General features: G+C 67.9%; 45 protein-coding genes and 1 pseudogene (2 of these 46 only partly in view). 22 read left to right on the top strand and 24 right to left on the bottom strand.

Features of this window, described 5'->3' with window-relative positions; translation table 11 throughout:
* Positions 1–271 carry the 5' portion of a DUF2244 domain-containing protein gene (locus tag Q0907_RS12300; protein ID WP_296281339.1) on the bottom strand. The gene continues 206 nt to the left of window position 1, outside the view, so 271 of the gene's 477 nt are visible here — the first part of the coding sequence; the start codon lies at positions 269–271; its stop codon lies beyond the left edge, outside the window.
* Positions 272–533: 262 nt separating this feature from the next.
* Here Q0907_RS12300 and putA point away from each other — a divergent pair, with 262 nt between their 5' ends.
* From putA to Q0907_RS12285, 3 genes are all read left to right on the top strand, one after another.
* A complete protein-coding gene (gene putA / locus Q0907_RS12295) occupies positions 534–3,749 on the top strand; it encodes a bifunctional proline dehydrogenase/L-glutamate gamma-semialdehyde dehydrogenase PutA (protein WP_299345086.1) in 3,216 nt (1,071 codons plus the stop codon).
* 248 nt (positions 3,750–3,997) lie between these two features.
* On the top strand, positions 3,998–5,158 hold the full coding sequence (locus Q0907_RS12290) for a GGDEF domain-containing protein (RefSeq protein ID WP_299345084.1): 1,161 nt from the start codon (positions 3,998–4,000) through the stop codon (positions 5,156–5,158).
* A 13-nt stretch (positions 5,159–5,171) separates the two neighbouring features.
* Complete coding sequence (locus Q0907_RS12285) at positions 5,172–6,125, top strand: SMP-30/gluconolactonase/LRE family protein (protein WP_299345081.1); 954 nt, start codon at positions 5,172–5,174, stop codon at positions 6,123–6,125.
* 412 nt (positions 6,126–6,537) lie between these two features.
* On the opposite strand, the gene Q0907_RS12280 is transcribed toward Q0907_RS12285, so the two are convergent.
* Positions 6,538–7,905 (bottom strand): outer membrane protein transport protein, encoded by a 1,368-nt coding sequence (locus Q0907_RS12280; protein ID WP_299345078.1) that lies wholly within the window; start codon positions 7,903–7,905, stop codon positions 6,538–6,540.
* A gap of 223 nt (positions 7,906–8,128) precedes the next feature.
* On the opposite strand from Q0907_RS12280, the gene Q0907_RS12275 reads away from it, so the two are divergent.
* The 3 genes from Q0907_RS12275 (at position 8,129) to Q0907_RS12265 (ending at position 10,585) form a co-directional block, all read left to right on the top strand.
* Positions 8,129–8,821 (top strand): rhomboid family intramembrane serine protease, encoded by a 693-nt coding sequence (locus tag Q0907_RS12275; RefSeq protein ID WP_299345075.1) that lies wholly within the window; start codon positions 8,129–8,131, stop codon positions 8,819–8,821.
* A 103-nt stretch (positions 8,822–8,924) separates the two neighbouring features.
* Positions 8,925–9,245 (top strand): DUF1820 family protein, encoded by a 321-nt coding sequence (locus Q0907_RS12270; protein WP_299345073.1) that lies wholly within the window; start codon positions 8,925–8,927, stop codon positions 9,243–9,245.
* Positions 9,246–9,328: 83 nt separating this feature from the next.
* The gene (locus tag Q0907_RS12265) at positions 9,329–10,585 is read left to right on the top strand and encodes a cation:proton antiporter (RefSeq protein ID WP_299345070.1); all 1,257 of its coding nucleotides are present in this window, start codon (positions 9,329–9,331) and stop codon (positions 10,583–10,585) included.
* A 34-nt stretch (positions 10,586–10,619) separates the two neighbouring features.
* On the opposite strand, the pseudogene Q0907_RS12260 reads toward Q0907_RS12265, so the two are convergent.
* From Q0907_RS12260 to gpmI, 3 genes and pseudogenes are all read right to left on the bottom strand, one after another.
* Positions 10,620–11,957 (bottom strand): annotated as a pseudogene (locus Q0907_RS12260) (S41 family peptidase); the annotation flags it as partial.
* Between the two features lie 116 nt (positions 11,958–12,073).
* The gene (locus Q0907_RS12255; protein WP_299345067.1) at positions 12,074–13,333 is read right to left on the bottom strand and encodes a peptidoglycan DD-metalloendopeptidase family protein; all 1,260 of its coding nucleotides are present in this window, start codon (positions 13,331–13,333) and stop codon (positions 12,074–12,076) included.
* Positions 13,333–14,880, bottom strand: a complete 1,548-nt coding sequence (gene gpmI, locus Q0907_RS12250) for a 2,3-bisphosphoglycerate-independent phosphoglycerate mutase (protein ID WP_299345064.1) — start codon at positions 14,878–14,880, stop codon at positions 13,333–13,335. The genes Q0907_RS12255 and gpmI overlap by 1 nt, the downstream gene beginning before the upstream one ends.
* Positions 14,881–15,019: 139 nt before the next feature.
* Between gpmI and Q0907_RS12245 the strand changes: the two genes are divergently transcribed.
* The 3 genes from Q0907_RS12245 to Q0907_RS12235 all read left to right on the top strand — a co-directional run bounded on the left by Q0907_RS12245 (position 15,020) and on the right by Q0907_RS12235 (position 18,150).
* Positions 15,020–15,679 (top strand): hypothetical protein, encoded by a 660-nt coding sequence (locus Q0907_RS12245; RefSeq protein WP_299345252.1) that lies wholly within the window; start codon positions 15,020–15,022, stop codon positions 15,677–15,679.
* Between the two features lie 80 nt (positions 15,680–15,759).
* The gene (locus Q0907_RS12240; RefSeq protein WP_299345061.1) at positions 15,760–17,463 is read left to right on the top strand and encodes a M28 family metallopeptidase; all 1,704 of its coding nucleotides are present in this window, start codon (positions 15,760–15,762) and stop codon (positions 17,461–17,463) included.
* A 294-nt stretch (positions 17,464–17,757) separates the two neighbouring features.
* Positions 17,758–18,150, top strand: a complete 393-nt coding sequence (locus Q0907_RS12235; protein ID WP_299345059.1) for an MAPEG family protein — start codon at positions 17,758–17,760, stop codon at positions 18,148–18,150.
* Between the two features lie 161 nt (positions 18,151–18,311).
* On the opposite strand, the gene Q0907_RS12230 is transcribed toward Q0907_RS12235, so the two are convergent.
* The gene (locus tag Q0907_RS12230) at positions 18,312–19,025 is read right to left on the bottom strand and encodes a pseudouridine synthase (RefSeq protein ID WP_299345056.1); all 714 of its coding nucleotides are present in this window, start codon (positions 19,023–19,025) and stop codon (positions 18,312–18,314) included.
* 97 nt (positions 19,026–19,122) lie between these two features.
* Here Q0907_RS12230 and Q0907_RS12225 point away from each other — a divergent pair, with 97 nt between their 5' ends.
* On the top strand, positions 19,123–21,909 hold the full coding sequence (locus tag Q0907_RS12225) for a pitrilysin family protein (RefSeq protein WP_299345053.1): 2,787 nt from the start codon (positions 19,123–19,125) through the stop codon (positions 21,907–21,909).
* Between the two features lie 768 nt (positions 21,910–22,677).
* On the opposite strand, the gene Q0907_RS12220 is transcribed toward Q0907_RS12225, so the two are convergent.
* On the bottom strand, positions 22,678–23,517 hold the full coding sequence (locus Q0907_RS12220; RefSeq protein ID WP_299345051.1) for an endonuclease/exonuclease/phosphatase family protein: 840 nt from the start codon (positions 23,515–23,517) through the stop codon (positions 22,678–22,680).
* 89 nt (positions 23,518–23,606) lie between these two features.
* Here Q0907_RS12220 and Q0907_RS12215 point away from each other — a divergent pair, with 89 nt between their 5' ends.
* Both Q0907_RS12215 and Q0907_RS12210 read left to right on the top strand, forming a co-directional pair.
* Positions 23,607–24,446, top strand: coding sequence for a hypothetical protein (locus tag Q0907_RS12215; RefSeq protein ID WP_299345049.1), 840 nt, complete (start codon positions 23,607–23,609; stop codon positions 24,444–24,446).
* Entirely contained in the window at positions 24,443–24,853 is a 411-nt protein-coding gene (locus tag Q0907_RS12210; protein ID WP_299345048.1) for a hypothetical protein, read from the top strand. The genes Q0907_RS12215 and Q0907_RS12210 overlap by 4 nt, the downstream gene beginning before the upstream one ends.
* 21 nt (positions 24,854–24,874) lie before the next feature.
* Here Q0907_RS12210 and Q0907_RS12205 read toward each other — a convergent pair whose 3' ends face one another.
* Positions 24,875–25,441 (bottom strand): type 1 glutamine amidotransferase domain-containing protein, encoded by a 567-nt coding sequence (locus Q0907_RS12205; protein WP_299345046.1) that lies wholly within the window; start codon positions 25,439–25,441, stop codon positions 24,875–24,877.
* A 105-nt stretch (positions 25,442–25,546) separates the two neighbouring features.
* On the opposite strand from Q0907_RS12205, the gene Q0907_RS12200 reads away from it, so the two are divergent.
* Positions 25,547–25,966, top strand: coding sequence for a hypothetical protein (locus tag Q0907_RS12200; protein ID WP_299345044.1), 420 nt, complete (start codon positions 25,547–25,549; stop codon positions 25,964–25,966).
* Between the two features lie 51 nt (positions 25,967–26,017).
* Here Q0907_RS12200 and ubiB read toward each other — a convergent pair whose 3' ends face one another.
* The 5 genes from ubiB to oleC form a co-directional block, all read right to left on the bottom strand.
* Positions 26,018–27,670 carry a ubiquinone biosynthesis regulatory protein kinase UbiB gene (gene ubiB / locus Q0907_RS12195; protein ID WP_299345042.1) on the bottom strand — a complete coding sequence of 551 codons (1,653 nt, stop codon included), beginning with the start codon at positions 27,668–27,670 and terminating at the stop codon, positions 26,018–26,020.
* The gene (locus Q0907_RS12190) at positions 27,667–28,308 is read right to left on the bottom strand and encodes an SCP2 sterol-binding domain-containing protein (protein WP_299345038.1); all 642 of its coding nucleotides are present in this window, start codon (positions 28,306–28,308) and stop codon (positions 27,667–27,669) included. Before Q0907_RS12190 ends, ubiB begins: the two co-directional genes overlap by 4 nt.
* Positions 28,309–28,423: 115 nt before the next feature.
* A complete protein-coding gene (locus Q0907_RS12185) occupies positions 28,424–28,582 on the bottom strand; it encodes a DUF1328 domain-containing protein (protein WP_082563134.1) in 159 nt (52 codons plus the stop codon).
* Between the two features lie 156 nt (positions 28,583–28,738).
* Positions 28,739–29,740 carry a 2-alkyl-3-oxoalkanoate reductase gene (gene oleD / locus Q0907_RS12180; RefSeq protein WP_299345035.1) on the bottom strand — a complete coding sequence of 334 codons (1,002 nt, stop codon included), beginning with the start codon at positions 29,738–29,740 and terminating at the stop codon, positions 28,739–28,741.
* The gene (gene oleC / locus Q0907_RS12175) at positions 29,737–31,380 is read right to left on the bottom strand and encodes an olefin beta-lactone synthetase (protein WP_299345033.1); all 1,644 of its coding nucleotides are present in this window, start codon (positions 31,378–31,380) and stop codon (positions 29,737–29,739) included. Before oleC ends, oleD begins: the two co-directional genes overlap by 4 nt.
* 92 nt (positions 31,381–31,472) lie before the next feature.
* Between oleC and Q0907_RS12170 the strand changes: the two genes are divergently transcribed.
* Complete coding sequence (locus tag Q0907_RS12170) at positions 31,473–31,853, top strand: YkgJ family cysteine cluster protein (protein WP_296281301.1); 381 nt, start codon at positions 31,473–31,475, stop codon at positions 31,851–31,853.
* Positions 31,854–31,999: 146 nt separating this feature from the next.
* Here Q0907_RS12170 and Q0907_RS12165 read toward each other — a convergent pair whose 3' ends face one another.
* From Q0907_RS12165 to Q0907_RS12150, 4 genes are all read right to left on the bottom strand, one after another.
* Positions 32,000–32,905 (bottom strand): alpha/beta fold hydrolase, encoded by a 906-nt coding sequence (locus Q0907_RS12165; RefSeq protein ID WP_299345029.1) that lies wholly within the window; start codon positions 32,903–32,905, stop codon positions 32,000–32,002.
* 67 nt (positions 32,906–32,972) lie between these two features.
* A complete protein-coding gene (locus tag Q0907_RS12160; protein WP_296281297.1) occupies positions 32,973–33,989 on the bottom strand; it encodes a 3-oxoacyl-ACP synthase III in 1,017 nt (338 codons plus the stop codon).
* A gap of 123 nt (positions 33,990–34,112) precedes the next feature.
* Positions 34,113–34,430: a DUF4156 domain-containing protein gene (locus tag Q0907_RS12155; protein ID WP_299345025.1), complete on the bottom strand. Its 318-nt coding sequence runs from the start codon at positions 34,428–34,430 to the stop codon at positions 34,113–34,115.
* Between the two features lie 105 nt (positions 34,431–34,535).
* Positions 34,536–37,400, bottom strand: coding sequence for a pitrilysin family protein (locus Q0907_RS12150; protein WP_299345022.1), 2,865 nt, complete (start codon positions 37,398–37,400; stop codon positions 34,536–34,538).
* Positions 37,401–37,520: 120 nt separating this feature from the next.
* Between Q0907_RS12150 and Q0907_RS12145 the strand changes: the two genes are divergently transcribed.
* The 3 genes from Q0907_RS12145 to trmL all read left to right on the top strand — a co-directional run bounded on the left by Q0907_RS12145 (position 37,521) and on the right by trmL (position 39,584).
* Positions 37,521–38,225, top strand: coding sequence for an SDR family oxidoreductase (locus Q0907_RS12145; protein WP_299345020.1), 705 nt, complete (start codon positions 37,521–37,523; stop codon positions 38,223–38,225).
* Positions 38,226–38,616: 391 nt separating this feature from the next.
* Positions 38,617–39,003: a hypothetical protein gene (locus Q0907_RS12140; RefSeq protein WP_299345017.1), complete on the top strand. Its 387-nt coding sequence runs from the start codon at positions 38,617–38,619 to the stop codon at positions 39,001–39,003.
* Between the two features lie 101 nt (positions 39,004–39,104).
* Complete coding sequence (gene trmL / locus Q0907_RS12135; protein ID WP_299345014.1) at positions 39,105–39,584, top strand: tRNA (uridine(34)/cytosine(34)/5-carboxymethylaminomethyluridine(34)-2'-O)-methyltransferase TrmL; 480 nt, start codon at positions 39,105–39,107, stop codon at positions 39,582–39,584.
* Positions 39,585–39,765: 181 nt separating this feature from the next.
* Here the strand turns inward: trmL and Q0907_RS12130 are convergent, their stop codons facing one another.
* From Q0907_RS12130 to Q0907_RS12100, 7 genes are all read right to left on the bottom strand, one after another.
* The gene (locus Q0907_RS12130; RefSeq protein WP_299345011.1) at positions 39,766–41,001 is read right to left on the bottom strand and encodes an FAD-dependent oxidoreductase; all 1,236 of its coding nucleotides are present in this window, start codon (positions 40,999–41,001) and stop codon (positions 39,766–39,768) included.
* A gap of 26 nt (positions 41,002–41,027) precedes the next feature.
* Entirely contained in the window at positions 41,028–41,735 is a 708-nt protein-coding gene (locus tag Q0907_RS12125; RefSeq protein ID WP_299345008.1) for a M15 family metallopeptidase, read from the bottom strand.
* A gap of 1 nt (position 41,736) precedes the next feature.
* On the bottom strand, positions 41,737–43,287 hold the full coding sequence (locus tag Q0907_RS12120; protein WP_299345005.1) for a serine hydrolase: 1,551 nt from the start codon (positions 43,285–43,287) through the stop codon (positions 41,737–41,739).
* 109 nt (positions 43,288–43,396) lie between these two features.
* Positions 43,397–46,291, bottom strand: coding sequence for a TonB-dependent receptor (locus tag Q0907_RS12115; RefSeq protein ID WP_299345002.1), 2,895 nt, complete (start codon positions 46,289–46,291; stop codon positions 43,397–43,399).
* Between the two features lie 374 nt (positions 46,292–46,665).
* On the bottom strand, positions 46,666–47,427 hold the full coding sequence (locus Q0907_RS12110) for an N-acetylmuramoyl-L-alanine amidase (RefSeq protein ID WP_299345000.1): 762 nt from the start codon (positions 47,425–47,427) through the stop codon (positions 46,666–46,668).
* Between the two features lie 116 nt (positions 47,428–47,543).
* Positions 47,544–50,552 (bottom strand): TonB-dependent receptor, encoded by a 3,009-nt coding sequence (locus Q0907_RS12105; protein ID WP_299344998.1) that lies wholly within the window; start codon positions 50,550–50,552, stop codon positions 47,544–47,546.
* A 52-nt stretch (positions 50,553–50,604) separates the two neighbouring features.
* Entirely contained in the window at positions 50,605–52,026 is a 1,422-nt protein-coding gene (locus tag Q0907_RS12100) for a transglutaminase domain-containing protein (protein ID WP_299345250.1), read from the bottom strand.
* A 259-nt stretch (positions 52,027–52,285) separates the two neighbouring features.
* On the opposite strand from Q0907_RS12100, the gene Q0907_RS12095 reads away from it, so the two are divergent.
* The 5 genes in view from Q0907_RS12095 to Q0907_RS12075 are tightly spaced (at most 54 nt apart) and all read left to right on the top strand, a layout consistent with a single transcriptional unit that may run on beyond the window.
* Positions 52,286–53,734 carry an SH3 domain-containing protein gene (locus Q0907_RS12095; RefSeq protein WP_299344995.1) on the top strand — a complete coding sequence of 483 codons (1,449 nt, stop codon included), beginning with the start codon at positions 52,286–52,288 and terminating at the stop codon, positions 53,732–53,734.
* Positions 53,731–54,828 (top strand): dipeptide epimerase, encoded by a 1,098-nt coding sequence (locus tag Q0907_RS12090; protein WP_296278578.1) that lies wholly within the window; start codon positions 53,731–53,733, stop codon positions 54,826–54,828. Before Q0907_RS12095 ends, Q0907_RS12090 begins: the two co-directional genes overlap by 4 nt.
* A gap of 54 nt (positions 54,829–54,882) precedes the next feature.
* A complete protein-coding gene (locus Q0907_RS12085) occupies positions 54,883–55,740 on the top strand; it encodes a MurR/RpiR family transcriptional regulator (protein ID WP_299344993.1) in 858 nt (285 codons plus the stop codon).
* On the top strand, positions 55,740–56,528 hold the full coding sequence (locus Q0907_RS12080) for a L,D-transpeptidase family protein (RefSeq protein WP_299344990.1): 789 nt from the start codon (positions 55,740–55,742) through the stop codon (positions 56,526–56,528). The genes Q0907_RS12085 and Q0907_RS12080 overlap by 1 nt, the downstream gene beginning before the upstream one ends.
* Positions 56,525–57,553, top strand: partial view of a dicarboxylate/amino acid:cation symporter gene (locus Q0907_RS12075; RefSeq protein ID WP_299344988.1) — the 5' portion only. It continues 234 nt past the right edge of the window; 1,029 of the gene's 1,263 nt are visible here — the first part of the coding sequence; the start codon lies at positions 56,525–56,527; its stop codon lies off the right edge, out of view. Before Q0907_RS12080 ends, Q0907_RS12075 begins: the two co-directional genes overlap by 4 nt.

Here is a 57,553-nt window from a genome sequence, read left to right as displayed (position 1 = left end):
CCACCGCCTCGGGACCGATGCGGATCTCCTCGCCCCGGTCGCCGCTGCGCCACAGCGCCCTCAGCGCCGTGGCCACGATGGCCGAATGGAGCAATGCAAAGGCCGGCGCGAAGGCATTGCCTCCCCACCAGCCCAGCATGGCGACGATCCACATCGCGCCCGACAGCGCCACGAACAACAGGATGAACTGGCGGCGCGTCAACGCGCGGGGCGGCCGCAACCGGAGCTGCGCACCACGCCCGTCCCACGATGACGGCACCCTTTCGATCATGTCGTCCGCCACACGATCCGGGCTGCGGAAAACCGCTGAATGGTAGCTCCCGGCACACTTTGCGGCAAGTTTCATTGATCCTGCACAAGGCGCGCGAATCCTCCGCAAACACGGCGCGGCGCCTTCGCGCGGCGATTCCGCGACCGGCGTCACCGCCCGGACGACCGCCCTGCCGCGGCCCGTGCGCGCGGTCGCCGCGGGCATATCCGGCCCGGCCGCGCCGTCCTAAACTAATGGACTGCCTTTGGACTGCCCCGCCGTCATGTCGACCCCTTCGCCTGTCGCCCCATCCGCCGCTCCACCGGTCGGCGCCGTCGTCTCTCCCGAGCTTCCCGCACCCCCGGCCGCGCTGCGTGCCGCCATCACGGCCGCCTGGCTGCGCGACGAGACCGAACACGTCCGCGAACTGCTCGGACAGGCCCGCCTGCCGGCCGACGAACAGGTCCAGGCGCAGAAGCTGGCCGTGGACCTGGTGAAACGGGTCCGCGCGCGCGCGCAGGACCAGGGCGCGATCGAGGCCTTCATGCGCCAGTACGACCTCGGCAGCGAGGAAGGCGTGCTGTTGATGTGCGTGGCCGAGGCGCTGCTGCGCATTCCGGACCAGGAGACCGCGGACAAGCTGATCCGCGACAAGCTGGGCGACGCCGACTGGGAAAAGCACCTCGGCCAGAGCGACTCGGTGCTGGTGAACGCCTCCACCTGGGGGCTGATGCTGACCGGCAAGCTGGTCAACCTGAACGACCTGACCCGCGCCGACGTGCCGGGCGCCTTCAAGCGCCTGGTCGGCCGCGTGGGCGAGCCGGTCATCCGGCTGGCGGTACGCCAGGCCATGCGGATCATGGGGCACCAGTTCGTCATGGGCCGCACCATCGACGAGGCGCTGGCCCGCAGCCGCAAGGGCGACAACGCCGACTACCGCTATTCGTTCGACATGCTGGGCGAGGGCGCGCTGACCACGAAGGATGCGGCGCGCTACCTGGAGGCCTATCGCCAGGCGATCCACGCGATCGGCCGCACCGGCCCGTTCGCGGACGTGCTGGCGGCGCCGAGCATCTCGATCAAGCTGTCCGCGCTGCACCCGCGCTACGAACACGCCAAGCGCACCCGGGTGATGCGCGAGCTGGCGCCGGCGATCCTCGAACTGGCGCAGCTGGCCAAGTCGTATGGCATCGGCTTCACCATCGATGCCGAAGAAGCCGACCGCCTGGAGCTGTCGCTGGACCTGATCGAGGCGACGTTCTCCGACGACTCGCTGGCCGGCTGGGAGGGCTATGGCCTGGCCGTGCAGGCCTACCAGAAGCGCACGCCGTACGTGATCGACTTCCTGGCCGACCTCGCCCGCCGCGTCGGTCGCCGCATGCCGGTGCGCCTGGTGAAGGGCGCGTACTGGGATGCCGAGATCAAGCGCGCGCAGATCGATGGCCATCCGGGCTACCCGGTGTTCACCCGCAAGCCGAACACCGACGTCTCGTACCTCGCCAATGCGCGCCGCATGCTCGACCACGGCGACGCGCTGTACCCGATGTTCGCCACCCACAACGCGCAGACCATCGCCGCGATCCGCTTCATCGCCGCAGGTCGCCCCTACGAGCACCAGAAGCTGCATGGCATGGGCGACGACCTGTACGCCGAAGTGGTGCCGAAGCACCGGCTCGACACGCCGTGCCGCGTCTACGCGCCGGTCGGCTCCCACGAGGACCTGCTGCCGTACCTCGTGCGGCGCCTGCTCGAGAACGGCGCCAACAGCAGCTTCGTCAACCGCATCACCGACGAGAACGTCGCCATCGAGGACCTCGTGCGCGACCCGGTGCAGACGGTGTCCGAATTCGATTCCATCCCGCATCCGCGCATCCCGCTGCCGGTCGATCTTTTCCGGAGCCAGCCGGCTCCCATCGCCTCTTCTGACAGGAACAACTCCATGGGCGCCAACCTCGCCAACGACAACGACCTGCGCGCGCTCGCCGAGCGCATCAACGCGGCGGTCAAGCCGTGGCGCGCGGCGCCGCTGGTGCCGGGCGCCGTCGTGTCCGGCAACGCGCTGCCGGTGACCAATCCGGCCGACCGCCGCCAGACGGTCGGCGAATGGCAGCCCGCCGACAGCGCCGCCGTCGAGAAGGCATTGGCCAATGCCGTCGCCGCGCAGCCCGCCTGGGATCGCACGCCGGCCGCGAGTCGCGCCGCCATCCTCGAGCACGCCGCCAATCTGCTGGAACAGCGCCTGCCCGACTACATCGCGCTGTGCGTGAAGGAAGCCGGCAAGACCATCCCCGACAGCGTCGCCGAGGTGCGCGAGGCGGTCGATTTCCTGCGCTATTACGCCGCGCAGGCGCGCACGCAGTTCGGCGCGCCGGAACACCTGCCCGGCCCGACCGGAGAATCCAACCAGCTGCAGCTGCAGGGCCGCGGCGTGTTCGTCTGCATCAGCCCGTGGAACTTCCCGCTGGCGATCTTCCTGGGGCAGGTCAGCGCCGCGCTCGCCGCTGGCAACAGCGTGATCGCCAAGCCGGCGGAGCAGACCAACCTGATCGGCCACGCGGCGGTGAAGCTGCTGCACGAGGCCGGCATTCCCGAGTCGGTGCTGCAGTTCCTGCCCGGCGACGGCGCCACCGTCGGCGCTGCGCTGACCAAGGATCCGCGCGTGGCCGGCGTCGCCTTCACCGGTTCCACCGAGACCGCGCGCGCGATCAACCGCGCGCTGGCCAGCCGCGATGCCGGCCCGATCGCCACGCTGATCGCCGAGACCGGCGGCCAGAACGCCTTCATCGCCGACTCGTCCGCGCTGCCGGAGCAGCTGGTGAAGGATGCGATGGGCTCGGCCTTCACCTCCGCCGGCCAGCGCTGCTCGGCGGCGCGCGTGCTGTTCGTGCAGGACGACATCGCCGACAAGGTGATGACCATGCTCGCCGGCGCGATGGATGAACTGAAGATCGGCGATCCGGGCCTGCTGTCGACCGACGTCGGCCCGGTGATCGATGCCGACGCGCTGAAGATCCTCGACGACCACGCCGCACGCATGGCGAAGGAAGCGCGCCTGATCAAGCAGGCGAACGCAGGCGAGGACACTGCACACGGCACGTTCTTCGCGCCGCGCGCGTGGGAGCTGACGTCGCTGGACCAGTTGCACAAGGAAATCTTCGGACCCGCCTTGCACGTGGTCCGGTGGAAGGCCGACCAGCTGGATGCGGTGATCGACCAGATCAACGCAACAGGCTACGGTCTGACCCTGGGCGTGCACTCGCGCATCGACGAAACCGTAGACCGCATCGCGGCGCGCGTGAAGGTCGGCAACGTGTACGTCAACCGCAACCAGATCGGCGCCGTGGTGGGGGTTCAGCCGTTCGGCGGCCAGGGCCTGTCGGGCACGGGCCCGAAGGCGGGTGGACCGCACTACCTGCCGCGCTTCGCCACCGAGAAGACCGTCACCGTCAACACGACCGCGGCCGGCGGCAACGCGTCGCTGCTGACGCTGGGCGAATGACGTAACGCGTCGTTTTTCGCTCGATGCCGGACACCGAGCCCCGCCCATGCGGGGCTTTTTCGTGGGACATGGCCCACGGCACTGATGCGGGCGGCGGTGTCGCCGCGATCCTGCCGATCCGTGGTCGCCGTCGCTGAACTTCCGCCGCGACTGCGCCAGCATCGCGCAGCGAGCCTGCCGGAATGCACCGTTTCCTGCGTTCCTGCAGCGACAGGATGTTCAAAGGCCAGCAGGGCTCCAACCGACGCATGACGACCGACTTCTACAACCTGCTGCTCAGCGACTGCGCCTTGGCCGCCGTGCTGCTGGCGCTGTTCCTCTACGTGGGCAGGGTCTCGCGCGGCGTGCGCGGCATCGCCACCTGGGGTGTGGCGCATTTCCTCTATTCACTCGGCGCGGCGATGCTGGATGGCACGGCGCAGACGCTCGTGCGCGCCGGCAATGAATCGCTCGCGGACGGCATCGCCGGTGCCGGTGGCGTGCTCGCGTGCGCGGGGCTGGTCGGACTGGCGTGGTCGATCATCCAGTTCGTGCAACAGCGCGCGCTGGCCCTGTGGGAACGCGCATTGCTGCCGCTGTGCCTGGGCTTCTCGCTGGCTGGCGTGGCCCTGGGGGGCGGCGTGGAGGCTCAGGGCGCGGCGATGAGCGCCACGGAAGTGATCGTGCTGCTGGTCATGGTGCGGCATCTGTTCGCGCTGCGCGGCGCGCCCGACCACGTCCCGGCGCGCCTGATGATCGTGGGCTGCGGGGTGCTGCTGTGGCTGTACGGAGGAGACCTGCTGGCCGCGCTGACCGGACGTTACGGCCCCAACCCGATGTGGGTGAACCTGGACCTGTCCATCTGGTTCCTGCTCAATTTCTGCATGCTGATGCTGGCCAGTTTCCGTGCGGCGGAGCCCTTGCGGCGCGGCGCGCTGTTCGATCCGCTGACGGGCGCCTTGAACCGGCGCGGGCTGGACAACGAGCTGCAGGCGCTCGGCACGCGCGCCGCCGGGGAGCACGGGCTTGCCGTGATCGTGCTGGACCTGGACCACTTCAAGGCGGTCAACGACGACCAAGGCCATGAAACCGGCGACCGGGTACTGCAGCGCTTCTCCGACGTGGTTCGCGGCTGCATCCGCAGCGAGGATCTGTTCGCGCGGCTGGGCGGCGAGGAATTCATGCTGGTCTTGCGCAACACGCAGGCCGACACCGCGCACGCCCTGGCCGAACGCATCCGCTGGCAGGTGATGATGCTGGAGTTCGCGCCCGCCCATCGCAACATCCGCGTCACCGTGAGCCTGGGCATCTCGTTCTCCGCCGACCGCCATGCCCCCTGCGAAACGCTGATCCGGCTCGCCGACGAGGCGCTCTACGACGCCAAGCACAAGGGGCGCAACCGGATCGAGGTACGCTGGCATCCCGCCTGAGTAAGAGACCGCCATGCCGCGACGCCATCGCCTTGCCCTCGCCCTCGTCCTGTGCGGCGCCCTGCCGCTCGCTCATGCATCTGCCTACCGTTCGGTCTGCCCGGCCGACCCGGGTCGCGCACCCGCGGGCGAAATGACGGCCACGCGCGTGGCCGCCGCGAAGGCCGACGACGGCCAGGACCGCCTGTACGAGGGCGCGGTGTGGAAGGACGGCGCGCTGTACCTGTCGGATTTCGTGCACAGCGGCCGCTTTCCCTCGCGCATCCGCCGCTTCACGCCGCCGGACCGCTGGGAGACCGCGGTGGAGGACAGTGGCAGCAACGGGCTTGCGCTGGATACGGAAGGCCACCTGATCGCCGCCACGCACGACCGCAAACAGGTGGCGCGCGTCGATCTGGACGACGGCACGCGGACGGCACTGGTCTCGACCTTCGAGGGCGCGCCGTTCAATTCGCCGAACGATCTGGTGATGGCCGCCGACGGCACGCTGTACTTCACCGACCCGGACTACCAGCGCAAGGCCGCGCCCGGTGGCCAGCCGCTGACGCGGGTGTACCGCTATCGCGACGGCACCACGAACGTGGTCGACGACACACTGCGCAACCCCAACGGGATCGCACTGTCGCCGGAGGGCGGCACCCTGTACGTGGCCGGCGGCACCGACGACGGCGATGTGTTGCGCGCTTATCCGCTGCGCGATGGCGTGCCGGGCGACGGACGCGACCTCGCGCGCATCAGCGGCGGCGATGGCCTGGCCATCGACTGCCTGGGGAACCTCTACGTGACCGAACACGGCGAACGGCGCGTGCGCGTGTTTTCGCCGACCGGTCAGGTTCTGGCGACCATCCGCGTGGATGCGAACATCACCAACGCGGCCTTCGGTGGCGAGGACCGGCGCACGCTGTTCCTCACCGGCGCGGCCAGCCTGTGGTCGATCGACCTGGACGTGACGGGGCTGCCGTACTGACGGCAACGCGTGCGCTGTGCGCTGGATGCTCTCGGCGGGAGATGGGTTCGAGCGCCTGACGGACGTAGCGTGCGCCACGCGCACGACCACTGAACCCATCACCGCGCGCCGTGCGCTCAGCGCACGCTACGGCTGTTTGATGTTCTCACTCCGGGAAGAGAGCCTGCCCCGTACGCGATACGGCGTGGCGTGGCCGGGGCGCCGGATGCGGGTGTGCGGACCGCTGAGCCTCCACCACTCCGCCTGACCCTCACCCCAACCCCTCTCCCGCCGGGGAAGGGGCTTCAAAGCACCATGCATGAACCATCACCGCGGGTCGTGCGCATGGCGCACGCTACGGATCGCGTGTTTGCCAGGGCAAAGAAAAACCCCGCCGAAGCGGGGTTTCTCGTGGTCCGGATCCGTGGTGCGATCAGAACTTGTACTGCATCGACACACCGAACAGGTCGGCGCCGCCTTCGAAGTCGCCGACCAGGCGCGCGCGCGTGCTGGTGGTCAGGTCCACTTCGGGCGTATCGACGATGTCGATCTTCACGTAGCTGGCGCTCAGCTCGAAGTGCTCGGACACGTTCCAGGTCAGGCCCAGCGAGTACCACATGCGGTCCTGGTCGGGCAGGCGCGGGGTGCGGTACGGGCGGCTCACCGGGGAGTCGTCGCGGGCCACGCCGGCACGGAAGGTGAACGCATCGCTGAACTTGTATTCGCCACCGATCGAGTAGAACCAGTTCTCGTCCCAGTTGTACTCCTCGACCGAGTCGGGCTGCGCGGGGTTGTCGAACTCGATGCGGATCTCCTGCAGCGACGACCAGTCGGTGCGGGTGACTTCGGCCATGACGGTGAAGCGGTCGGTGGCGTAGTAGGTGGCGCTGAACGCATCGACCGCCGGGGTCGTCAGGTCGGCACCGCCGCCGCCGTTGATGAAGACGCTGTTGCCCAGCGCGGCGCGGACGTTGGCCGGCACTTCGAACACGGAGTCGCCATCCAGCTCGTGGTCGACTTCGGAACGGTGCGAATAGCCCAGCGACCACTTGTCGCTCGGACGCCAGTTGACACCGACGATCCAGCCCAGGCCGTTGTGCGTGCCGTTGATGCTGGCGAAGCCGTCATTGCGCTGCGGGCCGAACTGCGCGGTCGGGCCGACGCACGCGGCCGGGCTGCGGCTGCAGACGATGGTGCCGAAATCCACGGCGTTGGACAGGGTGACGTCGGCGTGCTCGTAGATCAGGCCGGCGCCGACCGAGAAGGTGTCGCTCAGCTCCAGCGATGCGGCCAGCGTCAGGTCGACGATCTTCACGTCCGATTCCAGCGCGTGGTAACGGCCCTTCCAGCCGTCGTCATATTCGGTCTTCAGGCCGAACGGCGCGCTGATCATCATGCCGAGCGTCAGGTACTCGAAGTCGCCGCTCAGGGGCAGGATGAACGACGCGGCGGGCACGGCGGCCACGTCACCGGCGTCGCCACCATTGCCGCCGGTCAGCGGCTGCTGGAACGGCGTGCCGGTCGCGGCGGTGCCGTCGCCGGAGAATTCGTAGGACAGGTCGATCGCGGTGAGGTCGGCCTGCAGCGTGCGCTCGGTGAACGTGGACATGACGGCGGGGTTGTTGACCACCACCGAAGCGTCGCCCTTGGCGGAGGCCGAGCCGGCCATCGCGCGGCCCTGGGCCTTGACGCTGTTTTCCTTCAACTGGAAGGCGGCCGCGTGCACATCGCCATAGGCGAGGACACCGGCGATGCCGAGTGCCAGCGCGGTGACGCGGGTCAGGTTCTTGGTGAATTCCATCTGTATCTCTCCGGAGACGTGGGTACAAGGATCGTCTGCGTCGCGAAGGCCGGGGTGTGTTGTCCACCTTTCGACCTGCCGGAAGCCCCTCCCGACATACGACGCCGTATGCAGTATACCCGCTAACTAAACTCTAACAATCCGTCGTAAGTCATTGCCCCTATTCAGTTTCGTCGCGATGCACCATGGGCAGCCGGACGGTGAGCAGGTAGAGTTCCGCCGCATGTTCGTTTCGCTCCCCTCCCGTCGCAAGGCGCCCGTCCGCTGGGCCACGCCCACCTTGCTCGTCCTGCTGTCGGCCACGTTCTGTTGGGCGCTGACGCGGGGAGATGCGGCACAGGGCGATCTGCTGATCCGCTGGGGCGCACTGACCGGCGGCATGGTGGCCCCGGAGGTCTGGCTGGCGTCGCTGCAGAGCGGCACGGTGCTGCGGCTGTTCACTGCGCTGTTCCTGCATGCGGACTGGGCGCACCTGCTCGGCAACCTGGTGTTCCTGCTGATCTTCGGGCTGCCGTCGGAGCGGGCGATGGGGCCGTGGCGCTTCCTGTTGCTGTTCCTCGTCGGCGGTGCCGTGGCCAACGTGGCGGCGGTACTGAGCATCGGCACGCCGGACCGCGTCATCATCGGCGCCAGCGGTGCGATCTCCGCCGTGATCGGCGCCTACCTGGCGCTGTTCCCCACCGCCAAGCTGGGCGTGGTGCTGCCGCTGGGCCTGTTCCTGGAGTTCGTGAAGGCACCCGCCTCGTTGCTGATCGGCATCTGGGCTCTGCTGCAGGTGGTGTTCGCCTATACCGGCCCGGCGTTCGGTGCGGTGGCGTGGTGGGCCCACATTGCCGGCTTCCTGTTCGGGGTGGTCTTTGCCCTGTTCGTGCGCGCGGCGATCGCACGCCGCTTGCGGAAGCGGCAAGGTTACTGAGGGGAGGAGCGAGAGGAGATAGATGAGAAGTGAGCAGTACAGCCTTTGCTCACGCCCCCCTTCTTTCCTCTCACTTCCCTGCCCTCGCTCCTATAATCCGCGCATGAAGAACGCGCTCTACAAGATCACCTTCCACAACCACACCAAGGTCTACGAGCTGTACGCGCGCCGTGTCGCCGCCAGCGCCCTGTGGGGCTTCACCGAAGTCGCCGACCTGGTGTTCGATCTCCACGAAGGGTTGGTGGTCGATCCCACCGAAGAGCGGTTGCGCGACGAATTCGGCGCGACCAAGGTGTTGCACCTGCCCATGCAGAGCATCATCCGCGTGGAGGAAGTTGAGCGGAAAGGCCAGTCCGCGATCCGCGATGCGATCACCGGCGAGAAGGTGGTGACGCCGTTCCCGCTGCCCGCCAAGCCGCGCTGAGCCGCACGGGGTGTTCCTGGCCCGTTGTCCGTGACCCTATGATGCGTCGCTGACCGGTCCGCAATCCGGCAACGCAGGCGACGATGTCCACACCCCAGCTGTCGGTCTACTTTTTCCTCCAGGTCGGGGTGATCATCCTGGCGTGCCGGGCAGCGGGCGCGCTGGCGCGACGCATCGGCCAACCCCAGGTGGTCGGGGAAATGATCGCGGGGGTGGCACTGGGACCCTCCCTGTTCGGCGCGCTCGCCCCGGGCATGCAGGGCGCGCTGTTCCCGGCGGCCTCGCTGGACATGCTGTATGTCGGCGGGCAGGTGGGAGTGGGTCTCTACATGTTCCTGGTCGGCACGGAGTTCAACGTGGCCCACCTGCAGGCGCGCTACCGCAGCGCCCTGGCGGTGTCGTGGGCCGGCATCGCCGTGCCGTTCGCCCTGGCCTTCGCGCTGGCGCCGTGGCTGCACGATGTGCCGGGGCTGTTTTCGCCGCAGGCGCGCTTCCTGGAAACCGCGCTGTTCCTGGGCGCCGCCATCGCGATCACCGCTTTCCCGATGCTCGCGCGCATCATCCAGGAGCGCGGCCTGGCGGGCTCGCCGCTGGGCACGCTGGCACTGACGGCCGGCGCCATGGATGACGCGGCGGCCTGGTGCATCCTGGCGGTGGTGCTGGCGAGTTTCGGAGGAAGCTGGGGCCAGGCCTGGATCGCGATCATCGGCGGCATCGTGTATCTCGCGCTGATGCTGTCGGTCGGGCGCCGCTGGCTGCGGCCGCTGGCCAACCGCGTGCCGCTCGACGGGCCGTTGCCTGCACCGACCTTCGCGGTAGTGATGGCGCTGTTCTTCTTCTGCGCGTGGGCGATGGATGCCATCGGGCTGCATGCGGTGTTCGGCGGCTTCGTGCTCGGCATCTGCCTGCCCCGCGGCGCGCTGACCGACCGCCTGCGTGCGACGCTGCAGACGGTCGTCGTCGTGCTGCTGCTGCCGCTGTTCTTCACCTACTCGGGACTGAAGACGCAGCTGTCGCTCGTCTTCGATGCGGCGATGCTGCTGCCGGCGATCGCGATCCTGCTGGCGTCGTTCGGTGGCAAGGCCGTCGCCTGCTGGGCCGCGGCAAGGCTGGCGGGCGAAACCTCGCGCGATGCGATGGCGATCGGTGCATTGATGAATGCGCGCGGCCTGATGGAGCTCATCATCATCAACATCGGCTTGCAGGCGGGGCTCATCGGCCCGAGCCTGTTCTCGATCCTGGTGGTGATGGCCATCCTGACCACGCTGATGGCGACACCGCTGTTCAACCGCATCATGCGTAGTGCGAGCGCCGCGCAGGCGGAGCCGAGCGCCCGGTGACGGGCGCGCGCCGTCAGCGCCGCGAGGTACTGCCCGCGCTGTCCGCTTTCGCGGTCGCGGCAACCTTCTTCAGTTCCGCCAACGCGGCCTGGATCGGCGCTTCGCCATCCAGCACATCGCCGGGCGTGTAACCGGCGGCGCCTTCTTCATCGCCACGCAGGTGGCCCGGCAGCGTGGCTTCGGTGATGTACAGCTGGCCATCCTGGCCCAGGACGGCGGCGCCTGGCTTGCCGCCCTGCTCGGGCTTCACGACCACGTCCGGCACGATGCCGCTGGCCTGGATCGACTTGCCGCTGGGCGTGTAATAGCGCGCCGTGGTCAGCTTGACCGAATCGCCGTTGTCCAGCGGCAGCACGGTCTGCACCGATCCCTTGCCGAAGGTGCGGCTGCCCACCACGCGCGCACGGTTGTTGTCGCGCAGTGCACCGGCCAGTACTTCCGATGCGCTGGCCGAGCCGGCATCGACCAGCACCACGACCGGTGCGCCGTTCAGGCGGTCGCCGGGCGTGGCATCAAACTTGGAGTCGCTGATCGACATGCGTCCGCGCGTGCTGACGATGTTCCCCTTGTCGAGCAGATCGTCCGCCACCTGCACGGCGGCGAGCAGCAGGCCGCCGGGATTGCTGCGCAGGTCCAGCACCAGCCCGCGCAGCTTGCCGTTTTGCTGCAGCCTGTCGATCTGCTTCTGGAAGTCGGCCGCGGTATCGGTCTGGAACGCGCTGATGCGCAGGTAGCCATAGCCCGGTTCCAGCAGGCGGCTGCGTACGCTGGTCACGCGGATGGTGTCGCGAACCAGGGTGACGTCGAAGGGTTTGGGGGTACCGTCGCGCACGATGGTCAGTACGATCTTGCTGCCGGGCGCACCACGCAGCGGCTCCATGCCATCGTCGGCGCTGATCGGCTTGCCGTCGATGGCGGTGATGAGGTCGCCCGACTTGATGCCCGCCTTCGCCGCCGGCGTGTCGTCGATGGGCGACACCACCAGCAGGGTGCGGTCAGGCTGCTGCATCAGTTCGACGCCGATGCCTTCGTAGGCACCGTTGGCCTGTTCGTCGAAGGCTTCGGAGTCGGCCTTGTCGAAATACGTGCTGTGGGGATCCAGGTCCAGCAGCAGGCCGCGGATCGCGGACTGCATCAGCTTCTTGTCCTCGACCGGCTCCACATACGCTTCCTTGACCGCGTTGAACACGGCCACGTATCGGCGGATTTCCTCCAGCGGCACCTTCGCCGGCGCGGTCTCCGCCGCGTCGGGGTCGTCGCTGGGCGCGACCACCGGCGGCGTCTCCGGCAGCGGCGCCTGCTGCTGTGCCCATGCCGGCATGGCGGCAAGCAGGGCGACGGTCAGGATGGCCAGGGGAAAACGCTGCGTCATGCGGACACTCCGGGTGAGGCTTGCGAGGACGCCGCGACACGGCGCGACGTTCGCCGGATTATGCGTGAACCCGCGCGGCGCGGATGTTCAAGCGGAGTTACGGGCGCCAGCACCGTTCATCGCCGCTGCAGCCACGAGGCCGGATCGACCGGCTGTCCGTTACGGCGCAGCTCGAAATACAGGGCAGCCTGCCCTTGTCCGCCCGATGTGCCTACGCGCGCGACGGCCTCGCCACGCTTCACCTGCACGCCACTGTCCTTCAGCAGGCTGTCGTTGTGCGCATACAGGCTCATGTAGCCGTTGCCATGGTCGAGGATCAGGATCAGGCCATAGCCGGTCATCCACTCTGAGAAGACCACCGTGCCGTCGGCCACGGCCGTGACCGTGGTGCCAGCGGGCGCACCGATCAGCACGCCGGTGCTGGCGCGGCCATCCGGCAGGCGACCGCCGTAGCGCGCCAGCAGGCTGCCCGACACCGGCCAGCCGAGTCCGCCGACCTTCAGCGGCGGCGCAGACGCCACGGCCGGGCGCGGGGGGGCGTTGTCGCGCGATGGGCGCGCACCGGTGCCGGCCGGGTCACGCTTCTTCGCCGCCGCGGCCTGGGCCGCGGCGCGGCGTGCGGCGGCACGGCGTTCGGCGTCGGCGCGGGCGGCCGCCGCACGCAGGTTCTTCAGCAGTGTCTCGAGCGAGCGTGCGTCCTGGCCGAGCGCTTTCTCCTTGGCGGCGCGATCCTGGTAACGCTCGTCGAGGTCGGCGACGAGGAGGGCGCGCGTCCTGCGGTCCTTTTCCAGCTGCGCCACCTGCTGGCGTTGCCGTGCGCGCGCGGCGTCCAGGTCCGCGCGACGGGCGACGATGTCGCGCTCAACCTCGTCCAGGGCGGCCAGCTCGGTGTTGAGCGACGCGATGCGGTTCGCCTGGTCGCGTTGCACATAGCGATGGTAGGCCAGCAGGCGATGGGCGTCGGCCACGCGATCCTGCGACAGCAGGACCTTCAGCGGCGCGTCGTCGCCCCGCTGGTAGGCCGCGCGCACCAGGGCAGCCAGCTGCGCACGTTGCGCGTCCTGCTGGGCGCGCATGGCATCGCGCTTTCGCTGCAGCTCCTCCAGCGCCGCAGCTTCGCGGCGCAACGCCGATTCGGTATCGGACAGCGAGCGCGTGGTGCGCCCGACCTGCTCGTCGGCATCGCGCAGCTGGCGCGACGCCGTCCCGCGCTCGCCCTCCAGCTTGCGGCGCTCCTGCGCGATCGACTTCAGTTCGCTGCGCACGCGCTGCAGCTTCTGCTCGGCCTCGCGGGACGTCTGCGCAGGTGCGGCCGCGACGACCGAGAACGCGGCCAGCACGATCGCGAAGCCTGCGGCGCGCGTGCGGTGCGGCATCAGGGGTCGATCAGGCTGCGGCCGCTCATGTCGGCCGGCTGCGGCAGGCCGAGCAGGTCGAGCAGCGTGGGCGCTACATCGCGGAGCGCACCGCCGCTGCGCAACGTCGCCGCGCGCTCGCCCACGTAGACCAGCGGGACAGGACCCACGGTGTGCGCCGTGTGCGGCTGGCCGGTGTCAGGGTCGCGCATCATTTCCAGATTGCCGTGGTCCGCGGTGATGATGAGTGCGCCACCCGCGGCGCGCACCGCGGCATCGACCTCGCCGATCGCCTTGTCCACCGCCTGCGCGGCGAGGATCGCCGCCTGCAGGTCGCCGCTGTGGCCGACCATGTCGGGATTGGCGATGTTGCAGATGATCGCGTCGAAGCGGCCCGACCCGATCGCCGCCACCAGCTTCTCGGTCAGTTCGGGGCAGCTCATTTCCGGCTGCAGATCGTAGGTAGCGACCTTCGGGCTGGGAATCAGGATGCGTTCCTCGCCGGCGAACACATCTTCGCGGCCGCCACTGAAGAAGAACGTCACGTGCGCGTACTTCTCGGTTTCGGCGATGCGCAGCTGGGTCAACCCGTGTTCGGCCAGCAGCTCGCCGAAGGTCTCGCGCAGGTCGTCCGGCGCGAACGCCACCGGCGCCGGCAGCTTGGCGTCGTATTCGGTCAGGCAGACGTAACGCGCCAGTGCCGGCACGCGCCGCTCGAAGCCGTCGAACGCCGGCGACACGAACGCCGCGGTCAGCTGGCGCGCGCGATCGGCGCGGAAATTCATGAACACCACCGCATCGCCATCGGCCATCGGCGTTGCGCCGTCGATGACGGTGGGCAGCACGAACTCGTCGTTCTCGCCGCGCGCATACGCGGCTTCCAGCGCGGCCACGCCACTGGCGGCATGGTGCTCGCTCTTCGCCTCGACCATCGCATCCCACGCCAGCCGCACGCGGTCCCAGCGCTTGTCGCGGTCCATCGCGTAGTAGCGCCCGCTGACCGAGGCGATGTGCGCGTTGCCGAGCGTCGCGCATCGATCCTGGAGCGCACGCAGGCTGGGTTCGGCCGACTTCGGCGGCGTGTCGCGGCCATCGAGGAAAGCGTGCACCGCCACCCGGGGCACGCACTGGCGCTTGGCCAGTTCGAGCATCGCGAAGATGTGCAGTTCATGGCTGTGCACGCCACCCGGCGACAGCAGGCCGAACACGTGCAGGGTCCTGCCGTCGGCCTTGGCCGCGTCGCACGCGGCGACCAGCTCGGCGTTGGCGAAGAAGCTGCCGTCTTCGATCGCGGCGTCGATGCGGGTCAGGTCCTGGTAGACGATGCGGCCCGCGCCCAGGTTCATGTGGCCCACTTCCGAATTGCCCATCTGACCGTCCGGCAGGCCGACATGGCGGCCTTCGGTATGGATCAACGTGTGCGGCGCGGTCGCCAGCAGGCGGCGCCAGTTCGGCAGGTCGGCCTGCGCCAGCGCGTTGTCGGCGGGATCTTCACGGTGCCCCCAGCCATCCAGGATCAACAGCACGACAGGCTTGGGGCGCTTCACGGACGGGGCAGATGCGGACACGGGGGAGATTCCAGTGACTTCAGGCAGGTGACGATTGTAGCGAAGCATGGTGCCATCCACTCCGGCACGGCGGTGTTTAAACCCTCCGTCACGCCGGTGCATCAGACCGATACGAGACCACCCAAGAGGCAACCCCATGATCCGTCCCCGCACCGCCCTGCTGCTGACCCTGGCCCTCGCCGCCACGCCCGCGTTCGCGCAGCAGGAAATCTCCAAGGTCAACGGCAGCATCACCGCCGACGCCGGCCAGACCTACGGCGACCTGGACACCGTCAACGGCAGCATCCGCATCGGCGAAGGCGCCACCACTGAAGACGCCAGCACCGTCAACGGCAGCATCAACATCGGCGACAAGGCCGTGGCCGAATCGCTGGAGACCGTCAACGGCTCGATCCGCGCGGGCAAGGACGTCAACGTCCGCAAGGACGTCGAAACGGTCAACGGCAGCATCTTCATCGATCGCGGCGGCGTGGTCGGTGGCGACATCGAAACCGTCAACGGCGCCATCGGCATCGTCAGCACGCAGGTCGGCGGCGAGATCACGACGGTGCGCGGCGACATCACCGTCGGCGTCGGTTCGAAGGTCCGCGGCGGCCTGCGCGTGCAGAAGTCCACGGGCTTCTTCAACACCGACAACAAGAAGCCGCCGCGCATCGTGATCGGCCCCAACGCCGAGGTGACCGGCCCGCTGGTGTTCGAGCGTCCGGTCGTGCTGTACGTGCACACCAGCGCCAAGATCGGCCCGGTGACCGGCGCCACCGCCAAACCGTTCAGCACCGACACCGCACCTACCGAGTAGCCCCGCGCACGGGCGGTCCGGCACGGGTCCGGGCCGCCCATTGTGGCTAGAATCGGGATTCCGTTCGTTGAGGAATCCCGATGCCCCGCAAGTTGATGCTGGTGCTTGCCGCCACCGCCGCCCTGGCCGCGTGCAAGCAGGAACCCGAGGCGCCCGCCGCCGCGCCCGAAGCCGCCACGCCGCCCGCCGCGGCGCACACCTTCACCGCCGACATCACCGAGGCCGACTTCGCCGACATGGTGAAGACGCTGTCGTCCGACGCATTCGAGGGCCGCGCGCCTGGCTCGGCCGGCGAAGAGAAGACCGCCGCCTACCTCGAGGCGCAGATGAAGCGCATCGGCCTGCAGCCGGGCAACAACGGCAGCTACTTCCAGGACGTGCCGATGGTGGAGACCACCGCGGACGAATCCGCCACCACGCTGAAGCTGACCACGGCCAAGGGCGCGCGCGACCTGACGTTCGGCACCGACTATGTCATCGGCACCCGCACCGGCCAGACCGACGTCAAGCTGGATGCCAGCGAGCTGGTGTTCGTGGGCTACGGCGTGGATGCGCCGGAGCAGCAGTGGAACGACTACGCCGGCCAGGACTGGACCGGCAAGACCGTGGTGATGTTCGTCAACGATCCCGGCTTCCATGGCAAGGACGAGACGCTGTTCGGCGGCAACCGTATGACCTACTACGGCCGCTGGACGTACAAGTTCGAGGAAGCCGCGCGCAAGGGCGCCGCCGCCGCGCTGATCGTGCACGACACCGCCGGCGCCAGCTACGGCTGGGACGTGGTGAAGAACTCCTGGGCCGGCCCGCAGTACGACCTGCCGGCGAAGGACGATCCGGAAAAGCGCATCCCGCTGCAGGGCTGGCTGAGTGCCGACGCCGCGAAGCAGCTGTTCGCCGATGCCGGCCTCGACCTGGACTCGGCCTATGCCAACGCCGGCAAGCGCGGCTTCAAGCCGGTGCCGCTGAAGGCGCAGGTGTCCGCGACGCTGAAGAGCAGCATCACCGAGAAGACCTCGCGCAACGTGATCGGCGTGCTGCCGGGCAGCAGCAAGCCCGACGAAGCCGTGCTGTACATGGCGCACTGGGACCACCTGGGCAAGCACGAGGGCGAGGAAGGCGACAACATCTACAACGGTGCGGTCGACAACGCGACCGGCGTGGCCGGCATCCTGGAGATCGCCGAGGCGTTCGCCCACCAGGATCCGAAGCCGGCGCGCTCGGTGGTGTTCGTGGCGGTGACGCTGGAGGAGTCCGGCCTGCTGGGCTCCAAGTACTACGTCGCGCACCCGACCTTCCCGCTCGACAAGATCGCGGGCGTCATCAACCTCGACGCGATGAGCGTGGGCGGCAAGTCGCGCGACTTCGTCGTCAACTTCAAGGGCAACTCGCAGTTGGAAGACATGCTGAAGGTGTACGCCGACCAGCAGGGGCGCGTGCTGGCCGAGGAAGGCAATCCGGCGGGTGGCTACTACTTCCGCAGCGACCACTTCAACTTCGCCAAGGCTGGCGTGCCGGCGCTGTACGCCAAGGGCGGCAACGACCTGCTGGAAGGCGGCGTCGAGGCCGGCAAGGCGGCGAGCGAGGAATATGCCAAGCGTTATCACCAGCCGAGTGACGAAATGCACGCGGGATGGAAGCTGGACGGCGTCGTGCAGGACCTGCAGGCACTGTATGGCGTCGGCAAGGACCTGGCCGTGGCCGGCACCTGGCCGAACTGGTACGAAGGCAATCCTTTCAAGGCGGCTCGTGACAAGATGCGTCCGGCAGCGCCCGCGGCGAAGTAAGCCACGCGCTCAGCTGCAAACGAAGACGGCGCCGAAAGGCGCCGTTTTCTTTGGTCCCTGGCCCCGCGATCGACTGGCCCTTTCTCCTGTGGGAGCGACGTAAGTCGCGATGAGGCGTTACCGGTGGCCCATCGCGACTTACGTCGCTCCCACAACAGTTCGCCTCGGACCCGATCCCATTCCATCGCGTTGCCTCACCCCGGCCCTCTCCCCCGGCCACGGAGGAGAGGAGGCAGAAGCATGGACTCCCCACTGCCGTACCCACTACCCTGCGCCATCCTCGGAGGAAACATCATGTCCATCGCTTACTGGTGCATCCTGGTCACCGCCCTGCTGCCGTACCTGTGGGTCTTCATCGCCAAGCGCTCGGGCGAGCGCTACAACAACCGCAATCCGCGCGCATGGGTCGCCAAGCAGGAAGGCAACTACAAGGTGCAGCGCGCCAACGCGGCGCACCTCAACGGCTTCGAAGCGTTCCCCGCCTTCGTCGCCGGCGTGCTGATGGCGCAGCTGGCCGGCGTGCCGACCAGCCTGGTCACCCCGCTCGCGGTGGCGTTCGTCGTCGCCCGCATCTTCCATGGCTGGTTCTATGTGATGGACATGCACACGATGCGTAGCCTGTCGTGGCTCTTGGGCATGCTGTGCGCGGTGGGGCTGATGGTGCTGGCGGCGATGCGGGTGGCGTGATGCCGCTCCCTGTTGGAGCGATGTGAGTCGCGACCGCACGTCATGACAGCCGTTGGCGCTTGAGGGTAAGGGCATGCGCCGCGCGATCGCTCATGGTCGGACCATCCCGGCGTTTCGCTGCTGCGGTCGCGACTCACATCGCTCCTACAGAAGAGCGCAGCTCAGCGCAGGTCCTCTTCCCACCCGAACAGCGCGAACGCCTTGCGGAACTCCGCATCCAGCGGCGCCACCGCCTCGATGCGCGCGCCGGTCAACGGATGCGGGAACGACAACCGCACCGCGTGCAGCAGCATGCGGTGCACGCCCTGCATGCGGAAGTTGCGGTTGTGGCGGCCATCGCCGTGGCTGGTATCGCCGATGAGGTGGTGGAACGCGTGCTTCAGGTGCCGGCGGATCTGGCGGAAGCGGCCGGTCTCCGGCTGGCAGCGCAGCAGCGCATAGCGCGAGGTCTCGAAGCCGATGGACGGCAGCGGCAGCTCGCCCGTGGCCAGGCGCACGAAGCGCGTCACCGACGGTTTCTTCTCCGGCTTGCCCGGGCCGCCATCCAGCGGATGGTCGACGGTGAAATCCGGCTCCGGCCAGCCGCGGCACACGGCCAGGTAATCCTTCTCGACCTCGCGCGACATCAGCACCTTGCCGAGCGTCGAGGCGCTCTCGCGGTCGAACGCCACCAGCAGGCAGCCGCTGGTCGCGCGATCGAGCCGATGGATCAGGAAGATCGGCTTGCCGAACTGCGCGCGCAGGCGGTCGGCGACGAAGTCCGTCTCGCCGCCGGCGAGCTTGCTGTCGTGCGCCATCACGCCCGCGGGTTTGTTGACCACCGCGATGTGAGCATCCGCATACAGCACGGGCACCGCGCCATCGTCCGACTTCATCTCACCATAATCCATGAATCTGCGTGCCTTCCAAATCTGCGAAACTCGGGGTTCGTCGCACGCGATGGACGCACGCGGCCCTGAAGGAGGATTGAGGATGAAGTCACCCCGTTTCATTGTCGCACTCGGCTTGGCCGTGACGCTCGCCCTGGGCCAGCCGGCCTGGGCCGATGCCGCCGCCGCGCTGCCGAAGGGCGTCGTCGCCGGCCCCAGCATCGAGGGCATCAGCGAGTACACGCTGTCCAACGGCCTGCGCGTGCTGCTTTTCCCCGATGCCACCAAGCCCACCGTGACCGTGAACCTGGTCTACGGCGTGGGTTCGGTGCACGAGAACTACGGCGAGACCGGCATGGCCCATTTGCTGGAGCACCTGCTGTTCAAGGGCACGCCCACGCAGGCCGACATCAGCGGCGAGATGAAGAAGCGCGGCATCGACTTCAACGCCACCACCGGCCTGGACCGCACCAACTACTTCACCTCCTTCCCGGCCAACACCGACACCCTGGAGTGGGTGTTGAAGATGGAAGCCGACCGCATGGTCAATTCGAACGTCGCCAGGAAGGACCTCGACAGCGAGATGACCGTGGTCCGCAACGAGCTGGAAGCCGGCGAGAACAATCCCGCCGCGGTGCTGTTCCAGCGCATCCGCTCCACCGCCTTCCTGTGGCACAACTACGGCAACACGACCATCGGCGCGCGCAGCGACGTGGAAGGCGTGCCGATCGACAAGCTGCAGGCGTTCTACCGCCAGTGGTACCAGCCGGACAACGCCACCCTGGTGGTCGCCGGCCGCATCGACAGCGCCGACGTGCTCGCCCGCGTGGCGCGCCATTTCGGTCCGGTGAAAAAGCCCGCGCGCGTGCTGCCGCGCTTCTACACCGTCGAACCCGCGCAGGACGGCGAGCGCGAAGTCACCGTGCGCCGCGTCGGCAACCTGAAACTGGTCGCCGCGTCCTACCACACGCCCGCGCTCGCGCATCCGGACAGCGCTCCGCTGACCGTGCTGGCCAACGTGCTGGGCCACACGCCGGGCGGACGCCTGCACAAGGCCCTGGTCGAAGCCAAGCTGGCCGCGGCCGCCGGTGCCAATGGCGAGTCCATGCGCGACCCGGGCCTGCTGACCGCCATCGCCGTGTTACCCAACGACGGCGATGCGGCCAAGGCGGAAGCCGAACTGCTGAAGCAGGTCGAACAACTCGCGGCACGCCCGATCACCCAGCAGGAAGTCGATGAAGCCAAACAGCGCATCGCCAACGCGTACGAGCTGTACTTCACCGACGTCAATGCCGTGGGCATGGGCCTGTCCGAGTTCCAGTCCGCCGGCGACTGGCGCCTGCTGTTCACCAGCCGCGATGCGGTGGAAAAGGTCACCGTGGCCGACGTCAACCGCGTCGCCGCTGCCTACCTGAAATCCAGCAACCGCACGCTGGGCCGCTTCGTTCCCACGCCCACGCCGGATCGCGTGGAGATCCCGGCTGCACCGGCGGTGGCCACCCTGGTGGACGGCTACACCGGACGCGCCGCGGTAAGTGCCGGCGAAGTGTTCGATCCCTCGCCGAAGAACATCGATGCGCGCACGCAGACCTTCACCCTCGGCAGCGGCCTGAAGGTGTCGCTGCTGCCGAAGAAGACCCGCGGCGGCACCGTCATCGTCGATGCGAACTTCCGCTTCGCCGACGAGGCTGCGCTGAAGGGTCGCGAAGGCGCCGCCGGTATCGCCGGCGCCATGCTGATGCGCGGCAGCAAGACGATGACGCGCGAGCAGATCGACCAGCGCCTGGAACAGCTGAAGACGCAGGGCAGCGTGGGCGGCAGCCTGCAGGGCGCGAGCATCGGCCTGCAGACGCGGCGGGAGCACTTGGCCGATGCCCTGGCATTGGTCGCCGACGTGTTGCGCAACCCGGCCTTCCCGGAGAGCGAGTTCGAACAGCTGCGTACGCAGGCCCTCACCGGCATGGAAGCCTCGCGCTTCGAGCCCGGCGCCATCGTCGGTCGCGCACTGGGGGAATACTTCGACCCATGGCCGGCCGGCCATCCGCTGCATGCGCGCACGCTGGACGAATCGCTGGCCGAGCTGAAGGCGCTGAAGCTCGACGACGTCCGCGCGTTCCATCGCGATTTCTACGGTACGTCCAACGGTGAGATCGCCATCGTCGGCGACTTCGACCCCGCTGCCGTGCGCGCGCAGCTGGAGCAGCTGTTCGCGGGGTGGACCTCGGGCAAGCCCTACGCACCGATCGCCACGCAGTACACCGACGTGGCGGCGAAGCAGGCGCGCTTCGAAACGCCGGACAAGCCCAACGCGGTGTTGCTGGCCCGCCACAACCTGCCGCTGAAGGTGACCGATGCCGACTACCCGGCGCTGGTGGTCGCCAACCGCATCTTCGGTGGCGGCGCGCTGAAGTCTCGCCTGGGCGACCGCATCCGCCAGCAGGAAGGCCTGAGCTACGGCGTGTCCAGCGGCGTGCGCGCCGATGACAGCCCGAGCGGCAAGGACGACGCCGGCAACCTGAGCATCCAGGCCATCGCCGCGCCGGAGAACATGGCGAAGGTGGAAGCACTCGTGCGCGAAGAGCTGGCCAAGCTGGTCAAGGACGGCATCACCGCCGAGGAACTGAAGGACGCCGTGGCCGGCACGCTGACCGAGCGCCAGCAGGCGCGCGCCGAAGACGGGACTGTCGCCGGCATGCTGGCCGACCAGCTGTTCTATGGCCGCACGATGCAGTTCACCGCCGATCTGGACGCGAAGTACGCGGCGCTGACGGTGGACCAGGTCAATGCCGCCATCCGCAAGCACTTCAAGCCAGAGGCGCTGAGCGTATTCCTTGCGGGCGATTTCGCCCGCAAGGCGGCGGCAACACCCGCGGCGGCGCCCACGAAGTAAACCGCATCAAGTGACGCGGAACGGCCCCGCAAGGGGCCGTTTTCGTTTTCACGCTCGCAGAAGATCCTTTCCCGCAGATGTTCCCCTCTCCCCTGCAGATGTTCTCCTCTCCCCGCGCGCGGGGAGAGGGTGCCGAAGGCGGGTGAGGGGCGAACGGAGAGGCGACGTACACCGCGCCCGTACTGTCGCCAGAGGCGGCCGCGACGACCCATCCCGCGTGTCCGCCCATCGCGCCCGCCCCTCATCCGCCCTCCGTGCACCTTCTCCCCACAAGCGGGGCGAAGGCAAAAGCCGTCATCGCGCGCCAGAACGTCGCGAAGACCTGGCGAGACCCCTCCGCCCCCCCCAATTAATCCTTACACCGGCCTCGGAGCCCGGCGATGGGACCCGGAGCTCGATCAATGGAGCTCGGCGCTTCGTCTGTCTCACATCGAGCTCCAGGCGCGGAGCTCGGAATGTCATCGATGGAGCTCGGGAGCTCGATCTCTCTCACGTCGAGCTCCATCCACTAAGTTCTGAACGCCATCGGTGGCGCTCGGAATGCGATGGGGATGACTTTCGGAGTTTCGTCGATGGTGCTCGGAAGCTCCATCTGTCTCACATTGAGCCCCATCAACGAAGCTCGGAAAGCCATCGATGGGACTCGGGGGCTCGATCTCTCCCGCATCGAGATCCAGCCGCGAAGCTTGGAAAGCCATCGACGGGATTCAGCGCTCCATCGTTCTCCCATCGAGCTTCACCGGCGCGGTGTCGCCAGGCGGCTCAGGCTTACGGCAACCGCAGCGTCGCCACCAGGGGGAAATGATCGGACGGATAGCGCTGGTTCCAGCGTGTCGTCACCGAGGCGACCGATTCCAGCTGCACGCCCCGGACGAAGATCCAGTCGATGCGGCGGTCCGGGTTGCCGGTGAACGCGTGGAACGTGGCGTCGCTGCCCTCGACGCGCGGCGCCGTCGTCCATGCATCCTGCAACGTGCGGGCGAGCACCGCATGCGCCTCGCTGTCCGGCGTGGCGTTGAAATCGCCGGTCAGCACCACCGGCACGTTCGCGGGCAGTGTGGCGATGCGCTGTGCGATGGCGCTCGCGCCCTTCACCCGCGCTGCTTCGTCCTGCTCGCGGTACGGCAGGTGGGTGTTGAACAGGTAGAAGCGCTTGCCGTCGCCGCGCTGCTCGAACAGCGCCCAGGTCACCATGCGCGGATAGAGATGGTTCCACGTGATGCTGCCCGGCACGTCGGGCGTGTCGGACAGCCAGAAGTCGCCGGATTCGACGACCTTCAGCCGGTCCTTCCGGTAGAACACGCCCATGTGCTCGCCGCCGCCATCGGCGTTGCGGCCGCGGCCGAACCAGGCGTACTGCGGCAACTCGCTCGCCAGGTGTTCGGCTTGCCGCTTCACCAGCTCCTGCAGGCCGATCACGTCGGGCTGCTGCTCGCGCAACATGCGCACGGCGAGCGGCTTGCGCGTCTCCCAGTAATCCACGCCATCGCTCTCGACGGGCAGGCGGATGTTGAAGCTCATGATGCGGAGCGGCGTCTCGTCCGCGATGGCCGGCATGGCGACGGTGGCCAGGATCATCCCGATCAGTAGTGAACGCAGCAGTGGCATGGTGATCCTCCGGCTCGACTCGCTCCAGTATAAGAACTGCGGTAACGTCGCGCTCCATCGGGGAACCGGGAAGTTCGATCATGCGGGGAATGAAGTGCATTGCCGTCCGTTCCGCCTGGTTGCTGTCTGCTTTCGTCGCCGCGCCGTTCGCACACGCACAGGAGGAGACGCCTGCGCCTGTCGGCGACGCACAGGTCACCAAGGCGCTGCTCGATGCGGAAGCCGCCGGGCGGGCGATCTACCTGCATGACCAAGCGGCAGCGGTCGCTTCCGATGCCGTAACCGGAATCGAGTCGTTCCGGGAAGACGGAAAGCGGGGACGATTGGGAGGCTGGATCACCGAACAGCGCGAGGAAGGCATCGTGGTGACCTTCGTCAGTAGCGAGCCGGTGCCTCGCGCAAGATACCGGGCTACGGTATCGGCTGACGGCCGCGTCGTGGGAGACGCCGTTGCGCTCGCCGAGCCCGCCGCACTGACGGAGTACGAACTGCGCGCTGCGCATGCGCGCACGACGGCGTCTACGGCGACGTTCGAGCCCTGCTCGCGGATGTACAACACGGTCGTGCTTCCAGCTGCCAACGACGCGAGCGGCTGGAATGTCTATCTGCTGCCTGGGACGACACAACACGGCGTGGTCCCGATCGGCGGCAGCTATCGCCTTGATATCGATGCGTCGGGAGAGAACATCATCAAGCAGCGGCCCTTCACGCGGACCTGCATCGCACTGGAGCGCCCGCCCGAGGACAAAGCCAGAGAGACCGTCGCCCTGGTGATCACGCACTTGCTGGATCCCACGCCCACGGAAGTGCACGTGTTCTGGAGCCTGTGGGCACGAACACCGCTTTATGTAGCCACGTCCGAGGGCAACTGGCTGATCGAGGCGGGCAGGATCTCATTGGTGAGTCGCCACGAGGCATCGACGAAATGAAGAAGACCATCCCTTCCGCAACGTTCATTGCCTTGGTGCTGATGCATGCGACCGGAGCGGCTTCGGTGCCTGCGCCACCACCACCGGTCATGAGCGAGCAAGCGGCTGCGGCATGCGCTCTCGCGCGATTGAAGCCCTTTGTGGGCCCCTATGGCATACAGCAGCGCTGGCCGGTCATGACAGCGCTGCCGCAGGGTCGCCAGCACGCCGCTGGGGTCCTGCTGTCCGACACCGGGCCGGTGGCGGATGGATACCAACACTTCCTGCATGTCGACGTTCAGACGAACGCCGTCTACATCGTGCAACAGGGCGGCTTCGCCGGCACGACCAAGGTCTATGGCCCGCTGCCGTTGCCGTACTGCAAATCCGGTCCCACAACGACCAGTAAACCTGCCTCGCCGCAATGACCGGCGAGGCGTCCCGCCGGCTCAGGCCGAGCGTCGCTGTCCGCTGTGCTGGCCTTCCGCGATCTCCTCCACCAGCTTGGCGCAGAACGCAGGCAGGTCCTTCGGCGTACGGCTGGTGACCAGGCCCTTGTCGACGATGACTTCGTCGTCCTTCCAGTTCGCGCCCGCATTCTCCAGGTCCTTGCGGATGTTCGGCACCGACGTGACGGTGCGACCCTTCAGCACGTCCGCGTTGGCGAGCACCCAGGGACCGTGGCAGATCGCGCCCACAGGCTTGCCCGCCTCGAAAAAGTCACGGGTAAATGCCAGCGCCTGGTCGTTCACGCGCAGGGCATCGGGATTGAACAGGCCACCTGGAATGACCAGGGCGTCGTAATCCTTCTCGCTCACCTCGGACAGGACGTGATCGACCGGTACCTGGTCGCCTTTGTCGAAGTGCTTGAAACCCTGGATGCGCCCGCTTTCCAGCGAGACGATGTCGACCTGGGCCTGGTGTTCCTTCAGGGCCCGCATCGGTTCGGTCAGCTCGGACTGCTCGAAGCCGTCGGTAGCGAGGATGGCGATGCGTTTGCCGGTCAGGTGGCTCATGGGGAGGACTCCCGTGCGAATGAAGCACCACCCTATCGCGCGCAGCGCGCACGCCACGCGAAGGAATCGTTGCGCCCGCGTCAACGCGGCAGCCGCCATGCTTCAATGGGGCCTGTCCCCCTCGAACGCGTCAGCATGCAGAACCGCGTGATCGTCGTGTTGCGCAGCGTCGCCGCGCTGGTGCTCGCCTTCCTCGCCATTCCGCTGGTGAACATGGCCGGCGGCGAACTCGCCGCGCTGTTGGGCCTGACCCGCGGGGGCGACGCGCGGCTGGCGTACGACCTGCTGTGGGTGTGCCTGGCCGGCGTGGCGGGCAGCGCGCTGATGGTCGGCGTCGCGGCGGTAGCGAAGACCGCGCATGCGTGGGCGCTGTTCGCGTTGTACCTGGCGCTGGATGTCTACGCGACGGGAATGGCGTGGGATGACTTCCCGCGCTGGTTCACTCTCGCCTGCCTGCTGACACTGCCCGTGCAGGTGTGGCTGGGCTGGTGGCTGGTGGTTGGGCGACGAGTGAGGAGGAAGTAAGGGCGTCGAAGCGTGCGCTCACTCCTCACGTCTCTTTCTTCGTTCCTCGCTTCACCGCCTGGGCCACGCCGCCAGCAGCGCCCACAGCCCGCCGATGCCGGCGATCCATGCGGAGGCGGGCACCGACAGGATGCTGGGGCCGCCTGCTTCCAGGCCATAGAGCACGGCCGCCACGATCAGCAGGCCGACGCCGAGGATGGCGGCGACCACGCGGCGCTGCATGCCTTTCATGGTCTGCGCGAGGTCGGTGAGGTCCTTCGAGCGCAGCGACAGTTCATGGCGGCCGTCCACCTGCTGGCTCAGCCAGGCGTGCACCAGGCGCGGCATGTCCGGTGCGTGCGTCATGATTTCAGGCAGCCGCTTGCGGAATTCCTGCGCGGCGCGCTGCGGGCTGTAGCGTTCCAGGAGGATGCGCTCGAGCACCGGCTTGGCCACGGCCCAGATGTCGATCTGCGGGTCCAGCTGGCGGCCCACGCCCTCGATGTTGAGCAGCGTCTTCTGCAGCAGGATCAACTGCGGCTGCAGCGTCAGCTCGTAGCGCTGCGCGGTGCGGAACAGCTTGGCCAGCACCTCGGCAAGCGAGATCTCGCTGAGCGGGCGGGTGAAATACGGTTCGCAGACGGCGCGCGCGGCGGCTTCCAGTTCGTCGATGCGGATGTGCGACGGCATCCAGCCGGCCTGCACGTGCAGCTCGGCGATGCGGCGGTAGTCGCGGTTGAAGATGGCCATGAAGTTCTCGGCGAGCCAGTACTGGTCGTCGCGCGAGAGCTGGCCCATGATCCCGAAATCCAGCGCGATGAAGCGCGGATCGGTCCTGCGTTCCGGGTCCACCCAGATGTTGCCGGCATGCGCATCGGCATGGAAGAAATTGTCGCGGAACACCTGCTGGTAGAAGACGCGCACGCCCTTGGCCGCCAGCGCGCGGCGATCGATGCCGGCGGCGTCCAGCGCGACGATGTCGTCGGACGGAATGCCGCGCACGCGTTCCATGGTCATGGCGCGCTCGGCGGTGTGCGACCAGATCACCTCGGGCACGTAGAGGTCCGGCGACTCGGACCAGGTGCGCCGCAACAGGCTGGCATTGCCGGCCTCGCGCTGCAGGTCGAGTTCGGCCGCCAGCGTGTTCTCGATCTCGGCGACGATTTCGCGCGGGCGAATCTTGTCGGCGTTCGGATGGGCGCGCTCGACGATGGCGGCGACGCTTTCCAGCAACGCGATGTCGCCGGCGATCTGCTTGCGGATGTCGGGCCGCAGCACCTTCACCACCACCTCGCGCCCGCCGGGCAGCGTGGCCGCATGTACCTGCGCGATCGAGGCGGACGCCAGCGGCGTCGTGTCGAAGTGTTCGAACGCCTCGTGGATGGGCCGGCCCAGTTCCTCTTCGACCAGCGCGCGTGCGCGATCGCCGTCGAAGGGCGCGACACGGTCCTGCAGCAGGGTCAGCTCTTCGGCGATGTCGGGCGGGATCAGGTCGCGGCGGGTGGACAGGATCTGGCCGAACTTGACGAAGATCGGGCCGAGTTCCTGCAGCGCCAGCCGCAGGCGCGCACCGCGTGCCTGCGCTGCGATTTCGGCCGATGCCCGCGGGACGAACGGGCGCGCCAGGCGGAGCCAGGGCTCGACCGGGGTACCGTCGAGCAGGTCGTCGAGGCGATAGCGCAGCAGTACCCGACCGATGCGGCTGGCCCGCAGCACGGACTTCATGCGCGATGCTCCACGCGCGCCGCCAGACGGCCTACGCGTACCGCCAGGCGCTCGACATCGTCGCGGATCGCATCGACGTCGTCATGGAAGGCATTGAGTTCCTCGCGGCCGACGACGTCGCGCGATTCCTCGGTGACATAGTCGGCGGCGCTCTCGGCCAGGTTGGCGGAGGCCGTGCGCACCTGCTGCAGGCCGGCGCGGACCGCGTTCGCCACCTGCACGCCGATGACATCGCCGAACACACGGGTGAACGGCAACGACCAGTCGGGGTCGAAACGGGTAGCCAACGTCTGCAGCCGGCGCGCGAGGTCGGCATCGCCGGATACCTTGACCTTGCCGACGGGCGTGGCGTGGTCGCGGCGTAAGAAGGGCAATTGGCCCAGCAAGCCACCCAGCGTGCTCTGCACGGCCAGGTCGGCTTCGAGGACTTCACTGGCAGGTCCCACCTGCAGCAGACCGCCACCGACGGTGATGTCCATCGCGAGCGGCGGGGTATCGACCCTCAGCTGGATACGGCGACCTTCCAGCGGAAGCAACGCCGCGGACATGTCGGGATCCAGCGCCAGCGCCTGGTTCAGCGCGGTTTCCAGCGCCCGGCCGGCTAGGGGTTTCAGAACATCGAACGGAGACAGGTCCATGCCGTCATTCTAGCGGCAAACCCTGTACGCCCCGCCCGCCCGTCCGCCTGCTTCATGCAGGCTCGGGGCGGGCTCGACGGCATCATGCCGTCCCGGCGGAGAGAGACGGTATGCGTCAGACGCGCTTGCCGCGCAGCAGCGAGATGATCGCCAGGATCACGAAGACAACGAACAGCACCCACGCGATGTTGGTGGCGGCGCCGGCGATGCCGCTGAAACCCAGCACGGCGGCGATGAGCGCGATGACGAAAAAGATGATGGCGTAGCGCAGCATGGAAACTCCCTTTGGCATCTGGCCAGTGGTACAGCCGGTAGTGGCGTGCGCCATGCTGGTATGCCGGGAGTCATCGCCGCGTGAGTGTCCGGAGCGCCGATATGGACGGGCTTCAGCGTCGTGATTCGGACGTGAAGGAGAGCGGGCGGTGCGGTCTCAGACCGGATGGTCGCGCAACCAGGCCCGCAGGCGCGCGAACCCTTCCTCCATCGACACGCGCGGTAGGTAGCCGAAGTCGCGGCGCGCGGGCGCCATGTCGTACCAGTGCGCGGTACTCAGCTGCTCGGCGAGGAAGCGCGTCATGGGCGGCTCGCCCTTCAGCGGCAGCACCGTCCACAGCGTCTCGCACACCGCGCCCACGCGGTAAGCGGCCTTGAACGACAGGTGCTTGTCCACGCGCGGCGCGCCGGCCGTTTCCAGCAGCGCGTCTAGCAGCTTGCGCATCGGCCAGGGCTCGCCGTTGGAGATGAAGTACGCCTTGCCTGCGCAGGCGGCGCCCGGCGCGAGATGGTCGAAGGCATCGAAGTGCGCCTGCGCGGCGTTGTCGATGTAGGTGGTGTCGACGTGGTTCTCGCCGCTGCCGACGATACGCAGGCGGCCGGCGCGCGCACGCGACACCAGCCGCGGGAGGATCTGGTGGTCGCCCGGGCCCCAGATCAGGCGCGGGCGCAGCGCGACCGTCGCCAGGGCAGCATCGTTGGCGGCGAGCACGGCCTTCTCGGCGATCGTCTTTGTGGTCGCGTACGGCGCCTTGAAGCCTTCGCCGTACGGCACGTCGTCAGCCGTGCCACCTTCGACCGGATGCGTGGCGCGGTGGGTCACGCTGGGCGTGGAGGTATAGACCAGCCGGCCGATGCCGTGCGCGCGGCAGGCATCGAGCACGTTCTGCGTGCCGACCACGTTGGCGTCGTGATAGCTGCGATAGCTCCCCCACGCACCGGCCTTGGCGGCGTTGTGGAAGACCGCATCGACGCCATCGGCAGCGTGCCGCACGGCGTGCGCATCGGCGAGATCACCCTGCACCTGGCCCACGCCGAGTTCGCGCAGCACCGGGTAGTAGCCGCGATTGAGGCTGATGACCTCGTGCCCGCGCTCGACCAGGCCACGGCACAGCGCCTGACCGAGGAATCCACCGCCGCCGGTGACGAGGATCTTCATGCGTGTTGCTCCTGTTGCTTGGCGGCCCACACGGCCAGCGTCTCGCGGCCGATCTTGGCGTTGTGGCGGATGTCGACGGGAAAGCCCGGGTGCGGCAGGAACACGCTGATGCGTGCGGTATGCGGAAGGCGCGCGCCGATCTCGCGCAGTTCGCCCTCGATGCGCACGCGATCGGCGACCACGCCGGGCATCAGCTCGTAGCACAGCACCGGCCGCTGCCGGCCCGCCTCGCCCACGCCGACCAGCGCGGTGCGGCGCACGTGCGGATGCGTGTTGAAGACGGGCTCGACCTGCTCGGTGTAGAGCGGACCGTCGGCGGTCTCCACGCGCTGCGTCTTGCGCCCGCAGAACCACAGCCGGCCTTCGGCATCGAACCAGCCCACGTCGCCCATGCGATGCACGATGCGCTCGCCCCCGTCGGGCAGCGCTTCGCGGATCTTGGCGATGCGCGTGGCGGCATCGCGGCGGAAATAGGTATCGGTGGCGGTGGGGCCGGCGACGGTGATTTCGCCGACCTCGCCATCGGGTACGACGTCGACGTCGCGCCAGTCGGCGATCGGCGCATCGACGATGCGGATGATGCGGACGTCGTTCGGCGGCACGGCGCGACCGACGCAGGTGCCGGCGCCGGCTTCGGTCGACGCGCGCGTGGATTCCAGCTCGCGGCCTTCGATGACGGCAACGGGCAGGCACTCGGTCGCGCCGTACGGCGTCCAGAACTGCGCACCCTCGGGGAGCAACGTGCGGATCTTCGCCACGGTATCGGGCGGCACCGGCGCACCGGCGGACGTCACGCGCTGCACGGTGGGCAGCGGTGCGCCGTGGTCGGCGAGCACCTTCATCAACGCCGGCGAACCGAACAGCTGGGTGACGCCGAAGCGCGCGATGGCCGCGTGCAGCTTGTCCGGGTCGGCACTCGCGGGCCGGGTGGGATCCATGTCGGGAATCACCGAGGTCAGCCCCAGCGCGGGATCGAACAGCGCGAACGGCGGGAAGGTCGGCAGGTCCACGCCGCCAGGCTGCATGCCGAACGCGTTGCGCAGCAGTTCGATCTGGGCCACGAAATGGCGGTGGCGGTAGACCACGCCCTTCGGCACGCCGGTCGAGCCGCTGGTGAACAGGATGCCGGCCACATCGTCGGGCGACGTGTCGGCGAGCTGCGGACCCGCGCCACTGCCGCGCGCTTCGATCTTCGCCAGCGTGGTGCCGCCCCAGGCCCAGCGCGTGCCGACGGTGACGATCTTCTTCGCCGACCTGGCCCAGCCCAGCACGCAGCGCGCGACCTGGGCCAGCGGAATGCCGATGAAGGCCTCGGGCTCGGCTTCGTCCAGGCATTGCTTCAACGCGCGGCGGTCGATGCCGGGGTCCACCAGCACCGGCACGGCGCCGGCCTTGAACAACGCGAACATCAGCAGGAAGAACTCCGGCGTGGGCCGCACCATCACCACGGTGCGGCTGCCGCGGCCGATGCCGTACGCACCCAGGCCGGCGGCGATGGCGTCGCTGCGGGCATCAAGCTGCGCGTAGGTGAGCTCGCGGGTGTAGCGGCCGGCGCCATCGGGGCAGCGCATGGCCACGCGGTCGGGCTGCTCGCGGGCCAGCCGGGGCAGGCTGGCGGCGATGTTGCACGGATCGGTCATTCGGGCATTGTCGCCGCTGGGCGGTACTTGCGTCAGCCCGCGGCGTTGGCAGAATGCGCGTCCCGCCCGCGCCCTGACGCCCGCCCACGCCGATGCACCCCTGCCTGACCTGCGGCGCCTGCTGCGCCCACTTCCGCGTGAGCTTCCACTGGAGCGAGGCGGACCCCGACCAGGGCGGCGTGGTGCCGATCGAACTGACCGAGCCGCTGCGCGTGCACGAGCGGGTGATGCGCGGCACGTCGCAGAAAGAGCCGCGCTGCGTGGCGCTGGACGCCGACATCGGCCGCTACAGCCGCTGCACGATCCACGACCGGCGTCCGTCAGTCTGCGCGCTGGTGCCGGCCTCGCTGGAATTCGGCGAGCGCAGCGCGCAATGCGACAAGGCGCGGCTGGCGCATGGGTTGCCGTTGCTGGTGGAGGCGGACTGGGCGGGCGTGGTGAACGCCGAGAAGAACCCGTTGCCGGAGTTCTGACCCTTCTCCCCTTGCGGGAGAAGGTGGCGCGCAGCGCCGGATGAGGGGATGCGAGCGCAGCGAGCGCTTGGCAGCCCGCAATCAGAGGCAAAAGCGCCCCTCATCCGCCTTCGGCACCTTCTCCCCGCTGTCGCAGGGAGAAGGAATCAGGTTAATGGATGACGATCCAGGAAGTCGCGGATCAGCGGCACCAGGATCTCGTGCTTGTCTTCCAGCACGTAGTGGCCTGCGTCTTCGTACGCGTGCACTTCCGCGTCCGGCAACGCGGCACGGAAACCGTCGAGGAAATGCTTGTCGAACACGAAGTCCTTCAAGCCCCAGCCCAGGAACGCGGGCCGGTCGGCGAACGAGGGCAGCGCCTTGCCGGCGGCTTCCAACAGCGGCCACGCCTTGTCCTCCGGACCGAGCGGGATGTCCTGCATGAAGCGGATCGTTGCGATGCGGTTGGCCCAGGTGTCGTACGGGGCCACGTAGGCGCGGCGCACGTCGGCGAGCATGCGGCGTTCTACGCCGATCCACGACGCGCCGGCCGAGAAGGCGTTGAAGCCGCGGATGATCCACTCGCCGATCTTCCAGTCGCGGCCGAGCCCGATCTGCCAGGGCATCGCCTTCGCGGCGGGCATCGGGAACGCGGCGGTGTTGGTGACCACCAGGCGCTTCACCTGCGCGGCGTGCGAGAGCGCCCAGCCGAAACCGATCATGCCGCCCCAGTCGTGCACGGCCAGCGTCACCGGGCCGGTGATGCCGAGGTGGCGGAGCAGCGCGGCGACGTCGTCCACGCGCGACTGCAGGGTGTAGTCGTAGCGGCTGTCGTCGGGCTTGTCCGAAAGGCCCATGCCGATGTGGTCGGGCACGATGCAGCGATAGCGCTTGCCGGAAGCGGGGTCCGACAGCCCCGCCACCAGCGTGCGCCAGTAATAGCTCCACGACGGATTGCCGTGCAGCATCACCACCACCTCGCCGTCGCGCGGGCCTTCGTCGAGGTAATTCATCGACAGGCCCGGGCGGACCTCGAAGCGCTTCGGATGGGAGGGATAGCCGGGAAAGTTCATCGCGCGTGGCCGCCGTCAACGAAAAGGGCCGGCGAACCGGCCCCTGGAATGCGAATGCCGGGTGGGATTACCACTCCACCTCGGCCATCGTGCAGTTCAGGCCCGAGCCGATGCCGAGCAGCGCGATGCGGTCGCCCTTCTTCAGCTTGCCCAGTTCCTTCAGCTTGCTCAGCACGATCGGCACGCTGGCCGGGCCGATGTTGCCGTGCTCGGTGAAGATGGTCATGACCTTCTTCGGGTCGATGCCGAAGGACTTCACGAACGCCTGCGTGTGCGGGCGGCTGACCTGGTGGATGACGAACTGGTCCAGTTCGTCCACGGCCCAGCCCAGCGCGACCTTGGCGGCGGCAAAGGTCTTGGTGGCCAGCTTCATGCCCTCGATCAGCAGCATGCGGGTGTCGGTGACCATGCGATCCAGGTTGCCGCGGCAGAGTTTGTTCCACTCGGTCGCCGAGCGGGTCACGCCGCCCTTGTAGCGGGGGGCTTCCGGGGCCAGCGCTCGGCGCGTCAGCACCATCGCCACGGCACCGCAGCCCAGCGTCAGCGCAGCCAGTTCGTCGCGGAACTGCTGCTCGGTCACGTCGGGGGCGTTGAGGCGCTCGATGGTCTTCTCGTAGACCAGGTTGGCCGTTTCGCCGTCGACGACCAGGGCGTAGTCGATCTCGTCGCGCTCCAGCATGCGCGCGGCGATGTCCATGCCATTGATGAAGGCCAGGCAGGCATTGGCGACGTCGAAGGTCTGGCAGTGGTCGCCCACTCCGAGGTTGCCGCAGACGATGCTGGCCGTGGACGGTTCCAGGTAATCGCGGCTGACGGAGGTGTTGACCACCAGGCCGACCTTGTCGGCGCCGATGCCGGCGTCGGCCAACGCCTTCTTCGCCGCCATCGTGGCAGCGTCGGACGCCTGGGTGTCGTCGTCCCACAGGCGGCGCGCATGCACGCCGGCCACGTCGTTCAGCACATCGGTCTTGATGCCCAGGCGGTCGAGCGTGGGCTGCAGCCGGGCGTTGATTTCGGCGGACGTCAGCGTGTGCGGCGCATCGATGTGCGCCAGTCCCGCGATGGAGACATTCTTGAAGAGCATCGAGGTTAGCGCCAAGGCTCAGGCGAGGGGGCCGACAAGGGTAACGGCTTCGGGCCTTCACCGCATCTTTACGACCCGGAGGAGCCGGCGCTGCCGGCCCTTAATTGTGACGCAGTTCACACTTCATCGGCCGCAGCGATAGGCCGCGAACCGCTGCTCGCCATTCGACGGATCGCCCAGCGGCTGCAGCGTGTCGGCCTGAACGCCGGGCGCTTCGTTGCGGGCGAGGGTCTCCAGTTCGTCGCGCACACGCAGGGCATTGCGCTCGTAAAAGGCCACGTTGCCCGGCACTTTCACGGTGATCTCGCTGCGCTTCTCGCAGCCTGCCGGCGCGGCGCCGGCGGGCAGCACGCGGACGTTCTTCGCGTTCGGGGCCAGATGCACCCAGGTGCAGGCAGAGAGCAGCACGGTGGAGGCGGCGGCAAGCAGGACAACACGCATGAGGGTCACCTTGGGCGAGGGTCCGGTCATTCTGGCCGATGCCGGATGAATCGATCCGGGTCGTGCGCCGCCCCTCGGCGACCAGGGCGGCGCAGACCGGGGGGCTTACTTCTTCTTGACGTTGCCGTCGGCGTCCAGCTCGACGGCGTCGCCCAACTGCAGCGCGCGGACCGACTCGCCCACCTTGGACAGGTCGCCCACGACCACCCAGGTCAGCGACGACGGCGACAGCGTGGCCGCCGCCTTCGCGACATCGGCGGCCCCGATGGCTTCGTTGCGGGCCTTGTACTGCACGATGTAGTCGTCCGGACGCCCATACCGCTGGTTGGAGGCGATCTGGGCCAGCACCGCCGAGGCGGTCTCGTACGCGCCCGGAAGCTCCAGGGTGTTGGCGGCGCGGATCTTGGCGATCTCTTCCGGCTTGGCCGGCGCCTGGCCGGTGGCGAACTGGCTGATCTCCTTCTGCAGTTCCTTCATCGAATCGGCGGTGCGGTCGCTCTGCACCGCCGCGCTCGCCCACCACGGACGCTGGCCGAGGGTGTTGCGCGCACCGCTGTAGGAGCCGTAGGCCCAGTGCTTGTCTTCGCGCAGGTTCATGTTGAGGCGCGAGCTGAACTGGCCGCCCAGCACGCCGTTGGCGAAGTCGAAATCGATGGTGCCCGCATCACCGGTCGGCGGCACCAGTTGTGCGGCATAGACGTTGGACTGGATGGCGCCGGGCTGGTCGATCAGGAACACGCGTGCCTTGGCCGCGTTGGCGACCGTCGGTACGGCGGCGAGCTTCGGCGCATTGGGGGCGGCCTTCCAGTCGCCCAGGCGCGCTTCCAGCAGCGGTACGATCTCGGCCAGCGTGGTGTCGCCGACGATGGTGATGCGTGCCTGCGACGGCTGCAGCCAGTCGCGGTGGAACGCCGCCAGGTCGTCGCGGCTCAGCGAGGCAATGGAAGCCTCCGTGCCCGAACCGGTGAACGGAATGGCATAGGGATGCCCGGCGCCGTACAGCAGCGGCGGCAGCGTGCGCAGCGCGGCGGTCTGCGGGCGTGCCTTCTCCTGTTTGATGCCGGCGATCCAGGTCGCGCGCACGCGCTCGATTTCCGCCGGGTCGAAGGTCGGGCGGCGCAGCACGTCGGCCAGCAGGTCCAGCGACGGCGCCAGCTTGTCGGTCAGTGCGGACAGGCCGACCGAGGCCGAATCCAGGCCGGCGCCCGTGGTCAGTTCGGCACCCAGCGCTTCCTTGCGGGCGGCGAATGCAAGGGCGCCGTACTGGCCGGCGCCTTCGTCCATCATCTGCATCGCGAAGCTGGCGGTACCGAGCTTCTTGCCGACATCGGCGGCGTAACCCCCGGGGAATTCGACATTGATCTGCACCACCGGCGTCTCATGACGCTCGGCCAGCGTGACCTGCATGCCGTTGGACAGCGTGGCGCGCTGCACGGCCGGGAACTTCAGGTCGGGGAAGGTGGTGGTCTTCGGCACACCGGCGCTGCGATCGACGTCGGTCTTCACCGTCTTGAACTTCGGGTCGACCTTGGGCGCGGCGGCCGGCGTGGTGGCGGGCGCCGCGAACACGGTTTCCGGAAGGGCCGATGCCGGCGTCTCGCTGGGCTGCACGAGAATGGTGTGCGAACCGCCGCTGAGCCACTTCTTCGCCGCGGCCTGCACCTCGGCCGGCGTGGCGCTCGCGTAGATGGCGAGGTCTTCCTTGTAGCAATCGGGCTTGCTCTGGTAGACGGCGCACGACGCCAGCACGTCGGACTTGCCGCCGAAACCGCCGATGCGCTCGATGCCGCGCACGAAGCTGGCCACGCCGGAGACGCGCGCGCGCTCGAGCTCCTCGGCCGTCGGGCCCTGGGTGATCAGCCGCTTCAGTTCCTCGTCCAGCGCCGCCTCGACCTTGGCCGGGTCCACGCCTTCCTTCACGGTGGACATCAAAAAGAAGGTGCCGCTGATCTCGCTGCTCCACTGGTAGGCGCTCGCCTGGTCGGCGATCTTCTCGCCGTGCACCAGGCGCGTGTCGAAGCGCGAGGCCGCGCTGCCGCCCAGCACCTGCGCGAACAGGTCGAGCAGCACGGCGTCCTTCGTGCCCATCTCAGCGACCGGCCAGGCGCGATAGACGCGGACCTGCGGCACGCGGTCGGGAATGGTTTCGCGGGTGTCCTTGGCGTGGGTGGGAATGTTGGTCTTCATGTCCGCCAGCGTGGCGCTGGCCGGAATGTCGCCGAAATAACGCGTGACCTTTTCCTTCGCGGTGGCGACGTCGATGTCGCCGGCCAGCACCAGCACGGCGTTGTTCGGGCCGTACCAGCTGCGGAACCAGGTCTTCACGTCGTCCAGCGTGGCCGCGTCCAGGTCGGCCATCGAGCCGATGGTCTGCCAGCTGTAGGGATGTCCGGCCGGATAGAGCGCTTCGAACATGCGCGCGCTGATGCGACGGCCGTAGGGCTGGTTCTCACCCTGGCGCTTCTCGTTCTGTACCACGCCACGCTGCTCGTCGAGCGCCTTCTGGTCGATCGCGCCCAGCAGGTGGCCCATGCGATCGGATTCCATCCACAGCGCCATGTCCAGCGCGGTGGTCGGCACGTTCTGGAAGTAGTTGGTGCGGTCCTGGTTGGTGGTGCCGTTCTGGTCGGTGGCGCCGACCAGCTCGAACGGGGTGAAGAACTCGCCGGCGTGGTTCTCGCTGCCCTGGAACATCAGATGCTCGAACAGGTGGGCGAAGCCGGTGCGGCCGGGCGTCTCGTTCTTGCTGCCCACGTGGTACCAGATGTTCACCGCCACGATCGGCGCCTTGCGGTCGGTGTGCACGATCACCCGCAGGCCGTTGGGCAGCGTGAACTCCTCGTAGGGGATCACGATGTCCGCGCCGGCCGGCTTCGCATAGGAAGGCGCGGGCGCGTAGGCGAGGCCCCCGAGGGCGGCGGACAGGGCGACGGCGAGCAAGGCGGCGCGGGGCCGACGGTAGAGGGACATGGACACTCCTGTTTATACGGTATGGGCCTGCAGAATCCGCGATGCTAGCCGCCGGCCGTCGTCATTACACTAGGCCACAAGCCATGACCAATGGCAGGGGAACCCCCTCGAGGAGGCGCCATGGACCGCAAGCACTGCCTGATTACCGGCGCCAACCGGGGACTGGGGTTGGAGCTGGTGATCCAGCTGTTGGCCCGGCAGCGGCACGTGGTGGCGACCTGTCGCCACCCCGGCAAGGCGACGGCGCTCAACCGCTTGGCCGGCGAGCATCCCGGCCGCCTGCACGTGATGCCGCTGGATGTCGCCGATGCGCGCAGCCGCGACGCGCTGTTGCGCGAGTTGCCCCTGGTGACCGACGACGATCCGCTGCACCTGCTGATCAACAACGCCGGCGTGCTGCGCAGCGGCGAACGTTTCGGGCAGGTCGCCGCCACCGACCTGGACGCGAGCTTCCACACGCATGCGGCCGGACCTTTCCTGTTGACGCAGGCGCTGGCGCCGCGGCTGGCCGACGGTGCCGTGGTGGCGAACATCTCGTCCGAGATCGGCTCGATCGCCTTGCGCCAGGAATTCCGCACGCCCAGCTACGCCATCGGCAAGGCGGCGCAGAACATGGTGACGTCCCTGTTATCGCAGGCCTTGGCCCCACGTGGCATCAAGGTCGTGGCTCTGCACCCCGGCTGGGTGCGCACCGACATGGGCGGCGACAGCGCGCTGCTGTCAGCGGCGGAATCCGCCAGCGGCCTGCTGCAGGTAATCGACCATGTCACCGCCGAGCAAAGCGGACGCTTTCTTGATTGGCAGGGCGATCCCCTCCCCTGGTGAAACTGAACGTTGACTCCGCCAGTTCGCAGGCGACGCAACGATTCCTAGTTGAACGGCATCCAAACCCTTGCGTACCGGAATGACCGGGCGTGGGGCGAAGCAGCGTGTTCGCAGTCACAACGAACAACGCCGCCCGTCTTGGCTTACGCAGGACGGACACTGGACGGACAGTCTTCAGGACAGCGGACGCGCAGGAAGCACCCTAAATACCATATGGATCAATGACTTACGTTTGGCATGGTTTCTGCGATACCTACAACAAACCCGCGCAGTACCTGCTCAACCTGACTGAAGCCTGAACGAAACTCACAAAACGAAAAGTTTTGCTTGCTCGCTCTGTCTAGGTGTACTACCTTACTACCACACCACCCAACAACATCACTACAGAGGCATGACAATGAACGCCAAGAACCTCCTCCCCCTGACCGCCGCCGCCGTGTTCGCCCTGTGCGCCGGTGCCATGGTCGTTTCCGCCAGCCACGCCGACAACCGCCAGACCGCCGCCGCCGACATGGCCCGCATCGTGGACCTGCCGACCGTGACGGTCGCCCCGGATGCCGCCGACCTGGCCCACTACAACACCTACAAGGACACCAAGATCGTCGACCTCGCCACCATCACCGTGACGCCGGCCGCCGAAGACCTGGCCCAGTTCGTCGCCCAGCAGGCCGTGCGCGTGGTCGACATGCCGGTGGTCACCGTGCGTCCGTCGGCCGAGGACATGCAGCAGATCGCGGTGCAGGCCGGTGCACTGGCCAGCCAGCTGGCTTCGCGCTGATACGCAGGCGATACACGTTCCACCTGCGTCATCACGCAAGCCGGCGGCGGCCGGAGCTCCACCGCCAATGAGACCATGCAGCGCCGCGTAGAATGCGCGCCATGACCGATACCCTGGACATCGACGTCCTGCTGTACCAGCCGGAAATTCCCCCGAATACCGGCAATGCCATCCGCCTCTGCGCGAACACCGGCGCGCGGCTGCACCTGATCGAACCGCTCGGGTTCGCATTGGAAGACAAGCAGCTCAAGCGCGCCGGCCTGGACTACCACGAATACGCCACGCTGCAGGTCCACGCGTCGCTCGACGTCGCCCTGCAGCGTATCCGTCCTGCACGCCTGTTCGCGCTGAGCACCCGCGGCACCGTCCGCCACGACCAGCCGGCCTATGGGCCTGGCGATGCCTTCCTGTTCGGGCCGGAAACCCGCGGCCTGCCGCAGGACGTCCTGGAAGGCGTGCCGGGCGACCAGCGCATCCGCCTGCCGATGCGACCGGACAACCGCAGCCTCAATCTGTCCAACACCGTGGCCGTGGTGGTGTTCGAGGCGTGGCGACAGGCGGGATTCGTCGGCGGCGCGTAGTCATTGCCCTTCTGTAGGAGCGACGTCAGTCGCGACCGCACGCGTGAACCGCCGACGCACTTCCATCAGGCAACCTCTGCGGCGAGACATTGGCGCTCGCGACATCAAATCGCCTTGATCGCGAATCCGTGGGTCCGACGATCTGCGGTCGCGACTTACGTCGCTCCTACAGGTGGATCGGCTACCCGAACCGCGCCAGCGCATAGGGCGCCAGCGGTATCTCCGTCGCCTCGCCGGCCATCATCTGATCCAGCAGCTTGCCCGTGACCGGTCCCTGGGTCAGGCCGAGGTGGCCGTGGCCGGTGGCGACGAAGACGTCTTCCCCCGGCACGCGGTCGATGATCGGCAACGAATCGGGCGTGCAGGGGCGATTGCCGGCCCACTCGGACACCGGTTCGCCCGCGATACCGGGAAACAGCGTGCGCGCCTCGGGGTCGAGCCGGCGGATCAGCGCGTAGTGCGGATCGCGACCCAGCGCGGTCAGCTCCTTGATGCTGGTCATCCGGATGCCTTCCTGCATCGGCGACACCACCATGTAGCGCTCCGCCCACAAGGTGGGACGGCGCACTACCGTTTGCGCCTGCGGATACATCAGGTGGTACCCGCGCGCGGGAATCACGGGAATCTTCAGCCCGAATGGGCGCAGCAACGCATTGCTCCACGCGCCGGCAGCGACCACCACCCGGCCGGCATGCACCGGCCCCCGGTCGGTATCGATCCGATAGCCCCCGCCCTGGCGCGCCACGCCCGACACGCGGGCGATCAGCGACGTCGCACCACGCGCGACCAGGTCGTCGAACAGCCGCCGGCAGAACGCCCCCGGGTCACGCATCGCCAATGACTCGCGCTGGAACACCGCGCGCCGGAATCCCGACCCGATGCCCGGTTCAAGGTCGCGCAACTGGGCGGCATCCAGCGCATCGAACACGACGCCACGTTCACGCATCAGGCCGCGTTCCCATTCACCCTTCGCGAACGTCGCCTCCTCGCTGTACACGTGCAGGTAGCCGGTGTGCGCGATCAACTCGCTGGCGTGGATCCGTTCTCCGAGCTCCAGCCACGCGCTGCGCGATGCCGTGTTGATGGCGCCCAGCGCATCGATGATGGGCAACACGTGCTGCAACCGGCCCTGGTTGAGGAACTGCAGCAGCCAGCGCGCGTACGACGGGCTGACGCCCCAGTCCAGCTTCAGCGGCGCCAGCGGATTGGCCAGCATGCGCAGCGCCTTGGTGACGATGCCCGGCGTCGACTGCGGCATCACGTTGCCGACCGAGATGGAGCCGGCGTTGCCGAACGATGTCTCGCCCGCCGGCCCCTTGGCATCGATCAGCACGCACGACAGCCCGCGATCCAGCAGATGGTGCGCCGTCGACAGGCCGACGATGCCGCTGCCGATCACCGCGACATCGGCGGCCATCGGCAAGGGGGAAGAGGGGGAAGCACTCATTGGATCGGGACGTCGTAGGCAGTTCGCGGGGTGGGTTCGGGACGGAAGGTGAAGTGCCACCACTCCATCGCATAGTTCTGGAAGCCATGGCGGGCCATGGCCTGCACCAGCCGCTCGCGGTTGCGGCGCTGGTCGTCGTTGATGGCCGGATGCGCGGTGTTGGCGCGCGGATCGAAGAAGTCGAACGGCGTGCCCATGTCGAGTTCGACGCACGCGTCACCGTCGCATCGCACCAGCGTCAGATCGAGCGTCGCGCCACGGCTGTGCCCGGATGTCTCCGCGATGTAGCCATCCAGCAGGCTGTCCTTCTCGAGATTCGGGTAATAACCCGCCTTGGTGCGCTGGTCGGACGGATCGCGCGCCCAGCGGACGAAGTGCTGCACCGCGCGTACCGGGCGATAGCAGTCGAACACCTTCAGCGACAGGCCTTCGCTCTGGACGTCCTGTTGCACGCGTGCCAGTGCCTGCGCGACCGGCGCAAGCAACAGGCACTTCGGTGCGTCGTAACCGGTGACGGGCGTGCCGACGAAGTTGTTCGTGCCGGCGTAGCGGATGTCCTGCGCCAGTCCGGGCACGACGCTGGCCGCGTCGACCAGGCCCGCCTGCGACGCGTCGCGCGCGGGAGACACTCCTACCACCGGCGATGACGCGCACGCGCTCAACCAGGGAAGCACGCACGCAAGCAGCAGCCAGGCACGACCCATGTCAGCGCCCTCCGTAGCACGACGCCGTGCGGACGAACGCGAGGTTCTGGTAGTCGTAGCTGAAATCGGCGTCGGGGTCGACATGGCTCAGCGTCAACGTGGCGACGCCGCCCGATGCGGTGCCGAAGTGCAGCCACGGCTCCGCGTCCACGCTCTCGTCATCCCAGTCCACCAGCCAGCGTGTGTCGACCCGCATGACCGTGCCCGTCAGCATCGGCGAACGCTCGGATGCGAACCGGACCTGCCCGCGATCCCGGCACAGCGCGACCTTGCCGAACCATGGATCCTGGTAGTGGCCCGTCCAGTCGTCCAAGCTCCGGGCTCCGGCGGGGACGCGATGCCGCGTGTCAGGCTTTGGTTTGGCGGCCCGCTCGCCTGCACGCTCGTGATCCAGCAGACCAGCGTAGTACGCCACCGTGGGCATCGACTGCGGATCGGTGAAGTGCTTGGTCAGTACCTGCCCCAGTACCGTGCGCGCGGCTTCGCCTTCGCCGTTGATGAGGATGACGATCCCCGTGCGCTGGTCGGGCAGCAGGATGACGGACGAGTACATGCCGGCCAGCGTGCCGGTGTGCGCGACCTTCCACGCCCCGTCCACGTCCGACAGGCGCCAGCCATAGCCATAGGCCGAGACATGGGTGTTGTCCCACGCGCGCATGCGCGCGCTCACCGGCATGGGCATGTGCGCGGTCCACACGGCCTTGCGCTGTACCGGCGACAGCCACGCGGGCGCCGCATCCGGCGACAACCACATGCGCATCCACGCCAGCATGTCATCGAGGCTGCAGCGGATGCCCCCGGCCGCCATCGACGTGACGTTGGGGACGATGTCGCCGTCCTCGCGGATGACACGGTTGCCCTGCGGCGTGCGCATGTGCGGTTGCGCCACGTTGCCGACTTCGGTCCGGTTCCATTCGCCCACCTGGCAGCGCGACAGGCCGAGCGGCTCGAACAGTTCGCGCTTCACCAGTTCCTCGTACGACGCACCGCCTGCGGCGGCCGCGACCTCACCCGCCACGACATACAGCAGGTTGTCGTAGGCATAGTCCGCGCGAAAGCTGTGCGTGGGCTTCAGATGTTGCAGGCCTGCAATGATGTCGGCGCGGGTGAAGCGGTTCGGTTCGGGCCACAGCATCAGGTCGCCGGCACCCAGGCCCAGGCCGCTGTTGTGGATCAGCAGGTCGCGCACCTGCATCTGCTGCGTGACCCAGGGGTCGTGCATGCGGAACTGCGGCAGGTGCTTGAGGACCGGGTCGTCCCACTTCAGCCTGCCGGCATCGACCAGGCGCGCGAGCACGCCCGCCGTCATGGCCTTGCTGTTGGACGCGATCTTGAACAGCGTGTCGTTGTCGATCTTCCCGCCGCCGCCGGCCTCCCGTTCGCCGAGCGTACGGGTGTAGACGATGTCGCCATCGCGGATGACGCCCACCGCCAATCCGGGCAACCGGTATCGCTCGAAGGTCTGTTCCACCGCGATGTCGAAGGCATCGTTGGCGGGTGCCGCATGCGCGACGGGCGCCAGTAGCGCAAGGCAGACAAGGACGTGCTTCATGGCGTGATTCGGGTTCCGCGTTACCGCAGGCCTCGCATCCTGCAAACAGGGGGGCCGCCGCCGGTTGCCGGCGGCGGCCCCGATACCATCGATCCGGGCGCGGATCAGGTCAGTCGAACTTGTACTCGACCATCAGCGCGAACGAGCGGCCGCGCGGATCGGCGACGCGCGGCTCCCACGCGGCGCCGGACGCGAAGTCGTTCTGGTGCGCGGTGAACGGCGGATCCTCGTTCAGCACGTTGCGCATCACGAAGGTGAGCTTGGTGTTCTCGATACCCGTCCATGTCAGGCTGTAGTTGTACGTGATGTAGTCGTCGACGTTCGGGTTCCAGTCCTCGGGCACGTAGCTGCCATTGGCGACGCTGACCGGCAGTTCGTCCTTGTACCCGTCGCGATAGACCTGGGTCAGGGTATGCGCCCAGTCGCCCTTGGCCCAGTTGAAGCCCAGCGTGTGCTTCCACTTCAGCGGCAGGCTGTAGTAGCGGACGTACTTGCCGACCAGGTTGTTGCCGTAGGGCGAGGTTTCCAGGGCTTTTTCCTGGAAGCTGTCGATGTAGCTGCCGTTGAGGTTGATGCGCCATGTGCCGCCGGCCAGTTCGCCGGTCAGGTTGGCGTCGAGCTCGATGCCGCTGATCAGCGTGCCGCCGGAATTGATGAAGCGGCGGTCGATCGCGATGACCTCGCCCGACGCATCGCGGATCCAGTTGGCCGTGAACAGATCGTAGTTGGCGATCAGCGTCGCCTGGTTGGGCACGCGGATCGTGTTGGTCCGTTCGATTTCCCACCAGTCCAGGCTCATGTTGAAGTTGCCGGTCGGCGCGAACACCAGGCCGAAGCTCTTCTGCTTGGACTCCTCGGGTTTCAGGTCGGACTTGCCGCCGGTCAGGATGTCCGGCTGGATCGCTTCGCAACCGGGCACGGCCGGGTTGGCCACGCCGCCGGGGCAGCTGGCCGGGTCGGCCAGATCGAAGCCCGTGTAAGGACTTTCGGTGACGCCGCTGAAGAGCTTGGTGAACTCGGGCACCTTGAAGCCGGTGCTGTACGCGCCGCGGAACGCCAGCGCATCGATCGGCTGCCACTTGAAGGAGTACTTCGGGTTCACCGTGCTGCCGAAACCATCGTAATCGTCACGGCGCACGGCCAGGCTCAGCTCCAGGCTGTCGACGACCGGCAGGAAGGCTTCCGCATAGACCGCTTTCACGTCGCGCGTCACCTTCGGCATGTTGTTCGCCGCATCGAACGGCGCGCCGAAGATGTAGCTGTTGTCCAGCGTGATGCCTTCTTCGACCGAGCCGAACTCGAACTCCTCGCGGCGCAGGTCGATGCCGACCGCCGCCTGGACTTCGCCGCCCCAGAGGTTGAAGCCCAGGCCGCCGGAGAACGCAGCGTCCAGCGTGGTGACCGTTGACTCGCCGCCGTACAGGCGCGTGCCCGCCGCCGACGCGGCCTGCAGCATCGCGATGCCTTCGGCGCGCTGCTCCTGCCCGGGCATCAGGAAGGGGTTGAGCATGCCGCTGCCCAGCGCGGCCTTGAAGGCGGGAGTGAAGTAGTAGCCCGTGCCGAGGACCGATTCGGCCTCGCTGGAGGCGCGCGACAGCCCAACGTCGTAGTCCCACGTGCCGATGCTGCCCTCGACGCCCGCCAGCAGGCGGTATGCCTTGGTGGTCGTCTCGATCTGGCGGGGCCCGCAGACCTCGCAGCGCCAGCGGTAGGCGATGCGGTTGCCGTACACGAGGTTGGCCGTGCCGAAGTAGTTGGCCAGCGCGTTGTAGATCATGTTGTAGGTGGCCAGCGCCTGCGCATCGTTGGGCAGGTACGGGAACCACGTGCTCGGGCCGAGCGCCGATGCCGCCGTCGAGGCGCTCGACGTGATCTGCTGGGCTTCGAACTGGCGGTTGGATTCGGTCCGCGAGCCCATCGCTTCGACGTAGAACTGGTGATTGTCGCTGATCTTGAAGCTGGCCCGGCCCAGCGCCTGCAGGCTCTCCTGCGGCTGCTGCATGACCTGCGCGGCCGGGTAATCCCAGGCGCACGCATAGCGCGAATTGGCGACGCCCCACAGCTGGTAGGCGTACGGCCCCATCATGTCGCCGCCGGCCTCGCATCCGGGCCCACCCGGCAGGTTGAGCGTGTTGACCAGCGCCTGGTTGGGACCACCGGCCGGATTCACCAGCGTGCCGTTGATGAGGCCGCCGGCGATGTTCGACACGGTGGCGAAGGGCGTGCCGCGCGTGTCGGGCGACAGGCCACGCTCGGGCTGGAAGGTGTTGGAGAAATCGCGGTCGGTGCCGAGCAGGATCTCGTTCTTGCGGTAGTTCAGGGTGCCCCACGCGTTCCACCCGTCGGCATCGATGTCGCCCCACCCGCCGAGCACGCTGGCGGTGTAGACGTTGCCGCCGCCCTCCTGGGTGACGTCGACGCCGGCATTTAGCGTGATGCCGCGGTAGTCGCTGCGGGTAATGAAGTTGATGACGCCGCCGATCGCATCGGTACCGTAGACCGCCGAGGCGCCATCGCGCAGCACTTCCACCCGGTCGATCGCGGCGAAGGGGATCGAGTTGAGGTCGACCGCCTGGCCACGCAGGCCGTGCGTCGCGACGCGGCGACCGTTCAACAGCACCAGCGTGGCATCGGCGCCCTGGCCGCGCAGGTTGGCGCCGGAAACGCCGTTGTTGCCGCGCAGGTCGGCCGGCGCGATGCCGGCGTTCGCCGCCAGGCTGTCCGAGCCGTTGCTGGCGATGTTGAGGAACTGCAGCAGCTGTTCGGCGGAGGTGATGCCCTGGGCTTCGATCTCCGCCTTCTGGATGATGGTGATGGGCAGCGCCGCCTCGACGTCGGTCCGCTTGATGCGCGAGCCGGTGACGGAGACGGTTTCCAGCGTGCGCGCCTCGCCCTGCGTCGCAGATGCCGCCTCCTGCGCGAGTCCCACGCCGGGTACGGCGAGCCCCAGCACGATGGCGACGGCGAGATGGCGGGGCGTGAGCGGGCGGGAGCGAGAGGGCATGCGGAATCTCCTGGAGGTAAGAACGCGGCGATACGTGGCCGATACGATGCCTGCGGTGCGTGGTGCACGCCGCCCGGGGAAATGGCGCACGGCCCCGCCCTGTCCGGGCGCATCGCCGCGCTGTTGCCGTCATTCCCCGCGCGTATGGATCCCCATGCGTGCCACCCGGCGCGTCCGGTTCCGGCGACGCAGCGCAGGCATTGCCTGTTGGTTCGGTTACTGCGCCGGCACCCCGCCGGTTACTGCGTTGCCGGATCCGAACATTCTCCGGCGGGACAACACGAAAACCCCTTTCATGGCGGTTTAGCACGCGCCCCGCGATGAGTCAATAAATTATTCTTGATCAGCGAAAAAACTGACTTGAATATTCCTGTTCATTGGGGCAGCGGCGTGGCGGTGGCGGTCAATGCGTGCAGGATGCGCAGGTCTTCGGCGTCGAGTTCGCTGCCCTCCATGCCGCGGAAGCGATGATGGAAGGCGCGCACGGTGTCGCCCCGGTTGTCGATGGAATAGCCGATGGCCTGCAGCGCCAGCCAGGGGTCGAAACCGGGCGGCGGTTCGCCCGCACCGGCCGCGGGCCACAGGCCGAAACCGGCGTCGTGCAGGCGCTTCCATGGGAACAGCGGGCCAGGATCGATCTTTCGCGACGGCGCCAGGTCAGAATGGCCGATGACCTGCGTGGGGGGAATGCGCAGGCGCGTGGTCAGGTCGCGCAGCAGCACGATCAGGCTGTCGATCTGCGCATCGGGAAACGGGCTCTTGCCGTCGTTGTCGATCTCGATGCCGATCGACGCATTGTTGACGTCGGTGATCGCGCCCCAGCGACCCGCACCGGCATGCCAGGCGCGTCGGGTATCGCTCACCAGCTGATAGACCTTGCCGTCCTTGCCGAGCAGGTAGTGGGAACTCACGCGCCCCCCGCTGTTGCGGCTGCGCAGGGTGTCCAGCGACTGTTCCACCGAATCCTGTTCCGTGTAGTGCAGCACGATCACCACCGGTCGGCGCTCGTCGAAATTCTTCGACGGCACCCACGTGGCGAGCGGATTGCGCGGGCCGGAATGGGCGCAGGCGCCGAGGACGAGGACCAACGCGGCCAGGAGGGCGGTTCTGCACGCGAACGTGACGCGCTTCGTCATGGGAGACACCTCGGGAAGCAGCCTTGCATAGGAATAGCACGGCACGGAAAAGAAAAGGCCTGCCGCGAACGGCAGGCCACGGGAGAGACACACGCCGGATCGCATGCGCTGTGCGGTCAGAACGTCCAGGTCACCACGAGCTGGGTGTAGCGCGGCGCCTGCCAGACCGTTCCCTGGCCGAAGTGCGGAAGCTGCACGCCAGGCTGCGCCTCGTAACGCGAGTGCACGTTGACGACGGTCTGGTTGTTGAACAGGTTGTACACGGACAGCCGGGCCTTCAGGTCGATGCCCTCCACCGGCAGCGTCCAGGTGACGTTCGCGCCCACGTCGGTGACCCACGGCATGCGGCCGAATGCGCCGCGCTCCGAATACGTCAGCTGGCGCGTCGCCCAGTTGGCGCAGTTGTTCGTGGGCGACGAATAGCACAGCCAGCCCGAGCCACCGCCGCTGAACTCGCCGGGGCCGCCCGCCGCACGGTTGTCGTCAGGCCACACCACGCCGAACGCCGTGATCGGCCCACCGGACCGCGTTGAGAGCGTGGCGCCGAAGCTCCACTGCTCGTTCAACTTGTAACTGCCGCGCAGCTTGATCTGGTGGCGGAAGTCGTTGAACAGCACGCCATAGCGCTCGTTGACCGCCGGATGATCGTAGTACTGCACCAGGTTGGTATCCGCGTAGCCGGTGTCCGAATTGACCGGCCCTTCGATGTTGCCCTCGGACTTCGACCACAGGTAGCTGGCGTTGAAAGCCCACTTGTCGTCCCACGCGCGGTCCAGCTGGAATTCCACCGCCTTGTAGGTCCGGCGGGGCTTCTTGTAGCCCATGATGTTGCCGCTGCCGCTGGCGATATAGCCGTCCTGCGAGGAATCGAACTGCACCCAGTCGTCGGTATCGGGACACCACAGGGTGGTGCTCTCGCCCGGATTGATGATCGGCCAGTCGCCGGAGTACCACGGGCAACCCGCGACGTGGTTGATGCGCGCATCCTCCACCGCCCGGGTGACCTTGCGATACGTCGCATTGACGCCGTACGACCAGGCCTGGTTGATCGCCTGCTGGAAACCGAGGATGTACTCGTCCTGGAAGACCTGCTTGAGGTCCCTGGCGACGGCGGTGCGCACATCGTCCGGCGCAGGCGCGTTGCCATCCGTGTTCACCGGACCGATCTGCGGCCCCAGGTCCGGGACCAGGTACGTCGCACCGGTGACCGGGTGCGTCTGCTGGATCCAGCCATTGAGCACGTAGTAGGTGTGCTCGTCCGTGGTGCCGCCGCCGAAATAATCGGTGAGCTTGTTGGTAAGCGGAATGTAATAGCGGCCCGCGTTGCCGAAGAGCTTGGTCGTGCCATCGCCCTTCATGTCCCAGCTGAAGCCGACGCGCGGCGCCATCATGTCCGAGAAGTCGGCCTTGGCGAAGGTGGCGCCGGAGGCGAGCTTGTTGTGGAACTTGTCGAAACGCAGGCCCAGGTTCAGCAGCAGGTTGGGCGTGACGCTCCAGTTGTCCTCCACATAGAACGCCTGTGCCTCGGTGGTGACGGGAGAGCCCGTGATGTAGCGACGCGCGTCGATGATGCGGGTGACGCCTGCCGGCACCAGCGCACCGTTGGGCAGTACGGCGCCGGCATTCGCGGCCTGCGCCTGGTAGCTGACGCCGTCGCCCGGGTAGACCACCGAGCTGTCCGAATCCATGATCTCCTGGTCCAGGCCGAAGCGCAGCAGGTGATCGCCCAGCGTCCATTCGAAATCCAGGCGTGCCGCTTCGCGCTTGTCGTAACGGCTGCTGATGCTGGTGTCGGTCGGGTGGCAACCCTCGGGGATCGTCTCCGCCCCGAAGCGGGTCGTGTAGCTGCCGGACCGGGTGACGATGCTGCAGTCGGCGTCGAGCGGCGTACCGCTGAGGGCACTGCGCTCGTTAACGCCGTACATCGCCTTGGCGGTGAAGTTGTCCCCGAAGTGTCCCGTATACGTCAACGACCAGTTGTCGCCGCCGGAACCCGCGGTACTGCCGCCCCGCCAGTTGCCCAGCATGCCGGTGTCCCACGTGTAGCCGTACTTGGTGGTTTCCGAGTCCGCCTTGTCGGAGAAGGCGAGCAATTCCAGCGCGTGGTCATCGTTGATACGCCAGTCCAGCTTGGCGCCCCAGAAATCATTGTTGCTCTTGGTCTTCCAGGCCTCGATCGTGTCGATGTCCTTGGGCTGGCTGTCCCGCATCTCGTACATCGCGAAGAAGAACAGGCGGTCCTTCACGATCGCGCCGGATGCCCACACGTTGGCCTTGTAGAACGGACTCGTGTCGCGGCTGGTGCGGTTGCGCTCGTCCAGCGTGCCATCGCGATGAAAGTGGTCTTCCTTCGAGGCTTCCCATGCGGAGGGCTCGAGCGTCAGCTCCGCACCGGCCTGGAATTCGTTGCTGCCCGATCGCGTGACCGCATTGATGACGCCGCCGGTGCTGCGCCCGAATTCCGCCGAGTAGCCGCCCGTCTTGACCTGGACCTCTTCGTAGAAGCCGAACGGCACCGACGAGAAGCCCTGGCGGCGGTACGGATCGGTGACATTGAGTCCGTTGATGTAGATGGCGTTCTCGGCGACCGAGGAACCCCCGAAGGACAGGCCGCCGAACGTCGCGCCCGAATTGACGACGCCCGGCGCAAGCAAGGCGACGGAGCTCAGGCTCTGGTCGACCGGCAGGCGCGCCAGCTCCTGGCGGTTGATGTTGGTCGCGGACTCCGTGGACCGCACGTCCACGCGATTGACAACACGCGAACCGACCACCTGTATCGCGTTGAGGTTCACCACGGCGCCGTCGCCGCCCAGGTTGACGGTGGTGGTCCCGCCCAGCGAGACATTGACCGCCACGCCATCGCCCACGTCCTGGCCGGCGCGCTTGACCTGCAACTGGTAGTCGCCGACCGGCAACTGGGCAAGGCGGTAGCCGCCATCGCCGCCCACGGTCACCGAGCGCGCCGCGCCGGTTGCGGTGTTCGTGATCGTGATCTGGTCGCCCGCGTTCGCACGGCCCGCGACCGCGCCCGTCGCGCTCTGGGCCATCGCCAGCGGCGCCATCGACGCCAGGCAGGCCCCCAGGGCCATGCCCAGTGCCGCCTTCTTCAGAACCTTGCCTTTCATCCCCGCTCTCTCCTGCTAAAGATGGTGGTGAATCGTGTGGTGGTGTGTTTCGTCAGCCGCGCCCGTCCCGGGGCAGCACGGTCCATTCGAACTGGTAATCCCACTGGTCGAAGTAGAGGTTCCCGCCCCGCCACTCCACTTCCCCGCGCTGCAGGTCCACGGTCTCGGAGCGGACGTGCTGCTTGGCGGGGATGAAGGTGCGCGAGTAGTCGTCGTTGAAGGCGACGCGGTAGGCGTCCAGCCCGCCCAGGTAGAACCAGCGCAGCGCCGGATCGTCCGAAGCCAGCTGGCCAGTGGTCACATCCATCGGGACCCAGCCGTAGGGCGCCAGGTACAGCGCGCCCCAGTCGTGCATGGTGTCGTGGCCCTCCACGTCTTCGGAGTACGCCCACCCGGACTGCCAGCGCGCGGGAATGCCGTTCATGCGCAGCAGCGTGATCAGAAGCAACGTCTGCTGGCCGCAGTCGGCATGGCCGGCGCGGAAGGCGTAGTCGCTGATGTTGCTGATGGTCGAGTACTCGCGCGCGCCGGCCCAGGGGATGCGGTCCACGGCGGCGAACAACTTCTGCGCGATGCGGTACGGATTCTTCTCGTCGCCGACGACCTGCTCGCTGAAGCGACGAAGGTCATCGCTGAAGACCACGTGCGGCGACCGCTCGGCGAGGAACGGCGCCAGCGCCGGCGTGGCGGTCACGGGCTCCACCCGCTCGGGATCGATCGCCACGCGGCGTGCATGCACGGTGACCTCGTATGTCACCGAGAACGTGGTCGGCTGTCCCGCGAGGGCAGGCTGCTCGAGGTAGGCGGTGCGCTGCAGCGCGCGTTCGGGCGCGATCTGCGGGCGCGCGGGCTGGCTGGCGACCAATGCGATCGCCTCCTGCTGCCCCGCGATGGCGCGTGGGTACGGCAGCCAGGCGCGGATGGTTTCGCCTGCGGGCACCGCATCCGGCTTCACGCTCACGGTATGGGTGATGCGTACGCGCCGCGGCAGCACGCTGCTCGCGGCGGTCGCCTTGCTGACCTGCACCACGTCGCGATGATGGCGGTGCAGCGCTTCGTATGGCCCTTGGGCGAACGGTCGCACCGGCGGCGCGCGACGCGCGGCCGCTTCCGGGCTAATTCGGAACAGGTTCGACGCCGACCGGTTGAAATAGAGGGGCCGGCCGTCGATGTCGAGCCGCTCGATCAGGCCCGCCCGGTCCCAGCGCTGGAATTCCTCATCGCTCAGGTCGGGAATCTGCGCGCGCACGCGCTCGCGCACGGCGTCGGCATCGAGGGCGAAATCCAGCCGGATGCGGCGCATGCGCTCGCGCTGGAACTGCAGGGCCTGCCGACGGGCATCATCCGCCGCCCCGTCCGCAAGCGCCCGGGCGATCGCGTCTTCCGCCTGCTGGAAATGCCCCCGGTCGATGTCGGCGACGATGGCCGCGAGCGGATCGCCGGCCTCGGCCAGGCCGGGCACCGGGAGTACCATCGGCCACCCGCACAGCGACAGCCACGCCGCCAGGCGCCGTCGGGCCCGCCTGTCGCGTCCTGCCACCACGTGCTGGTTCCTGCTCGCATCCACGTCGCACATCCCCACGCCGATTGGTCGCGGTTGTGTAACACGACGTGAACGCAAGGGTCAATAATTTATTCTTGATTTTTATGACGGAAGAAATAAATATTCTTGTGGAAACCGCCCCGGCCATGGCGTCATGGTGGCGGGCGAGGGTTCTGGAAAAGGGGATGGGATGAACACACCGATGTCGTACCGGCCCAGGGACCGTGCAGGTCTGCCGCAGGCGCTGGGTGCGCTCGCGCTGCTCGGCGGGTTGTTCGCCGCGCTGCCGTCGATCGCGCAAGAGCCGCTGGCCGTCCCGGCGCATGCCGTCATCGGAGTACAGGCGCGGCATCTCCAGCCCGAGGACTGGGTCCGCCGCCTGTCCGCACCGGACCGCCTGCTGCTGGACACCCGGGGCGTCGCGGCGCAGAACGAACAGATGTGGCAGCGCGATCGTCATGTGCATGACCTGCAACGCCTGCCCGCGGAACTGACGCGCGCCGACGTGCGCGCGTGGCTCGACCCGTTGTCCTCGGCTCCCACCCGGACGCTGTACGACGACAAGGGACGCGACATCACCCGCGAACAGCTCGCCGGGTTCGTCGCCAACGCAGCACTGGATGCCATTCCGACCCGTGCGCCTGCACGCTACGGCCTGGTCGTGCATCGCGCCGACCTGCGCACGTTCCCGACGCGGGAGCACGTGTTCAGCAGCAAGGACGACACCGATATCGACCGATTCCAGGAAAGTGCGCTGTTCCCCGGCACCCCGGTCGTGATCGCCCACACCAGCGCCGACGGCGCGTGGTACTTCGTGGTAAGCCCGCTCTACACCGCCTGGATCGAGAAGCGCCACGTCGGCGAAGGCGCCCGCGAGATGGTGTTCGGTTACGGCGCCGGCCCGTCCGCGCTGGTGGTCACCGGCGCCACCGCGCGCACGGTCTACAACCCGGAGGAGCCCGGACTGTCGGCACTGCAGCTGGACATGGGCGTGCGCGTCCCGGTGCTCGCCGACTGGCCGGCCGACAAGCCGGTGAACGGGCAGCATCCCTATACCTCGCACGTCATCCAGCTGCCGGTGCGCCGCGATGACGGCACGCTCGCACTGTTGCCCGCGCTGTTGCCCAGGACGGCCGACGTCGCCCCCGACTACCTGCCGTACACCCCGGCCAACCTGCTCCGCCAGAGCTTCAAGTTCCTGGGCGAACGCTATGGCTGGGGCCACCGCTACGACAGCCGCGATTGCAGCGGCTTCGTCTCCGAGGTGTACCGCAGCATGGGCATCGTCCTGCCCCGCAACACCAGCGCCCAGGCGGTCAGTCCCGCGCTCGAACGCATCGGCTTCGGCGCCGGCGACAGCCACGAGAAGCGGCTGGAGGTCCTCCGCAGCTTGCAGGTCGGCGACCTGATCTACATCCCCGGCCACGTGATGATGGTGATCGGACACGACAACGGCACCACGTACACCATCCACGACACCACCGGCATCACCTATCGCGGCGCCGACGGCCGCGTGGTCCGCACCACGCTCAACTCGGTCGCCGTCACGCCGCTGGAGCCCTTGCTGTTCAACAGCGAGCAATCCACCGTCGATCGCATCACCGCCATCCAGCGCATCCGTCCCCAAGGGGCTCCATGAAGATCACCGACATCACCTTCGGCATGCTGCGCGTGCCGCTGAAGACACCGTTCAAGACCGCGCTGCGCACCGTCGACACGGTGGAGGACATCGTGGTCATCGTGCATACCGACACCGGCCATGTGGGCTATGGCGAAGCGCCTGCCACCGCGGTCATCACCGGCGACACCCACGGCTCGATCGTCGAGGCGATCGGCAAGTTCATCCGCCCGCGGCTGATCGGACAGGAGATCGCCAACCTCAACCACATCACCGACCTGGTGCAGACCGCCCTGGAGCGCAACACCAGTGCCAAGGCGGCCGTCGAGATCGCGGTGTACGACCTGTGGGCGCAGCTGTACGACGCGCCGCTGTACAAGATGCTCGGCGGTGGCGACCCGGTCATCACCACCGACATCACCATCAGCGTCGACTACATCGACAAGATGGTGGCCGACTCGATCAGCGCGGTGGAGCGCGGCTTCGAGTCGCTGAAGATCAAGGTGGGCAAGGACATCGGGCTGGACATCGAACGGGTCAAGGCCATCTACTCCGCCGTCGAAGGCCGTGCGCTGCTGCGCCTGGACGCCAACCAGGGCTGGACTGCCAAGCAGGCCGTGTTCGCCATGCAGCACCTGGAGGACGCCGGCGTCGTCTTGGAATTGCTGGAACAGCCGGTGAAGGCGCGCGACCTGGACGGCCTGAAGTACGTCACCGACCGCGTGCACACGCCGGTGATGGCCGACGAGAGCGTGTTCGGCCCTACCGAGGTCATCGACCTGATCAAGATGCGTGCCGCCGACATCATCAACATCAAGCTGATGAAGACGGGCGGCATTTCCAACGCCATCCGCATCGCCGACATCGCCTCGCTGTACGGCGTGGAGTGCATGATCGGCTGCATGATCGAGACCAGCATCAGCGTGGCCGCCGCCGTGCACGTCGCGGCAGCGAAGGCCAACGTCATCACCAAGGTCGACCTGGACGGACCCTCGCTGGGACAGTTCAACCCCGTCGAGGGCGGGGTGATCTTCAACGAGTCGGAGATCACCATCACCGAGGCGCCGGGCCTGGGTATCCGCGAGATCCGTGGCCTGGAGATGCTGCCGGGCTGAGCCCGGTGGCGATGGCCCGTTGTCAGCACCGTCCACCGCCATCACACTCACGCCATGACAACCTCCCTGGTGAAGATCCGCTCTGAACGCGACCAGATGTCGGCCATCGAACGCCGCATCGCCGACTTCATCCTCGACAACGCGCACCTGCTGCGCGACTACTCGTCGCAACAGCTCGCCAGCGCGCTCGGCATCAGCCAGTCCAGCGTGGTGAAGTTCGCGCAGAAGTTCGGGTTCAAGGGATACCCCGACCTCAAGTACACCATCGGCGAAGCCGTCGCCCGCAACGGCAATGGCCACGCGATGCCGCCGCACGCCGAGAGCGACGACGCCGGCGATGCCTACCAGCAACTGCAGGACGGCCTGCGCCGCAGCAAGATGGCGGCCGAGGAGGAAACCCGCAGCCTCAACCCGCGCGCGCACATCGAGCCGATCGTCAGCCTGATCGACGGGGCCGACAAGGTGTTCGTGTGCGGCCTGGGCGACGATGGCCTGTTCGCGCGCGAGTTCGCGATGCGCCTGTCGCTGCTGGGACTGCTGACGGTGCACCACGCCGATCCGATCCTGATGATGGCCAACCTGTCGGCCGTGCGTCCCGGCGACGTGCTGCTGATGTTTTCCGAGTTCGGCAAACTGCCCGAGCTCTCGCAGGTGAGCCGGCAGTTCCAGGCCTGCGAGGGCAAGGTCATCTCGATCACGCGCCATACGGCCAATCCCTTGCGTGCGCACGCCGACGCCGCGCTGGTGATCTCGGCGCATGATCCCGCGCCGCACGTGGAACAGCTGCTCTATCGCTCGTCGCTGCAATCGCTGCTCGACTTCGTGTTCGTGCTGCTGTGCCAGTCCAATCCGGACCGCAACCGTCAGCTCGCCATCAACCTCGAACGCATCCACCATCTGCTGGAGTCGTGATGCCCTTACTGTCGTTTCCGCGTCTCCCGTTGGGATCGTTCGCGCTGACCCTCGCCCTGATCGCGAGCAGCGGCCCTGCACTCGCCGCCGATGCGCCCGCGTCGCAGCCCTGGCGCGACGCGCGCCAGCTGGTGCTGGTGGTGACCGAGGGATGGGATGCTACCGACGCTACGTTGCAGCGTTTCGAGTTGCGCGACGGCCGGTGGCAGGCGGCGGCGGCCGCAGCGCCGGTTTCGGTCGGACGCCATGGCAGCGCCTGGGGTCTGGGCCTGCACCCGGCGCAGGCGCAGGGACCGCAGAAGCAGGAGGGCGATGGCCGTGCCCCCGCAGGCGTGTTCACGCTGGGCGAGGCCTTCGGCTATGCCGACAAGGCCGACACGGCCATGCCGTACCGCGCGATGCAGGCGACCAGCTATTGCATCGACGTGCCGGATTCCCCGCTCTACAACCGCATCATCGATACGCGCACGGAAGGCGAGGTCGCCGCGAAGGGCTCGACCGAGCCGATGCGGCTGGACCTGCACAACAAGGGCGATGTGCGCTATCGGGAGGGCTTGGTGATCGGCCACAACCCGAAGGCCACGCCGCGCGCCGGTAGCTGCATCTTCGCGCACCTGTGGCGCACGCCGGGCGAGCCGACCGCCGGCTGCACGGCGATGGCAGCCGAGACGATGGACGGTGTGCTGCGCTGGCTGCGCCCTGATGCACGCCCGGTCTTCGTGCTGCTGCCGCGCGCCGAGTACGCGCGCCTGGCGCATGACTGGCAGTTGCCGGAGGCGGTGCGATGAGGTGGCCCGGCGCCACGGCGCGCGTGCTTCTGGGTCTTGCCGCCGGTGCCGTCGTCGGCCTGGCGCTGGCGCACTGGTCACCTGCGAGTGCCACCACGGCGGTCGCCATCGCGCAGCCCATCGGCAAGCTGTGGCTCAGTGGACTGCAGATGACGGTGGTGCCGCTGGTGCTGTCGCTGGTGATCCTGGGCATCGCGACGGCGAGCGATGCTGCGGCCTCCGGCCGCGTGGCGCGGCGCGCGATGGTGGTCTTCATCGCCTTGCTGTCGCTGTTCGCGGCCTACGCGGCCATCGTCGCGCCCCTCATCCTGTCGATGGTGCCGCCGAGTGCCGCGTTGACCGCCACCTTGCACGGTACGCTGCCGGCCTCCGGTGAGGTTGCCGCGCCGGGGCTGGCCGACTGGATCGGTTCGATCGTTCCCAGCAACGCCATCATGGCGGCCGCCCAGGGCGCCATGCTTCCGGTAGTCGTGTTCGCGCTGTTCTTCGGATTCGCGCTGACGCGCGTGCAGGAGGATCGCCGCGCGCAGATTATCGGGTTCTGCCACGGGATCGCCGACACCATGATCGTGATCGTGCGCTGGATGCTGCTGGCCGCGCCGATCGGCGTGTTCGCCCTGGTACTCGCTGTCTGCGCGCAGGCCGGTATCGGCGTCATCGGTGCGCTGGCGGGCTACATCGCCCTGCAGTGCGGCATGTACTTCGGCGCGACGCTGATCTGCTACGTGCTGGTCGCGGTGTTCGCGCGGCAGTCGCCGCTCGCGTTCGCAAAGGCGATCCTGCCCGCGCAGGTCGTGGCTGCCAGCACGCAATCCTCGCTAGCCTCGCTGCCGGCGATGGTGGAGAGCGCGCGCTTCCGCCTGGGACATCCGCGCGCCGTCGCCGCGCTGGTATTGCCCATGGCGGTGACGCTGTTCCGCATCACCAGCCCGATCCAGTACATCGTGGCGGCATGCTTCGTCGCGTGGGCCTACGGCATCGACGTCAACGCCGTCACGCTCGCCGCCGGCGCCGCACTTGCAGTG

The sequence above is a fragment of the uncultured Pseudoxanthomonas sp. genome, assembly GCF_947498795.1.
In the GTDB taxonomy this organism is placed as follows: Bacteria; Pseudomonadota; Gammaproteobacteria; order Xanthomonadales; family Xanthomonadaceae; genus Pseudoxanthomonas_A.
Note: the sequence above shows the minus strand (reverse complement) of the source record. Positions and strands in the feature narration are given on the sequence as shown.

What these genes read in the sequence shown, in the direction of transcription:
- oleD (WP_299345035.1), bottom strand. Translation starts at nt 29,740, where the DNA reads ATGAAGATCCTCGTCACCGGCGGCGGTGGATTCCTCGGTCAGGCGCTG.
- Q0907_RS12275 (WP_299345075.1), top strand. Translation starts at nt 8,129, where the DNA reads ATGTTCGTTTCGCTCCCCTCCCGTCGCAAGGCGCCCGTCCGCTGGGCC.
- ubiB (WP_299345042.1), bottom strand. Translation starts at nt 27,670, where the DNA reads ATGAAGTCCGTGCTGCGGGCCAGCCGCATCGGTCGGGTACTGCTGCGC.
- Q0907_RS12170 (WP_296281301.1), top strand. Translation starts at nt 31,473, where the DNA reads ATGCACCCCTGCCTGACCTGCGGCGCCTGCTGCGCCCACTTCCGCGTG.
- Q0907_RS12115 (WP_299345002.1), bottom strand. Translation starts at nt 46,291, where the DNA reads ATGCCCTCTCGCTCCCGCCCGCTCACGCCCCGCCATCTCGCCGTCGCC.
- Q0907_RS12090 (WP_296278578.1), top strand. Translation starts at nt 53,731, where the DNA reads ATGAAGATCACCGACATCACCTTCGGCATGCTGCGCGTGCCGCTGAAG.
- Q0907_RS12290 (WP_299345084.1), top strand. Translation starts at nt 3,998, where the DNA reads ATGACGACCGACTTCTACAACCTGCTGCTCAGCGACTGCGCCTTGGCC.
- Q0907_RS12230 (WP_299345056.1), bottom strand. Translation starts at nt 19,025, where the DNA reads ATGAAGTCGGACGATGGCGCGGTGCCCGTGCTGTATGCGGATGCTCAC.
- Q0907_RS12140 (WP_299345017.1), top strand. Translation starts at nt 38,617, where the DNA reads ATGACAATGAACGCCAAGAACCTCCTCCCCCTGACCGCCGCCGCCGTG.
- Q0907_RS12150 (WP_299345022.1), bottom strand. Translation starts at nt 37,400, where the DNA reads ATGTCCCTCTACCGTCGGCCCCGCGCCGCCTTGCTCGCCGTCGCCCTG.
- Q0907_RS12205 (WP_299345046.1), bottom strand. Translation starts at nt 25,441, where the DNA reads ATGAGCCACCTGACCGGCAAACGCATCGCCATCCTCGCTACCGACGGC.
- Q0907_RS12220 (WP_299345051.1), bottom strand. Translation starts at nt 23,517, where the DNA reads ATGCCACTGCTGCGTTCACTACTGATCGGGATGATCCTGGCCACCGTC.
- Q0907_RS12185 (WP_082563134.1), bottom strand. Translation starts at nt 28,582, where the DNA reads ATGCTGCGCTACGCCATCATCTTTTTCGTCATCGCGCTCATCGCCGCC.
- Q0907_RS12265 (WP_299345070.1), top strand. Translation starts at nt 9,329, where the DNA reads ATGTCCACACCCCAGCTGTCGGTCTACTTTTTCCTCCAGGTCGGGGTG.
- Q0907_RS12110 (WP_299345000.1), bottom strand. Translation starts at nt 47,427, where the DNA reads ATGACGAAGCGCGTCACGTTCGCGTGCAGAACCGCCCTCCTGGCCGCG.
- Q0907_RS12200 (WP_299345044.1), top strand. Translation starts at nt 25,547, where the DNA reads ATGGGGCCTGTCCCCCTCGAACGCGTCAGCATGCAGAACCGCGTGATC.
- Q0907_RS12225 (WP_299345053.1), top strand. Translation starts at nt 19,123, where the DNA reads ATGAAGTCACCCCGTTTCATTGTCGCACTCGGCTTGGCCGTGACGCTC.
- Q0907_RS12155 (WP_299345025.1), bottom strand. Translation starts at nt 34,430, where the DNA reads ATGCGTGTTGTCCTGCTTGCCGCCGCCTCCACCGTGCTGCTCTCTGCC.
- Q0907_RS12095 (WP_299344995.1), top strand. Translation starts at nt 52,286, where the DNA reads ATGAACACACCGATGTCGTACCGGCCCAGGGACCGTGCAGGTCTGCCG.
- Q0907_RS12215 (WP_299345049.1), top strand. Translation starts at nt 23,607, where the DNA reads ATGAAGTGCATTGCCGTCCGTTCCGCCTGGTTGCTGTCTGCTTTCGTC.
- Q0907_RS12125 (WP_299345008.1), bottom strand. Translation starts at nt 41,735, where the DNA reads ATGGGTCGTGCCTGGCTGCTGCTTGCGTGCGTGCTTCCCTGGTTGAGC.
- Q0907_RS12270 (WP_299345073.1), top strand. Translation starts at nt 8,925, where the DNA reads ATGAAGAACGCGCTCTACAAGATCACCTTCCACAACCACACCAAGGTC.
- Q0907_RS12285 (WP_299345081.1), top strand. Translation starts at nt 5,172, where the DNA reads ATGCCGCGACGCCATCGCCTTGCCCTCGCCCTCGTCCTGTGCGGCGCC.
- Q0907_RS12210 (WP_299345048.1), top strand. Translation starts at nt 24,443, where the DNA reads ATGAAGAAGACCATCCCTTCCGCAACGTTCATTGCCTTGGTGCTGATG.
- trmL (WP_299345014.1), top strand. Translation starts at nt 39,105, where the DNA reads ATGACCGATACCCTGGACATCGACGTCCTGCTGTACCAGCCGGAAATT.
- Q0907_RS12235 (WP_299345059.1), top strand. Translation starts at nt 17,758, where the DNA reads ATGTCCATCGCTTACTGGTGCATCCTGGTCACCGCCCTGCTGCCGTAC.
- oleC (WP_299345033.1), bottom strand. Translation starts at nt 31,380, where the DNA reads ATGACCGATCCGTGCAACATCGCCGCCAGCCTGCCCCGGCTGGCCCGC.
- Q0907_RS12190 (WP_299345038.1), bottom strand. Translation starts at nt 28,308, where the DNA reads ATGGACCTGTCTCCGTTCGATGTTCTGAAACCCCTAGCCGGCCGGGCG.
- Q0907_RS12255 (WP_299345067.1), bottom strand. Translation starts at nt 13,333, where the DNA reads ATGCCGCACCGCACGCGCGCCGCAGGCTTCGCGATCGTGCTGGCCGCG.
- Q0907_RS12145 (WP_299345020.1), top strand. Translation starts at nt 37,521, where the DNA reads ATGGACCGCAAGCACTGCCTGATTACCGGCGCCAACCGGGGACTGGGG.
- Q0907_RS12080 (WP_299344990.1), top strand. Translation starts at nt 55,740, where the DNA reads ATGCCCTTACTGTCGTTTCCGCGTCTCCCGTTGGGATCGTTCGCGCTG.
- Q0907_RS12100 (WP_299345250.1), bottom strand. Translation starts at nt 52,026, where the DNA reads ATGGTACTCCCGGTGCCCGGCCTGGCCGAGGCCGGCGATCCGCTCGCG.
- Q0907_RS12120 (WP_299345005.1), bottom strand. Translation starts at nt 43,287, where the DNA reads ATGAAGCACGTCCTTGTCTGCCTTGCGCTACTGGCGCCCGTCGCGCAT.
- Q0907_RS12085 (WP_299344993.1), top strand. Translation starts at nt 54,883, where the DNA reads ATGACAACCTCCCTGGTGAAGATCCGCTCTGAACGCGACCAGATGTCG.
- Q0907_RS12105 (WP_299344998.1), bottom strand. Translation starts at nt 50,552, where the DNA reads ATGAAAGGCAAGGTTCTGAAGAAGGCGGCACTGGGCATGGCCCTGGGG.
- Q0907_RS12240 (WP_299345061.1), top strand. Translation starts at nt 15,760, where the DNA reads ATGCCCCGCAAGTTGATGCTGGTGCTTGCCGCCACCGCCGCCCTGGCC.
- Q0907_RS12165 (WP_299345029.1), bottom strand. Translation starts at nt 32,905, where the DNA reads ATGAACTTTCCCGGCTATCCCTCCCATCCGAAGCGCTTCGAGGTCCGC.
- Q0907_RS12160 (WP_296281297.1), bottom strand. Translation starts at nt 33,989, where the DNA reads ATGCTCTTCAAGAATGTCTCCATCGCGGGACTGGCGCACATCGATGCG.
- putA (WP_299345086.1), top strand. Translation starts at nt 534, where the DNA reads ATGTCGACCCCTTCGCCTGTCGCCCCATCCGCCGCTCCACCGGTCGGC.
- Q0907_RS12130 (WP_299345011.1), bottom strand. Translation starts at nt 41,001, where the DNA reads ATGGCCGCCGATGTCGCGGTGATCGGCAGCGGCATCGTCGGCCTGTCG.
- Q0907_RS12280 (WP_299345078.1), bottom strand. Translation starts at nt 7,905, where the DNA reads ATGGAATTCACCAAGAACCTGACCCGCGTCACCGCGCTGGCACTCGGC.